General features: G+C 40.6%; 66 protein-coding genes, 1 tRNA gene and 1 pseudogene (2 of these 68 only partly in view). 34 read left to right on the forward strand and 34 right to left on the reverse strand.

Features of this window, described 5'->3' with window-relative positions:
* Nucleotides 1-1234 carry the 3' portion of a CDC48 family AAA ATPase gene (locus CRG89_RS06600; protein ID WP_103287491.1) on the forward strand. 935 nt of this gene lie to the left of the window's left edge, so the window shows 1234 of its 2169 coding nt (coding positions 936-2169); its start codon lies beyond the left edge, outside the window; the stop codon is at nucleotides 1232-1234.
* Nucleotides 1235-1258: 24 nt separating this feature from the next.
* Nucleotides 1259-1564 (forward strand): hypothetical protein, encoded by a 306-nt coding sequence (locus tag CRG89_RS06605; protein ID WP_342747491.1) that lies wholly within the window; start codon nucleotides 1259-1261, stop codon nucleotides 1562-1564.
* 36 nt (nucleotides 1565-1600) lie between these two features.
* Here CRG89_RS06605 and cyoE read toward each other — a convergent pair whose 3' ends face one another.
* Entirely contained in the window at nucleotides 1601-2482 is an 882-nt protein-coding gene (gene cyoE, locus CRG89_RS06610) for a heme o synthase (protein ID WP_197706696.1), read from the reverse strand.
* Nucleotides 2483-2633: 151 nt separating this feature from the next.
* Here cyoE and CRG89_RS06615 point away from each other — a divergent pair, with 151 nt between their 5' ends.
* A complete protein-coding gene (locus tag CRG89_RS06615) occupies nucleotides 2634-3608 on the forward strand; it encodes a B12-binding domain-containing protein (protein ID WP_103287493.1) in 975 nt (324 codons plus the stop codon).
* A gap of 75 nt (nucleotides 3609-3683) precedes the next feature.
* A complete protein-coding gene (locus tag CRG89_RS06620) occupies nucleotides 3684-4178 on the forward strand; it encodes a hypothetical protein (protein ID WP_103287494.1) in 495 nt (164 codons plus the stop codon).
* 62 nt (nucleotides 4179-4240) lie between these two features.
* Here CRG89_RS06620 and CRG89_RS06625 read toward each other — a convergent pair whose 3' ends face one another.
* Entirely contained in the window at nucleotides 4241-6016 is a 1776-nt protein-coding gene (locus tag CRG89_RS06625; protein WP_103287495.1) for a cation:proton antiporter, read from the reverse strand.
* Between the two features lie 73 nt (nucleotides 6017-6089).
* Between CRG89_RS06625 and CRG89_RS06630 the strand changes: the two genes are divergently transcribed.
* On the forward strand, nucleotides 6090-6881 hold the full coding sequence (locus tag CRG89_RS06630) for a DUF6775 family putative metallopeptidase (protein ID WP_148695129.1): 792 nt from the start codon (nucleotides 6090-6092) through the stop codon (nucleotides 6879-6881).
* Nucleotides 6882-6908: 27 nt separating this feature from the next.
* Here CRG89_RS06630 and CRG89_RS06635 read toward each other — a convergent pair whose 3' ends face one another.
* The 3 genes from CRG89_RS06635 to CRG89_RS06645 form a co-directional block, all read right to left on the reverse strand.
* Entirely contained in the window at nucleotides 6909-7748 is an 840-nt protein-coding gene (locus CRG89_RS06635) for a PAC2 family protein (protein ID WP_103287497.1), read from the reverse strand.
* Nucleotides 7749-7847: 99 nt separating this feature from the next.
* Complete coding sequence (locus CRG89_RS06640; RefSeq protein WP_231911551.1) at nucleotides 7848-8675, reverse strand: TIM barrel protein; 828 nt, start codon at nucleotides 8673-8675, stop codon at nucleotides 7848-7850.
* Between the two features lie 120 nt (nucleotides 8676-8795).
* Nucleotides 8796-9170, reverse strand: a complete 375-nt coding sequence (locus CRG89_RS06645) for a hypothetical protein (protein ID WP_148695128.1) — start codon at nucleotides 9168-9170, stop codon at nucleotides 8796-8798.
* Nucleotides 9171-9282: 112 nt separating this feature from the next.
* Between CRG89_RS06645 and CRG89_RS06650 the strand changes: the two genes are divergently transcribed.
* Nucleotides 9283-9483 carry a hypothetical protein gene (locus tag CRG89_RS06650; protein ID WP_103287500.1) on the forward strand — a complete coding sequence of 67 codons (201 nt, stop codon included), beginning with the start codon at nucleotides 9283-9285 and terminating at the stop codon, nucleotides 9481-9483.
* 192 nt (nucleotides 9484-9675) lie between these two features.
* Here the strand turns inward: CRG89_RS06650 and CRG89_RS06655 are convergent, their stop codons facing one another.
* The 3 genes from CRG89_RS06655 to CRG89_RS06665 form a co-directional block, all read right to left on the reverse strand.
* A complete protein-coding gene (locus tag CRG89_RS06655) occupies nucleotides 9676-10329 on the reverse strand; it encodes an ammonia monooxygenase family protein (protein ID WP_103287501.1) in 654 nt (217 codons plus the stop codon).
* Between the two features lie 96 nt (nucleotides 10330-10425).
* Nucleotides 10426-10686 carry a hypothetical protein gene (locus CRG89_RS06660; protein ID WP_103287502.1) on the reverse strand — a complete coding sequence of 87 codons (261 nt, stop codon included), beginning with the start codon at nucleotides 10684-10686 and terminating at the stop codon, nucleotides 10426-10428.
* A 148-nt stretch (nucleotides 10687-10834) separates the two neighbouring features.
* On the reverse strand, nucleotides 10835-11398 hold the full coding sequence (locus tag CRG89_RS06665; RefSeq protein WP_103287503.1) for a methane monooxygenase/ammonia monooxygenase subunit C: 564 nt from the start codon (nucleotides 11396-11398) through the stop codon (nucleotides 10835-10837).
* Between the two features lie 313 nt (nucleotides 11399-11711).
* Here CRG89_RS06665 and CRG89_RS06670 point away from each other — a divergent pair, with 313 nt between their 5' ends.
* Nucleotides 11712-12341: a methane monooxygenase/ammonia monooxygenase subunit B gene (locus CRG89_RS06670; RefSeq protein WP_103287504.1), complete on the forward strand. Its 630-nt coding sequence runs from the start codon at nucleotides 11712-11714 to the stop codon at nucleotides 12339-12341.
* 572 nt (nucleotides 12342-12913) lie between these two features.
* On the opposite strand, the gene CRG89_RS06675 is transcribed toward CRG89_RS06670, so the two are convergent.
* The gene (locus CRG89_RS06675) at nucleotides 12914-13183 is read right to left on the reverse strand and encodes a hypothetical protein (protein ID WP_197706695.1); all 270 of its coding nucleotides are present in this window, start codon (nucleotides 13181-13183) and stop codon (nucleotides 12914-12916) included.
* A 247-nt stretch (nucleotides 13184-13430) separates the two neighbouring features.
* Nucleotides 13431-13805 carry a hypothetical protein gene (locus CRG89_RS06680; RefSeq protein ID WP_148695127.1) on the reverse strand — a complete coding sequence of 125 codons (375 nt, stop codon included), beginning with the start codon at nucleotides 13803-13805 and terminating at the stop codon, nucleotides 13431-13433.
* 98 nt (nucleotides 13806-13903) lie between these two features.
* On the opposite strand from CRG89_RS06680, the gene CRG89_RS06685 reads away from it, so the two are divergent.
* The 8 genes from CRG89_RS06685 to CRG89_RS06720 all read left to right on the forward strand — a co-directional run bounded on the left by CRG89_RS06685 (nucleotide 13904) and on the right by CRG89_RS06720 (nucleotide 19629).
* Entirely contained in the window at nucleotides 13904-14350 is a 447-nt protein-coding gene (locus CRG89_RS06685) for a 30S ribosomal protein S15 (RefSeq protein ID WP_103287507.1), read from the forward strand.
* 36 nt (nucleotides 14351-14386) lie between these two features.
* Entirely contained in the window at nucleotides 14387-15898 is a 1512-nt protein-coding gene (gene recJ, locus CRG89_RS06690) for a RecJ family nuclease (RefSeq protein ID WP_103287508.1), read from the forward strand.
* Nucleotides 15885-16169, forward strand: coding sequence for a KEOPS complex subunit Pcc1 (locus CRG89_RS06695; RefSeq protein WP_158648767.1), 285 nt, complete (start codon nucleotides 15885-15887; stop codon nucleotides 16167-16169). Before recJ ends, CRG89_RS06695 begins: the two co-directional genes overlap by 14 nt.
* Nucleotides 16170-16229: 60 nt before the next feature.
* The gene (gene serS, locus CRG89_RS06700) at nucleotides 16230-17513 is read left to right on the forward strand and encodes a serine--tRNA ligase (RefSeq protein WP_103287510.1); all 1284 of its coding nucleotides are present in this window, start codon (nucleotides 16230-16232) and stop codon (nucleotides 17511-17513) included.
* A 142-nt stretch (nucleotides 17514-17655) separates the two neighbouring features.
* Nucleotides 17656-17982: a 50S ribosomal protein L21 gene (locus CRG89_RS06705; protein WP_103287511.1), complete on the forward strand. Its 327-nt coding sequence runs from the start codon at nucleotides 17656-17658 to the stop codon at nucleotides 17980-17982.
* A gap of 5 nt (nucleotides 17983-17987) precedes the next feature.
* Entirely contained in the window at nucleotides 17988-18323 is a 336-nt protein-coding gene (locus tag CRG89_RS06710) for an RNA polymerase Rpb4 (protein WP_103287512.1), read from the forward strand.
* A 15-nt stretch (nucleotides 18324-18338) separates the two neighbouring features.
* Complete coding sequence (locus CRG89_RS06715) at nucleotides 18339-18887, forward strand: DUF655 domain-containing protein (RefSeq protein ID WP_103287966.1); 549 nt, start codon at nucleotides 18339-18341, stop codon at nucleotides 18885-18887.
* Between the two features lie 127 nt (nucleotides 18888-19014).
* A complete protein-coding gene (locus tag CRG89_RS06720) occupies nucleotides 19015-19629 on the forward strand; it encodes a HemK2/MTQ2 family protein methyltransferase (protein ID WP_148695125.1) in 615 nt (204 codons plus the stop codon).
* Here the strand turns inward: CRG89_RS06720 and CRG89_RS06725 are convergent.
* The 3 genes from CRG89_RS06725 to CRG89_RS06735 all read right to left on the reverse strand — a co-directional run bounded on the left by CRG89_RS06725 (nucleotide 19589) and on the right by CRG89_RS06735 (nucleotide 22372).
* Complete coding sequence (locus CRG89_RS06725) at nucleotides 19589-20653, reverse strand: TGS domain-containing protein (protein WP_103287514.1); 1065 nt, start codon at nucleotides 20651-20653, stop codon at nucleotides 19589-19591. The two genes, CRG89_RS06720 and CRG89_RS06725, sit on opposite strands and share 41 nt — an antisense overlap.
* Before the next feature lie 111 nt (nucleotides 20654-20764).
* Complete coding sequence (locus CRG89_RS06730; protein ID WP_103287515.1) at nucleotides 20765-21781, reverse strand: isocitrate/isopropylmalate dehydrogenase family protein; 1017 nt, start codon at nucleotides 21779-21781, stop codon at nucleotides 20765-20767.
* Nucleotides 21782-21883: 102 nt separating this feature from the next.
* Complete coding sequence (locus tag CRG89_RS06735) at nucleotides 21884-22372, reverse strand: hypothetical protein (RefSeq protein ID WP_103287516.1); 489 nt, start codon at nucleotides 22370-22372, stop codon at nucleotides 21884-21886.
* Nucleotides 22373-22461: 89 nt separating this feature from the next.
* On the opposite strand from CRG89_RS06735, the gene CRG89_RS06740 reads away from it, so the two are divergent.
* Nucleotides 22462-22573, forward strand: a tRNA-Ser gene (locus CRG89_RS06740).
* 21 nt (nucleotides 22574-22594) lie between these two features.
* The gene (locus CRG89_RS06745) at nucleotides 22595-22786 is read left to right on the forward strand and encodes a hypothetical protein (protein ID WP_148695124.1); all 192 of its coding nucleotides are present in this window, start codon (nucleotides 22595-22597) and stop codon (nucleotides 22784-22786) included.
* 87 nt (nucleotides 22787-22873) lie between these two features.
* Here the strand turns inward: CRG89_RS06745 and CRG89_RS06750 are convergent, their stop codons facing one another.
* Genes CRG89_RS06750 through CRG89_RS08825 form a run of 4 tightly spaced genes read right to left on the reverse strand, consistent with a single transcriptional unit; the run spans nucleotide 22874 to nucleotide 26953 of the window.
* The gene (locus CRG89_RS06750) at nucleotides 22874-24670 is read right to left on the reverse strand and encodes a DNA topoisomerase (RefSeq protein WP_103287518.1); all 1797 of its coding nucleotides are present in this window, start codon (nucleotides 24668-24670) and stop codon (nucleotides 22874-22876) included.
* 34 nt (nucleotides 24671-24704) lie between these two features.
* Nucleotides 24705-25730 (reverse strand): NAD(P)/FAD-dependent oxidoreductase, encoded by a 1026-nt coding sequence (locus CRG89_RS06755; RefSeq protein WP_103287519.1) that lies wholly within the window; start codon nucleotides 25728-25730, stop codon nucleotides 24705-24707.
* Nucleotides 25731-25746: 16 nt separating this feature from the next.
* Complete coding sequence (locus tag CRG89_RS06760; protein ID WP_103287520.1) at nucleotides 25747-26724, reverse strand: polyprenyl synthetase family protein; 978 nt, start codon at nucleotides 26722-26724, stop codon at nucleotides 25747-25749.
* 52 nt (nucleotides 26725-26776) lie between these two features.
* On the reverse strand, nucleotides 26777-26953 hold the full coding sequence (locus CRG89_RS08825; RefSeq protein WP_158648768.1) for a hypothetical protein: 177 nt from the start codon (nucleotides 26951-26953) through the stop codon (nucleotides 26777-26779).
* Nucleotides 26954-27030: 77 nt separating this feature from the next.
* On the opposite strand from CRG89_RS08825, the gene CRG89_RS06765 reads away from it, so the two are divergent.
* Complete coding sequence (locus CRG89_RS06765) at nucleotides 27031-27414, forward strand: thioesterase family protein (RefSeq protein WP_103287521.1); 384 nt, start codon at nucleotides 27031-27033, stop codon at nucleotides 27412-27414.
* 98 nt (nucleotides 27415-27512) lie between these two features.
* On the opposite strand, the gene CRG89_RS06770 is transcribed toward CRG89_RS06765, so the two are convergent.
* A complete protein-coding gene (locus CRG89_RS06770) occupies nucleotides 27513-28094 on the reverse strand; it encodes a chorismate pyruvate-lyase family protein (protein WP_103287522.1) in 582 nt (193 codons plus the stop codon).
* Nucleotides 28091-28795: a hypothetical protein gene (locus tag CRG89_RS06775; protein ID WP_103287523.1), complete on the reverse strand. Its 705-nt coding sequence runs from the start codon at nucleotides 28793-28795 to the stop codon at nucleotides 28091-28093. The genes CRG89_RS06770 and CRG89_RS06775 overlap by 4 nt, the downstream gene beginning before the upstream one ends.
* Nucleotides 28796-28900: 105 nt before the next feature.
* Here CRG89_RS06775 and CRG89_RS06780 point away from each other — a divergent pair, with 105 nt between their 5' ends.
* The gene (locus CRG89_RS06780) at nucleotides 28901-29872 is read left to right on the forward strand and encodes an NAD-dependent epimerase/dehydratase family protein (protein ID WP_103287524.1); all 972 of its coding nucleotides are present in this window, start codon (nucleotides 28901-28903) and stop codon (nucleotides 29870-29872) included.
* A 61-nt stretch (nucleotides 29873-29933) separates the two neighbouring features.
* Here CRG89_RS06780 and CRG89_RS06785 read toward each other — a convergent pair whose 3' ends face one another.
* The 3 genes from CRG89_RS06785 to CRG89_RS06795 are packed head-to-tail and all read right to left on the reverse strand — an operon-like array spanning nucleotide 29934 to nucleotide 32877.
* The gene (locus CRG89_RS06785; RefSeq protein ID WP_103287525.1) at nucleotides 29934-30617 is read right to left on the reverse strand and encodes a class I SAM-dependent methyltransferase; all 684 of its coding nucleotides are present in this window, start codon (nucleotides 30615-30617) and stop codon (nucleotides 29934-29936) included.
* 50 nt (nucleotides 30618-30667) lie between these two features.
* Entirely contained in the window at nucleotides 30668-32005 is a 1338-nt protein-coding gene (locus CRG89_RS06790) for a type IV secretory system conjugative DNA transfer family protein (protein ID WP_103287526.1), read from the reverse strand.
* Nucleotides 32006-32013: 8 nt separating this feature from the next.
* Nucleotides 32014-32877, reverse strand: a complete 864-nt coding sequence (locus CRG89_RS06795; protein ID WP_103287527.1) for a hypothetical protein — start codon at nucleotides 32875-32877, stop codon at nucleotides 32014-32016.
* Nucleotides 32878-32916: 39 nt separating this feature from the next.
* On the opposite strand from CRG89_RS06795, the gene CRG89_RS06800 reads away from it, so the two are divergent.
* From CRG89_RS06800 to CRG89_RS06820, 5 genes are all read left to right on the forward strand, one after another.
* Nucleotides 32917-33168 carry a hypothetical protein gene (locus CRG89_RS06800; RefSeq protein WP_103287528.1) on the forward strand — a complete coding sequence of 84 codons (252 nt, stop codon included), beginning with the start codon at nucleotides 32917-32919 and terminating at the stop codon, nucleotides 33166-33168.
* Complete coding sequence (locus CRG89_RS06805) at nucleotides 33168-33614, forward strand: hypothetical protein (protein WP_103287529.1); 447 nt, start codon at nucleotides 33168-33170, stop codon at nucleotides 33612-33614. The genes CRG89_RS06800 and CRG89_RS06805 overlap by 1 nt, the downstream gene beginning before the upstream one ends.
* Before the next feature lie 15 nt (nucleotides 33615-33629).
* Nucleotides 33630-34316 carry a hypothetical protein gene (locus CRG89_RS06810; RefSeq protein WP_103287530.1) on the forward strand — a complete coding sequence of 229 codons (687 nt, stop codon included), beginning with the start codon at nucleotides 33630-33632 and terminating at the stop codon, nucleotides 34314-34316.
* 19 nt (nucleotides 34317-34335) lie between these two features.
* Nucleotides 34336-36084: a hypothetical protein gene (locus tag CRG89_RS06815; protein ID WP_103287531.1), complete on the forward strand. Its 1749-nt coding sequence runs from the start codon at nucleotides 34336-34338 to the stop codon at nucleotides 36082-36084.
* 153 nt (nucleotides 36085-36237) lie between these two features.
* Entirely contained in the window at nucleotides 36238-38217 is a 1980-nt protein-coding gene (locus CRG89_RS06820; protein WP_103287532.1) for a hypothetical protein, read from the forward strand.
* Between the two features lie 5 nt (nucleotides 38218-38222).
* Here CRG89_RS06820 and CRG89_RS06825 read toward each other — a convergent pair whose 3' ends face one another.
* Genes CRG89_RS06825 through CRG89_RS06840 form a run of 4 tightly spaced genes read right to left on the reverse strand, consistent with a single transcriptional unit; the run spans nucleotide 38223 to nucleotide 42237 of the window.
* Nucleotides 38223-40028 carry a VirB4 family type IV secretion system protein gene (locus CRG89_RS06825; protein ID WP_158648769.1) on the reverse strand — a complete coding sequence of 602 codons (1806 nt, stop codon included), beginning with the start codon at nucleotides 40026-40028 and terminating at the stop codon, nucleotides 38223-38225.
* Entirely contained in the window at nucleotides 40012-40569 is a 558-nt protein-coding gene (locus CRG89_RS06830) for a hypothetical protein (RefSeq protein WP_103287534.1), read from the reverse strand. The genes CRG89_RS06825 and CRG89_RS06830 overlap by 17 nt, the downstream gene beginning before the upstream one ends.
* The gene (locus tag CRG89_RS06835) at nucleotides 40566-41597 is read right to left on the reverse strand and encodes a ParB/RepB/Spo0J family partition protein (protein ID WP_103287535.1); all 1032 of its coding nucleotides are present in this window, start codon (nucleotides 41595-41597) and stop codon (nucleotides 40566-40568) included. Before CRG89_RS06835 ends, CRG89_RS06830 begins: the two co-directional genes overlap by 4 nt.
* Complete coding sequence (locus CRG89_RS06840; RefSeq protein ID WP_148695122.1) at nucleotides 41584-42237, reverse strand: transcription initiation factor IIB family protein; 654 nt, start codon at nucleotides 42235-42237, stop codon at nucleotides 41584-41586. The genes CRG89_RS06835 and CRG89_RS06840 overlap by 14 nt, the downstream gene beginning before the upstream one ends.
* An 85-nt stretch (nucleotides 42238-42322) precedes the next feature.
* Here CRG89_RS06840 and CRG89_RS06845 point away from each other — a divergent pair, with 85 nt between their 5' ends.
* Both CRG89_RS06845 and CRG89_RS06850 read left to right on the forward strand, forming a co-directional pair.
* A complete protein-coding gene (locus CRG89_RS06845) occupies nucleotides 42323-42715 on the forward strand; it encodes a hypothetical protein (RefSeq protein ID WP_103287537.1) in 393 nt (130 codons plus the stop codon).
* Nucleotides 42716-42861: 146 nt separating this feature from the next.
* Nucleotides 42862-44673 carry a hypothetical protein gene (locus CRG89_RS06850; RefSeq protein WP_158648770.1) on the forward strand — a complete coding sequence of 604 codons (1812 nt, stop codon included), beginning with the start codon at nucleotides 42862-42864 and terminating at the stop codon, nucleotides 44671-44673.
* Nucleotides 44674-44775: 102 nt separating this feature from the next.
* On the opposite strand, the gene CRG89_RS06855 is transcribed toward CRG89_RS06850, so the two are convergent.
* Genes CRG89_RS06855 through CRG89_RS06865 form a run of 3 tightly spaced genes read right to left on the reverse strand, consistent with a single transcriptional unit; the run spans nucleotide 44776 to nucleotide 47352 of the window.
* Complete coding sequence (locus tag CRG89_RS06855; protein WP_197706694.1) at nucleotides 44776-46101, reverse strand: radical SAM protein; 1326 nt, start codon at nucleotides 46099-46101, stop codon at nucleotides 44776-44778.
* Nucleotides 46076-46456, reverse strand: a complete 381-nt coding sequence (locus CRG89_RS06860; protein WP_103287540.1) for a hypothetical protein — start codon at nucleotides 46454-46456, stop codon at nucleotides 46076-46078. Before CRG89_RS06860 ends, CRG89_RS06855 begins: the two co-directional genes overlap by 26 nt.
* Before the next feature lie 47 nt (nucleotides 46457-46503).
* Entirely contained in the window at nucleotides 46504-47352 is an 849-nt protein-coding gene (locus CRG89_RS06865; RefSeq protein WP_103287541.1) for an inositol monophosphatase family protein, read from the reverse strand.
* Nucleotides 47353-47456: 104 nt separating this feature from the next.
* Here CRG89_RS06865 and CRG89_RS06870 point away from each other — a divergent pair, with 104 nt between their 5' ends.
* A complete protein-coding gene (locus CRG89_RS06870; RefSeq protein WP_103287542.1) occupies nucleotides 47457-48425 on the forward strand; it encodes an NAD(P)/FAD-dependent oxidoreductase in 969 nt (322 codons plus the stop codon).
* Between the two features lie 79 nt (nucleotides 48426-48504).
* Here CRG89_RS06870 and CRG89_RS06875 read toward each other — a convergent pair whose 3' ends face one another.
* On the reverse strand, nucleotides 48505-49110 hold the full coding sequence (locus CRG89_RS06875; protein WP_103287543.1) for a hypothetical protein: 606 nt from the start codon (nucleotides 49108-49110) through the stop codon (nucleotides 48505-48507).
* Between the two features lie 125 nt (nucleotides 49111-49235).
* Here CRG89_RS06875 and CRG89_RS06880 point away from each other — a divergent pair, with 125 nt between their 5' ends.
* From CRG89_RS06880 to CRG89_RS06890, 3 genes are all read left to right on the forward strand, one after another.
* Complete coding sequence (locus CRG89_RS06880) at nucleotides 49236-49568, forward strand: hypothetical protein (RefSeq protein ID WP_103287544.1); 333 nt, start codon at nucleotides 49236-49238, stop codon at nucleotides 49566-49568.
* A 157-nt stretch (nucleotides 49569-49725) separates the two neighbouring features.
* A complete protein-coding gene (locus CRG89_RS06885) occupies nucleotides 49726-49977 on the forward strand; it encodes a hypothetical protein (protein ID WP_103287545.1) in 252 nt (83 codons plus the stop codon).
* 4 nt (nucleotides 49978-49981) lie between these two features.
* Complete coding sequence (locus tag CRG89_RS06890; protein WP_103287546.1) at nucleotides 49982-50779, forward strand: hypothetical protein; 798 nt, start codon at nucleotides 49982-49984, stop codon at nucleotides 50777-50779.
* Between the two features lie 64 nt (nucleotides 50780-50843).
* Here the strand turns inward: CRG89_RS06890 and CRG89_RS06895 are convergent, their stop codons facing one another.
* A complete protein-coding gene (locus CRG89_RS06895; RefSeq protein ID WP_103287547.1) occupies nucleotides 50844-51278 on the reverse strand; it encodes a hypothetical protein in 435 nt (144 codons plus the stop codon).
* A 56-nt stretch (nucleotides 51279-51334) separates the two neighbouring features.
* Between CRG89_RS06895 and CRG89_RS08935 the strand changes: the two genes are divergently transcribed.
* Nucleotides 51335-51505 carry a hypothetical protein gene (locus CRG89_RS08935; RefSeq protein ID WP_168174140.1) on the forward strand — a complete coding sequence of 57 codons (171 nt, stop codon included), beginning with the start codon at nucleotides 51335-51337 and terminating at the stop codon, nucleotides 51503-51505.
* 1 nt (nucleotide 51506) lies between these two features.
* On the opposite strand, the gene CRG89_RS06900 is transcribed toward CRG89_RS08935, so the two are convergent.
* Nucleotides 51507-51905 carry a GIY-YIG nuclease family protein gene (locus tag CRG89_RS06900; RefSeq protein WP_158648771.1) on the reverse strand — a complete coding sequence of 133 codons (399 nt, stop codon included), beginning with the start codon at nucleotides 51903-51905 and terminating at the stop codon, nucleotides 51507-51509.
* 89 nt (nucleotides 51906-51994) lie between these two features.
* Here CRG89_RS06900 and CRG89_RS06905 point away from each other — a divergent pair, with 89 nt between their 5' ends.
* From CRG89_RS06905 to CRG89_RS08830, 3 genes and pseudogenes are all read left to right on the forward strand, one after another.
* On the forward strand, nucleotides 51995-54043 hold the full coding sequence (locus tag CRG89_RS06905; RefSeq protein WP_103287549.1) for a thioredoxin domain-containing protein: 2049 nt from the start codon (nucleotides 51995-51997) through the stop codon (nucleotides 54041-54043).
* A pseudogene (locus CRG89_RS09190) lies at nucleotides 54024-54077 on the forward strand (hypothetical protein); the annotation flags it as partial. The gene CRG89_RS06905 and the pseudogene CRG89_RS09190, both read left to right, overlap by 20 nt.
* Before the next feature lie 9 nt (nucleotides 54078-54086).
* Nucleotides 54087-54212, forward strand: coding sequence for a hypothetical protein (locus tag CRG89_RS08830; protein WP_172437509.1), 126 nt, complete (start codon nucleotides 54087-54089; stop codon nucleotides 54210-54212).
* Nucleotides 54213-54260: 48 nt separating this feature from the next.
* On the opposite strand, the gene CRG89_RS06910 is transcribed toward CRG89_RS08830, so the two are convergent.
* Together CRG89_RS06910 and CRG89_RS06915 are read right to left on the reverse strand one after the other, a co-directional pair.
* Nucleotides 54261-55172 carry a branched-chain amino acid transaminase gene (locus CRG89_RS06910; protein WP_103287550.1) on the reverse strand — a complete coding sequence of 304 codons (912 nt, stop codon included), beginning with the start codon at nucleotides 55170-55172 and terminating at the stop codon, nucleotides 54261-54263.
* 46 nt (nucleotides 55173-55218) lie between these two features.
* Nucleotides 55219-56645, reverse strand: partial view of an amino acid kinase family protein gene (locus tag CRG89_RS06915; RefSeq protein ID WP_103287551.1) — the 3' portion only. 4 nt of this gene lie beyond the right edge of the window; only the last 1427 of its 1431 coding nucleotides appear in the window; the start codon falls outside the window, past its right edge — the gene reads right to left on this strand; it ends in the stop codon at nucleotides 55219-55221.

Raw genomic sequence — 56645 nt, forward strand, 5'->3', positions numbered from 1 at the left:
GGGTAATGTTATAGTCATAGGAGCAACGAACAGGCCAGAGAGCGTTGATCCAGCGCTTAGGAGGCCAGGGAGGTTCGATAGGGAGATAGAGATAACTGTGCCTAATGCTGAAGGTAGGCTTGAGATACTCCAGATACATACTAGAGGGATGCCTCTAGCAGAGAGTGTTAACCTGAAGAAGCTTGCTGCAGAGTTACATGGCTACACTGGTGCAGATATAAAGGCACTATGCAGGGAGGCAGCAATGAAGGCATTGAGGAGATACCTCCCAGAGATAGACCTTGAGGGTGAGAGCATACCCCCAGATCTGCTAGAGAAGATGGTTGTTACAAACAAAGACTTCCATGATGCAATGAAGGAGATAGTGCCTACAGCACTAAGGGAGTTCTACGTTGAGGGGCAAAGGATAACATGGGATGATGTTGGTGGCTTGAAGAGTGCAAAGAAGATTCTCTACGATAACATAGTCAAGGCATTGAATGAGCCTGAGAGGTTCGAGGATATGGGTATAACCCCGCCAAGGGGTGCATTGCTCTATGGCCCTCCAGGGTGTGGGAAGACGCTCCTAGCATTGGCGTTGGCAAATGAGAGCAATGCAAACTCCATAAAGGTCAAGGGTCCTGAGATACTCAGCAAGTGGGTTGGCGAGAGTGAGAAGGCTATAAGGGATATATACAAGAAGGCTAGAGCATCATCACCATGCATAGTTATCTTTGATGAACTTGATGCTATAGCAAGACCTAGAACAGGGACTGAAGGTTCTGAGGTTAATGATAGAGTGCTAAGCCAGTTACTTACAGAGATGGATAACCTTGTGAATGGTGTTATAACCATAGGCATAACTAATAGGCCAGATCTAATCGATCCTTCACTTCTAAGACCTGGGAGGCTTGATATCATAGTCTATGTGCAGCCTCCAAGCAAGGATGAGAGGCTTGAGATACTCCAGATACTTAGCAGGAAGATGCCTATACAGCGTGACAAGATAAACTTGGAGGAGATAGCAAGGATAACCAACGGCTACACTGGTGCAGATCTTAACGCTCTATGTAGGGAGGCAGCAATAAATGCGATGAGGAATGGAAGGAGGAGTATAAGCAGCGAGGACTTTGAGTATGCATTGAAGCAGGTGAAGCCCTCAGTAACACCCCAGATAGAGGGTTGGTACAACAGCATAAGCAAGAATGTGACATACGCAATTCCAAAACCAATAGATAAGGTATTCTATGGATAATAGTAATGATGATGATAGGCTATGATGACTCCCTTGAGAAATATAGTGTATGAGAAGATAAGGAGTGCAAGGAGCATAACAGATGTTGAACTCATGAATATGCTTGTAAAGGAAGGGTTTGAATTCACAAAGGCCGAACTAAACAAGATACTGCTTGATCTTGAGATACTTGGACTTGTAAGGGTTGGATGGATAAGCAAGGATAAGAGGAGGATAGAGGTTAGGGATACCGAAGGGAAGGGAAGGGGTAAGGGGGAAGTAGGTGATGAGGAGATGGCTGCTATAGAGGATGGTGAGGATGAGGGTGATGATGATAATACTACAGCATAACATAAAAGAAGGATCAATCAATTGAGAAGGTGGATGTTACGATAAGGTTATGAGAGGTAATGGGTAGTTATATATTGAATCAAGCATCAATGCTATGAAGATTATTGCAAGGTATGGGCTGGAGAGTTTGTAAGTATGCCATGCAACATCCTTGCTTGTATTCCTAACCAGTCTGATGTTGTAGTGTAGAAGCATAATGCCAGCAAGTATGGATGCTATAAGGTACACAACTCCTAGACCTAGGAATGCTATTACTATGGAGTATGGTACAAGCACTATGGTATTCACAAGTATGTACATTGCAGCCCTCTTATCTCCAACAAGTACAGGGAGCATTGGTACCCTAGCATTTGCGTACTCCTCTCTACCAACTATCGATAGGCACCAGAAGTGAGTTGGAGTCCATAGGAATACTATGAGCCCAACTAGGAAGCCTAGTGGGTCAATACCACCTGTTGCTGCTGCCCAGCCAGCATATGATGCACAACTACCAGCAAAGCCCCCTATCACTATGTTTGATGTATGCCTCCTCTTAAGCCATACCGTGTATATGAGCACGTAGAAGAATATGCCTAGAGCTATGAAGAATGCTGTCATTGCATTAAGTGTTAACAATGCTATGATAACTGATGCTATGCTCATACCTAAACCATAGATAAGAGCATTCCTAGCCTTCATCACGCCTGAGGGTATTGGTCTCTTACTTGTTCTATTCATGAGCACATCTATATCCTTGTCATAGTAATGGTTCAGTGCACTTGAACCCATCGATGCCATACTCCCAGTAAGGAGTAGGAATGCTACATCCCATGCGCCAACAGCCCCTTTACCTGCTGCTATAAGGGATGTTATCGCTACAAGATTCAGTACAGCAACTATCCTCAACTTCGATATTAGAAGGTATCCCTTTAGACCCAAGTTGTATAGCATTAGATACTCCAGCATTTAATCGTTAAGTGTATTACATACATGATGATGGTGATAACAATACAGATGCCACAATCCTACCCTCATCAATCAGTTATAAAGATTTTTTATCCCTGTTAGGCTAATACAATATAGTAGAGATATGCCAAAGAGATACTCCATTGAAGAGGTTAAGCAGAGGATAATAGATGTGTTAAGGCAGTCTGACTCTGGGCTCTCTGGTATAGAGATAGCAGAGAGGACTGGTATAAACAGGGTTACAATAACCAAGTATCTTAACATACTTGAGACCATGGGTATAATAAGGAGGAGGAGCATGGGTCCTGTTAATTTATGGTACATACAGTATGGTATGGATCTAAGCAGTAAGGATATACTCGAACTGCAACAGGTATACATGGATGCACTATTCACCTATGATGAGGATAGGGCTAGAACTATACTTCTCAATGCAATACACTCCAACATAGATCCAATACTGCTAATGAGCGATGTTGTTATACCAACTGTTAACACTGCAGGGGAGTTGTATGCAAGGGGAAGGATGAGTACAATGGATCTCATGCTTATAAACAATCTTGCAATGGAATCTCTAGACCTAATAAAGTTCAATGCTAGCAGGGTAGAGGTGAAGAAGGATGCATATGCAGTATTCATAAGCATGGGTGAGAAGGGCAGTAGGAGGGAGGCTATTGATATGAAGGCAGCATCTATTGCCTTCTACATAAAGGGTTGGAGACCATTCTTGTTAGGCAATGTTGCTTCAGAGGCAGGACTCTTCCTCGATATAGATATGGTTAGGTTCATCAACAGGATATGGAGGGATAAAGGGAAGGGCATAATCCTCCTCTACATATCTGCAGCAGAGGAGTTTTCAACATTAAACGAGTTGATAAGATCTGTAAAGGAGAAGCTTGAGAAGAGCATACTTGTTATTGTTGGAGGTAGAGTAGTGGATAGGCTTGAAGGTAAGGATAAGGAGAAGGGGAGCGATACAGATACAGGGGTAGGAGTAGGAGTAAAGGATACAGCATATCCATACATAGACTACTATGCAATGGATATAATGAAGGCTGTAGAATGGGGTGAGAGGATGTATAGGAGTCTAAAGTTTTAATAAATAAATAATAGTATCTAACACTAAATTTAACAGTAAATAATATTTATAATAATCTGTAGATAGATTAATTTCATGCCTTATCTGCGAGATAAGAATGGGAGATTGGGGAGATTCCTCAAGAGGTATAGACAGGTTATCCTCTTCAACAAGAACCTGCTCATCTCTGGCACGGGAGGTTTCTTTGCAAGTGCATACATCTCACAAGTACATCTTGAGTATTATGATGATAAACTTGCAAACTCTATACTTGCATTAGCAATAGAGTATGCTGTATACATCCCTCTCTTTGCTCTACTCTTCTACATCGATAATAGGAGTAGGTATATAGATCCTGTAACTTGTAAGAGGAACTCAAAGGCTTTAAAGGAGGATGTGAAGAGGCTCTTTGCAACATTCTCTGTTGCAGAGATAACATTCTCTATAACTAGATTCGTAAGCCAGTATCAATTACTACTACAGGCAGATATACAAGCCTATCAGGCATCTATGCTTGGCTCTATGATTGCTTGGATAGTATTCTTCATAGTAATTAACCTGATGGCAAGAATTGTAAGATTGTTAAGATGAGGAGATGGTTGGAATGCGTTAGGATGTATATGTTGATAGTGCATCTTACTAGATACTGCTTACTATGTATCGTTACCATCATCCTTAACCAATATATCTATAAGACTCTTCTCTATCCTTCTATTCACCACTATGAAAGTATCAAGCAGGAGATATACAAATATCACAACTGCTGCTATTGATGCTGGAAGCACTATATCCATATTACCAAATGCAAGGGAAGGTATTACGAATGATGTGACTATGAGCACTACTATGCTAAGCACTATATTCCTTATAACTCTATGCAGATGGTCCATCTTGCGTGTTATAACTGGATACCTTACTATCCTCCTCTGCACCTCTTCAAATATAGCATCTGTTATCTCTCCTGCCCTACCAAGTATGTTTAGTAATGGATAGGCTACTGCCCCAATCATAAATACTATCTTGAATATATTGTAAGGTAGTATCTTGAGTGAAGAGAATGTATTGTATAGCAATGATATCAGACCATCACTTAATAATACTATTGTTATCATCGCTACTATTATTGCCATGTTTATGAGCAGTCTTGAGAATATCCTCCCTACTTTCAATGCACTATCCTTCTGCTGTACATTCTGAAGTATACCTCTAGTAACCCTTGCAGGAGCCTCCAACATGTTGAGCAATCTTATGGGTATTATGCTCCTTGGATCAACTATAGTTGGTAGTGCTCTTGAAAACAATGGTATAACAAATATGCTTGCTAGTGAGACTAGCATGGTTATAGGCATCATAGACTCCCTAGTAGCATTGAGATCTATACCCTGCTTTGCCATAACGAATGATAACTCACCTCTAGGCATCATCATTATCCCAACTGTAGATGCACTATCCCTACCGTAACCAACTATGCTTGTAGCGATGAAGTTACCTATGAACTTGCTTAGTATTGCTATAACTACTATAGGTAGAGAGATGATCAGATTATCAAGTATTGCATTGAGGCTTATCAACATCCCTATAGATATGAAGAATACAGTCCCAAATAGATCCCTCAAGGGTACAACCTTCTCAGTTATCACACTTGCTCTAGGAGATGAGGCAATCATCATGCCCATGAGGAATGCACCTATGGCCATGCTCAATCCTAGATAGTTTGCAAGTAACGCTAGACCAAATCCCATCACTATTGCAAGGAGTAATGGTGCCTCATCAAGATCAAGCCTTGATACATACTCTATCAGTCTAGGCACCACCTTCAGCCCTATCACCAGTGTTATTATGAAGAACGTTACACTCTGGGCTATTATTAGCCCTATGCTGAATAGATCTGTAGTGCCACTCTTCACTATGCCTGGGAGTATAACTAGTAGTATTATGGAGAAGATATCCTCAACTATACTAACTACTATTATGAACTCCCCCTCTCTAGTGTGAAGAATACCAGCATCCTTGAGCAACTTGAGCACTATTGCTGTACTTGTTATGCTTATTATCCCTCCAAGGTATATTGCTTCTATGCTGTTGAAGCCTAGAGCAACAGCAACAATGAATCCAAGGAAGAATACTACACCTATCTCAACAACAGCACCTATAAGTGCTACACCGCCCACCCTCCTAAACCTGTTTATATTCAACTCTAATCCAACAACAAATACTAACAGTATAACACCAATATCTGCAAGTATGCTCACTATCTGCACATCAGTAACAACCTTGAAGCCATATGGTCCTATAGCCATACCAACAAGTATGAAACCTATGACAGATGGTAGCCTAGCCTTCCTTGCCAATAGGCTACCAAGTATGGCAGAGCCTAATAGGATGGTAAGCAAGAGCATGAACTCCACTGATGATATGATGTTAGCCATACTCTTAATAAGTAGAAGAGGATATAAAAGTTAGGTAATTTGGATGAATAGGTTCAAGCATCTATATATTTACATGTTAACGAGTAAAGTTGATTCCAATTCAATACTTGCTTACCTCACTAGCATGATAAATTGCAATATAGAGAGTAGAGGTGCAGATGCATTGTATAGAGGGTTAGATGAGCATAGTATTGCAGAGATGTATGCCTCATGCAGGGTTAAAGATATCTTCAAGGATATTAATTCTAATTACACCACACATGTAAGCGAAGATGTGGAGTATGAACTATCTATACTTAATGGTGCCCCATCACAACCAAATGTGGTGTATGATGGATTTAGATTACAGTACCTATACTCTAGTATGATCGATGCTGATGAGAGTTCGCTTGATAATGTGCATGTAGTAATAACAGATAGATTGTTAGCAACTTACAGTGAAGAGGATATGAGGTACCATCTCAACACTGTAGTGTTAGGATATCCTAGCATAGTTAGCATAGATGGGATCGTTGAGGCACCAGCAAAACCCAGAGCATTCTATACACTATACTACTATCATATCTCACGAGGTATAGAGATAAGCATGGATGAGGTTAAGAGCATATTCAAGGATGTTATGCTTGAGCACGATGATCCAAGGCTTACAGATGTTGCAAAGGGTTACATAATGCAAGCACTATTCTACAGCATGCTCAACGATGCCCCATTCTGTGATGATAAGAGATGCATACTTTACAATGCTCACTGGCAGGATGAGGTTATAGAAGCTCAGATAAGATATGGAAGGTTATGTACAAAGCATAGAGAAGTGTTGGATGAATTCAATAAGCATCACGATCGTAACTATGATGCTACTCATTAACTACTAATACCACTGTTGCTACTTATGTCAATATAGGTACTCATCCACTTCATCATCATTATCACCATCGCTATCAATTGCTCCTCCTTCTCCCTCTTCCTCCTCTCCTCCACCTCTTCCCCTTTCCCTCTCCCTCCCTTCACTTCTCCCTCTCTTTTCATCCTTGCCTTTACTCTCCTTCCTCCTAGCAATACTCTCCTCAACACCTTCAGCAAACCTATCCAACTCATCCAAATTATCGAACTTGAGGTATGTTAGCCTCTCCAGTGCCTGTATTATGCTCTTTGCTGTTCTATACTGGGGTATCCTAGGATCATCTATCTCACCATAGAGTCCTATACCATGTATGTTGTTCATCTTTGCAAAGCCCAGTATGAGGCCGTTGAATCCAGTTATTAGTGATGAGCCATGTGTAGGATAAAGCCCAACCTTTACTATGCTATCTGTAAGCATAGGGTTGGTTGTTGTTACAAGTACTCTAGGGTTCTTGCCTACTTCTTTATCTGTAAGGAATGCACCAACAGTATATATGAACTGTACTGAGTACATCTTTGCAACATCTATAACATCTTGGCATAGAAGGTAGAGGTCACTGCTAGACTCTGGCTGACCAAGGGAACCCCCAAATACTATAATCCTCTCAGCATATCTATACTCCCATCTAATCTGCTCAAACTCTATGTATCCTCCCTTATCAACAACGTATGGAGGATAGTGTGCATAAACAACCCTGAATGGACTTGTTTTGAGTGCTTTGTTTATGAAATCTATAACTATGCTACCTACATTGCCCATATCTTGCATTGCTGCTATCATTATTGGACTCTTACCTTTGAGGTCTGGCTCTATCAGTTTCTCAAAGTGCATGGCATAGTTAGTTTCGTGTATGAGAATAATAACTCTTCCTATCATGCGTATGCTTCTTTCTATATGCCTTGCCTTTAGTTAATACATAGGATTGATTAATTAATCAAGGCTTAACTCCATGCTCATGAACTCCAGTATATTCCTCATCCTTAAGCAATCAAGCTCAAGCAGGGGGGATTCACATATTATGGTTATATCGAGCCTCCTCCTAACTATCTCTAACGCTAAAGGTTCGAACTGTGGTTCCCCTATTGGTCTATGAACATCAACATATCTATAGCCTTTCCTTGCAAGCCCTGTAAAGTGCGCATTTATATACTCTAACCCAGCATTGAGCAGTCTATCTATAACATCTGCATAGTCTATCCTACCATCGTTCCTAGCAAATATATGTGCAAAGTCAACATAAGGCCTTACCCAGCCATTAAGATCCTTGTAGAGTCTAAGCACCTCATCAAGAGTACCAAACTGGTTCCTCCTTGCCATTGTCTCTGCACCAAGTCTAACATGCTTTATACCCATACTCCTCATCTCATCCACTATAGACTCATAACCTGCTCTAACCATAGCATATGCCTCTTCCTTGCTCCTCTTCCCATAAAAGGCTGAATGTATTGCTATTGTATCAGCATGCATAACCTCACCTCTCTCTACACACTCTAGTATCCTATGCTTGGATCTCCTTATCACCTCCTCATCCTCTGAACATAGGTTTATGTAGTAAGGTGCATGTATGGATAACCTTATACCCAGTTCATCTGCTAACCTTCCAAGATCTCTACTCTCCTCCATGCTAAGATATATGCCATGGGCAAAGTCAACCTCAAGAGCATTGAGCCCAAGCTCGTGAAGCCTCCTCAGGCCAGCCTCTATACCATGACCTCTAGCAGTGGCTGGCAAGCCTTGAGTCCCTATATATATCCTCATCAAGATAGGTATTGATCTCTAGCATATATTATGATTAACCACATATACAGCATGTAGATTATCCTATTGAATACGCTAATCTACTCAACAACTCAATCCATTTCATAATAAATCATCGTCTTACCTCATTCCTCCTATCATTCCAGGAGCCTTGGGCATACTCCTGTACTCCTTCATTATATGTATGCTTGGTTCAGCAGTGATAACAACATACTCCTTGTTTGCATCATCTCTTGGCGAGAGGGATATCTTCTCTCCAGGCTTTATCCTTGGTATGAAGTCCTTGTATGTGCCATAATCAACTACAACGTTTGTAACATCATTCCTGCCAGTGTTTGTAATAATAACCCTGTATATGTCCATGACATCTATCTTATCCTTGAACGCATCAACATCAAGTGCATAGTCCTGGTTAGAGTATGGCATAAGCATCAAGAATGCTGTTAGCATAGCGGTACCCATGACACCTGCACCTACTATTAGGTAGAGCAGCATAACATTATAATCAATAGAGTTAGATTTAACATTTATCATTCTGGAATAAGCATATCCTCATATTCTATCTGACCTAACCATTATAGTTATATTTAAGTTAGTTTTAGTATAGATGATGATGAAGAACTACAGCATGCTTGCAGTACTAGCCATAGTAGCTGTAGCAGCAATAGCAGCAGTCACTCCAAGTGCATATGCCCAGACATGGGGTAGGCCTGACTCTATGATAATTGCAGGGTTACCACTGATAGTTGGCCTAGGCACTGGAATAGTGTACTTTATAGTGATATCAGCAAGAAGATCTAGGAGGTAAAGAACTGGCTTATTTATTTATTATATTTCTTATTTTGTTATCCTGAGTAGACGGTGAGTTATGTGTAACCATCCTTTGGTAGTAGGCTGATATTAACTACGCTACACTATTCTCTACTACTGTTCTATAATTGAAGAGTAGTAGAATGATGATGTTAAAATAACAAAAAGATAGTGGGTATTATTGTTATCTTTAATCCCACTTGCTCCACGCAGCAGCCCATCTATAAGTCCATGTATTCAGCTTTGCTCCTAGGGCTGCCATTGGTACGCTTATAACAGCGCTAATACCTGCTGCTAGTGCCACTGGGCTGTTATAGAACTTACCTACCTGAGGCTCTATTGGTGTTAGGTATGCTGGGAGTGTTGGTCTTGGGTACTTGAATGCCATCTCTAAGGGGTCATGTACAGTAAGCAGGTTAATCATGTTGAAGAGTGGCATTGACATTCCTAATAGAGAGCCTCCTATGAGTATTGCTGCATGCTTGTTCCTCCTGGTTGCCCAGTATGCTAGATCTAGTAGCATTGCGCTTGGTATCCACACTGGGACTATCATGAAGTCGTATGGATAGCCTAGTCCTCCAATCCAAGCCCACTTTGCAACCCAGGTGTAGATGGTCATTATTGTAGCATAATAAGTTGCTGTACCAGGCACTCCTGTGAATAGCAGGTAGTAGATGGCACCAACAACAAGCATAGTTGACTGGCTAAGATTGAAGATCACAAATGATGTCCACATCCAATCAGAGTAGAAGATGTAGTCTCCAGCATTGATGGTCAACAGCGTTGAGTTCACTGCAACTACGACTATGAACAGGTAGTGTATTGTTCGTCTAATCCAGACCATTAGAATAATGTACTATACCCATATATATAAAACTTACTCTAGGTTAGTGCTAATAAATTATTAGAATAAAAATAAAATTAAGAAATATTTATAATTCTAGGGGATGGCTGGCTTCTCCATGGCAACTTTCCAGATGAAGATGAAGCCAAAGACTATTATGACTGTCAGCACGCTCAGTGCATACATCCCAGAACTGAATGGATATGCCCATGCATAGTATGTGAACCCTACCCAGACACCAAATGCTGTTGCTGCCCACGCCATTATTGCTCCAATTATGTACAAGCCCTTCATATGCTCAGTTCTCTTGCCTATCATTCTCTCTATCTCATCCTTGGGCGCCTCTTTCTTTGCCATTAAGAATAATAAAGTAGATGCATTATTAAAGTTTACTTTTAATCTGTTAATAGATGATAAATAAAAAAGAAAAGGAGTTGCCCATTAGGGCGGTTGCAATTTGTTTACCGTGTTGGCGTTGGCGATCTTCTCTAGTTATGCTGTTAATTTATGGTATGCTTCTGCTGTACAACTTGCCTTCTAGTGCAAGCTTGTACATCTCTGCAACGTATGGGTTGCTTGGTGGTGTCTCCATTCCAAGCTCTACCATCCTAACGTACAGCCTAACCACATATGCTAGGGCACCCATGAATGCTACAACGACACCCATGTTGAATGACCAGTGGTTTGGAACTGCGAATACCTCCTCGACGAACCAGAAGTGCCACATCTCATTTATGCCTATGGTGAACATTGTACCTAGGTAGCCTATGATAGTCATCTTTATACCAGTGTTAACGCTGTTGTTTGGACCTCTCATCAGTGGCACCCTTCTATCGTATATCATTATTGCGCCCCAGCCTAGTGGTAAGGCTACGAAGTGGGAGTAGAGCCACCAGTGTGCTGGTGTGAATGCACTATCCCTTATACTGGTCTGATGCAATGATCCATCAACGAAGTTATCGACCTCAACACTTGCTGCAACTGAACCCATCACTATGACCATTATCAGTATCTTCTTCAGCCTCTGCATCTCAACCTCTTTTGGTAGTAGTGCTGGCATCTGAGCCATACCGCTTCATCCTTCGTTACAAGGAAGGAGTATATCTATCTTATGATAGAGAATATCAAATCAAATCTGCATAAATTTTAAAATATAAGATGCATCACATTAGATGTATAGCATAGAATACTTCTAACATTGAATTATTTGAATAATCACATGATTAATAGATTTGATCAACAATAGAATTTAATATAAAATAGATACCCTGCGAGGAAAGGATTTATTGTTTATAAGTATGAAGACATACCAATCTACATATAAATCAAAAATGAATTGGCAATGTAAAAATATATATCTATGTTAGTACAAGATTCTAATAATGAAGGTAATGCATGTAGCAGTGCTGACTGCAGTGGCAGTAGTACTGGTTCTTGGCTCGTTTGCACCCATCATGAAGGATGCATTTGCGCATGGTGTTCAAGCACAGTTACAGAGCAGGTTTATAAAGATAGAGGATGAGACGTTCTCAACATTCAGAGTCATCACAAAGCAGGAGTATGCAAATAGGACAGGGTTGACACTAGAGCAGATTGATGCTATGGGCTGTGACCCAAGAAGGCAAGATATACTGATAGTTACTGGAAGGCTTGTAAGCCAAGTTAACAAGGATCTAAGAGCATGGATATCTCTCTTCAACGAGTCAACAAATGCAGGCAATAGGTGGGAGTTCATATTAAGGGAGCCACCAGGCAATGTATTCGATATACCTCCAGGTGGAGAGGTTCCATACAAGCTATGTGTGTCAGCACTCGAGCCTGGAACATACCATACGCATACACAGTTAAATGTAGCTAGTGTTGGTCCAGGTCTTGGTCCAGGTGCAACAGTAGTAGTAGAGGGAGAGCCAACAATGAAGCCAATGTCCGTAGGCAATGTGATATACCAGACCATACTGATTGCAATAGGTTTAGCAATATCATTCGCAACAAGACCATGGCAGGTTATATAACAGCATAATACACCAATATCCTTTCTTTTGTTTTGATTTACGTTTATAATCCAGAATATTATCATGCTACATATAAGACGCATCGTCTATCTAATTACTCCTGCCATTAATACACAACATTAACTAATGTGTAGGTGTCAATCTTTCCTTACATGCCTATACACAATGATGTAAACAGGTTATAAGCAAGGTATTCAAGCATAGCAGATTAGCGAAGGCTATTGATGATATACTATTCTACCATAGAAGGCATATAGAGAGTAACCATATAGAAGGCATATAGAGAGTAACCATACATAGCACTTCTTACATTGGCTAAGACTAATGTGTATTGAATGAAGAAGAAGAAGAATAGGCTAATGTCTACAACAGGTATGTAATGCTAGCATAAATCATTTAAGCATAAGGATTTATCACATGAAACTGATGTGGTTAGTTACAGCATTACTAACGTTAATCCATGCATACTAATTATATCTTGTCAGATAATGCTATCATAAAGCTAGACTCCCATCTTATATCATGAAACCCCTACTATAATATAAAAAAGGAGAGTTTGTCTACTGTTGTTGTTACCTTCTTCTCTCCTCTGGTAATAAACCTATACCTTCCCTTTCGTAGTACCTCTCCAGCTCTTGGACCCAAGTCTCCCTTGCTGTACCTCCTATACCCTTGTGTCTTATCCAGTATGCTATAACACTCAGCAAGAATATACCGAACATCATTGTGCCGAATATGTAGATCATGACGTCGTAGAAGAGTGGGTCATATGCTGGGCCTATCTGCAGCACTATATTCTTTATACCCATAGCCAGCGTTGCAATATCCATTAGTATAATCATCTAACACCATGAATATATACATTTCCGTTTTGCCTTATAAAAAATTTAGTTGCTCTCATATCTGATAATATCATTACTGGATATGATCACTGTATCCTCTTCATTATATCCATCTAATATAACAAATATAATCATTTTAGTATGATAGTAAATTCGCATAAGCATTAGTGATGATATCAATTATAATATAGATCGTTGCATAGAACAACAGCAACAACAATAATAAAAAGGAGTTGTATATGTACAGCTATGCGCTCTTCTGTATCTTTGGCTTCCTTAATGCCATTACGAAGAATGCTGCAGATATACCTCCAAATATAGCACCAAGAGCAGCAACATATATGCCTAGTTCACCGAATGTCTTTGCTACCATTGATGTACCAGAACCATATGCTCCCTCTTGCTGTGCTGTTGTGAGCCTCTTCTTTGCTAGTATGGAGTGCTGTGTGCATGCAAATTCTGGTATGCCCAACTGCTTGCATTCCTCCAACTGCTCTGGTGTAGCAGTTATATCTCCACCAGCTCCAGGAGAACCATACAACTGTGCCATTGCTACTGAACTTCCTCCTATCCATGTTGCAATTACTCCAGCCACAACTGCCAGAAGTGCAAACTTATTCATGTAACTCTTATTGTACAAACGATGTATATAATCTTTCTCCCCTTCTTTTTAAATTATACAGGGCAAAGACTTTAATTTATCACCTACAGAGTCTATACATGGCTAGGATACATGCACATAGGAAGGGCAAGTCACACTCAATAAGACCCATGCAGGTTAATGCTCCATGGATAAGCAACATGAGCAAGGAAGAGATAACCAACCTTATAGTAAGCATGGCTAAGGATGGGCTTAAACCAAGCGAGATAGGTCTTAGATTGAGGGATGAGTATGGTATCCCTCTTGTAAAGAAGATTATAGGTAAATCAATAACAGAGGTGCTAGAGGATCATGGTATCAAGACTCTGCCAGAGGATCTTAGCAATATGCTTGAGAAGGCCATAAGGCTTCAGAAGCATCTTAACGTGCATAGAAGTGATAGCAACAATATACGCTCTCTAGAACTCATAGAGGCTAAGATACACAGACTTGCAAAGTACTACAAGAGAGAGGGAAAGATACCCCAAGACTGGAAGTACAAGACTGTAATAGCAAGCCTTGAATGAACTAGCAAGCGATGAAGGCTTAGTTTATTTAACGATATGAGTAATACCAATGATCTGAGCATGGATTCATTCCTACAGAAACTATCTAGCAGGATACTGGATGCTATAGCATCAAGGAAGAGGATCATGGTTATAACACACTCTGATGCTGATGGTCTTGTCTCTGGTAGCATAATAGCCAAGGCTATAATAAGGAAGGGTGGGCGATGCCTCGTTAGGGTTGTGAGCGATCTCAACCCTAATGTGTTGAAGAAGGTTGCTGGGGAGGAGCATGACCTATACATAATAACAGATATGGGTGCTGGCCTTGCAGGTGTTATAGATGAGTATATAGGCAAAGGCAAGGGTAAGGATTGGATGGTTATAGACCATCACCAACTCCCAGAGGAGGAGATGAACGATGATAGAATCTTTAATGCATGGAAGTTCGGCATAGATGGAGGGGTAGAGGCATGTGCTGGTACAATGGCATACAAGGTTGCCTATGCTCTAGATGAATCCAACAAGGACCTATCAGCACTTGCAGTAGTTGCCATGGTTGCTGATAGACAGGATCAGGGTGAGAGGAAGTCTCTCATTGGGCTTAATGCAGATGTTGCAGATACTGCAAGGGAGCTTGGATTGCTAAGCATAGATCTTGATCTCATGCTTGTTGGTAGGGAGACTAGGGCAGTTCATGAAGCACTTGCATACACTTCATATCCATACATAGATGGGCTAACATGGAACGTTGATTCATGCTACTCTCTACTCAACTCCATAGGGCTAAGGCTGAAGGAGGATGGTAGATGGCGTACACTAGCAGAGATGAGTAGTGAGGAGAAGAGCAAGATAGTTGAGGCTATAGCAATGTTTGCTTCCTCATCTACCTCTTCTTCACCTCCCTCTTCCTCTCCATCATCATCTTCCTCTACCAACTCAAGGAATGCAAGTATGATTGTGGATGAGTTGATAGGCTATGTGTACACCTTGCAAAGAGAGGATAAGAGGAGCATGCTTAGGGATGCAAGGGAGTTCAGCCTCATGCTCAATGCATGTGCAAGGATAAGGAGGTCTGGGGTTGGAATAGCAATATGCATGGGTGATAGGAACTCAATGCTTATGGAGGGTGAGATTATAGTCAATGAGTATAGAAAGACCCTAAGAGGTTACATAAGCACGATAATGAGTGAGAGATGGAGGGTTGTTGATGATGGTATGCTAGCCATGGTTAATGGTGATAACCTCATAGCACAGGATATGCTTGGGGCAGTCTCATCACTGCTTAGTGGGTCTCAAGCATTCCAAGGCAGGGTTATAGTTGTAAGGACTAGGACAGATGATGGTATGTACAAGTTCTCCTGCAGGAAGGGTCTGAACTGTAGCATAGATGTTAACCTTGGTCTATTGATGCGTGAATGCTCGAGCAGATGCAATGGGGTTGGTGGAGGGCATGTTGCTGCTGCTGGTGCAAGGATAAGTGCAGATATGCTTGATGAGTTCTTAAGGTGTGTTAAGGAAGGTGTGCACAAGCATAAAGGCAGTGTGGGAGGGGATGCAGGGGGTTAAGGTTAGAGTAACTATAAGGGTAGAGGTGGATGAGCATGGCAAGGCTGCCACTTCTATGCTTGAGTCACTTCTACCAGATAACATTGGTATACCAGAGGGTCTATCCATAGACTTCCATACTGATGGAACTTCACTATTGCTTATCTTTGAGGTTTCATTGGAGGAAGGGGATAAGAGGATCTCATCGTTCATATACACTATAGATGAGGTGTTGGAGCATATCAGCACAATGGCTAGAGTAATGGATATTGGTGTTGATGAGATACAATGAGGCGAGTATATGATAACGATAATAATGATATAATGATCCTCCATATGGTAAGGTGATTGTATGATTGATCCAAAGATACTGAGGGAGCAGCCTAACATAATAGCAGGTATGCTTGAGAGGAGGAGGATCGCATTCCCCTTGAATGAACTGCTAGAGATGGATAAGAGGAGGCGTATGCTTATGAAGGATGTTCAAGAACTAAACCATAGAAGGAATGTTGTTGCGCAGCAGATAGCAGCAAAGAAGAGGCTCAAGCAGGATACAGCAAAGGAGGTTGAGGAGATGAAGGCTTTGAGTGAGAGGATAGATATGCTTGATAGAGAACTTTACACTTTAGAGAAGGATTACAATAGGTTGCTCATGATGCTACCCAACCTTGTGCATGAGTCTGTGCCAGATGGCGATGGTGAGGAGGATAACGTTGTGGTAAGGGAGTGGGGTGAACCAAGGAGGTTAGAGAATGTAAGAGGGCATGTAGATATAGGATTAGCCCTTAACCTGTTAGACCTAGAGAGGGCAGCGAAGATCTCAGGCTCAAGGTTCTACTTCCTGCTTAATGATCTAGTGCTACTTAACCATGCGCTTATACAATACGCTCTAGAGTTCATGAAGTGCAAGGGCTTTACTCTTGTGCAGACACCATACATGATAAAGCGTGATGCAATGGAGGGAGCGATAATGCTTAGTGACTTTGAGGATGTGATATACAAGGTTGAGGGAGAGGATCTATACCTTATAGGCACTGCTGAACATGCAATAGCAGCAATGCATATGGATGAGATACTCGATGGTAAAAGGTTGCCACTACGCTACGCTGGAATCTCACCCTGCTTCAGGAAGGAGGCTGGTGCCCATGGCAAGGATACAAAGGGTATATTCAGGGTACACCAGTTTGAGAAGGTTGAGCAGTTCATCTTCTGCAAGCCAGAGCAGTCATGGGATGAGCATGAACTATTGCTCAAGAATGCTGAGGAGTTCTTCCAGATGCTTGAGATACCATATAGAGTAGTGCTATTATGCTCAGCAGAACTAGGCAAGGTATCAGCAAAGACATATGATATAGAGGCTTGGATGCCAGCACAAGGCATGTATAGGGAGGTTGTATCATGCTCAAACTGCCTAGACTTCCAAGCAAGGAGGCTTAAGATAAGGTACAGAGATAAGCCAAACGAGGAGACAAGATACGTACATACACTAAACTCTACCCTAGTTGCTACTGAGCGTACCCTAGTTGCCATGATTGAGAATAACCAGAGCGAGGATGGGAAGAGCATAATTGTACCAAAGGTTCTAAGACCTTACATGAACGGTATTGATAGCATTCCATCACCATATGCTCATTAATTGAACAATTAACTGATCTTTGCTCTTGTAGAATACATGCAATAATAATTAGCCAATGGTGTAATGGCAACATATTTAAACTAATTGTATGGATAGTAGTAGGTAGGTGGATAGGTAGGTATAGGTAGTATGGGTGATTGGTATGGCTAGGTCTAGGGGGTTTAGGAGGAAGACCAGACAACTATTAACAAAGGATACAATTAGGGGTCTCTCTTATCTCTTGCATGAGTATAAGATAGGGGATAAGGTGGTTATAGATATAGATGCGAGAGAGCATAAAGGTATGCCACATAGACGCTTCCAAGGCAAGGTTGGTGTTGTAGAGGCTATAGGTAGGAGGGCCCTAAAGATAAGGGTTAGGATTGGTGAGAAGGATAAGATGGTCATAGCAAGGGTTGCACATGTTAAACCTTTAGGCATAGTCTCTAGCATTGGTAGTGGTAATAGTAGTAGTGGTAGTGGTGGGTGATTAAATTGGCAGATATAGTAAGTAAGAAGGTTATAACTCTACCAGAGGTTAAGGATATACTTGCAAGGATAGATCCAGATAAGATGGATCAGATACAGAGGTGGACATACAACTATGTTACAAAGTTTGCAAAGGTGAGTACAGATAAGGCTAGAGTTATGAAGGATAGGCTCATGAATGAATGTGGGCTAACTGAGGAGGAAGCAGTAGAGATAATAAACATAATGCCTTCAAGTATAGAGGAGTTGAGGACATTCACCTTTGGCTGGAAGAAGCTGATACTAACAGAGATGCTGGAGAAGATGCTTAAGATTCTTAATGAAGGGAGAGGCATAGAGTAGCAGTTGGAGCATACAATGCAGCAGAAGAAGTACGAGGAGTACGCATATGTGTTAAGCGTTGAGCCTAGGGGCAAGTCTATCAGGGTTAAGGGTAGAGAAGGCATAATAGTGCAGGCTATAGGGGAAGAGAGGTTAACACTGCTTGAACTCCTAGGCACGCCAGGGATAAGCATAGATGTTGGTGAGAGGGTCTACATAGGCAGAGAGGGTAGAACTAAGATACTAAGCGTTCTAGGCAAGTTGGAGTACAATGAGTTGAGCCCATATGCTAAGGATGAGTTACCAAATGTTATAGAGAGTATTGTGAAGAATAATGAGCGTAGGTTCATAGAGTTCATCAACACAGCAGGACCTATAAACCCAAGGATACACAAACTTGAACTTATACCAGGTATAGGTAAGGTTATCATGATGAATATACTGAAGGAGAGAGAGATGAAGCCATTTGAGAGCTTTGATGATCTGCAGAAGAGGACTGGTCTTAGGGAACCACATAAACTCATAGCGAAGAGGATACTACAAGAGATAAGTGGGGATGAGAGGATAAACCTATTCATAAAGTAGTTCCTCTAATACCATTAAAAGATGAAGGTAGTAACATTACTATACTACTCCAGGTATATTATATAGAAGATTGACTGATCTAACCATCTTAATAAAGGTGGATCATCAGAATAATAAAGAAGGTGGGATGAAGGAGGAGAAGGATGATGATAATGATAATGATAGTTATAGTTCTGATATCTACAATCCAGCAGAGGATACATTCATGCTTGCAAGTGCTGTTGATGGATTACATGGCGATGATGCATTAGAGATTGGTACTGGTAGCGGTTACATAGCATCCATATTAAGCAAGGGATTCAAAAGGGTTGTGGCAACAGATATCAACCTTGAAGCACTCATCTACGCCAAGAGCAGTAATTATAGCAGTGGAGATGTGGAGTTTGTATGCTGCAACAGTGCTGATGCCATATCAGGTATATCATTTGATCTAATAGCAGTAAACCCACCTTATCTACCATCTGAGCGTATAGAGGATGCAACTGTTGATGGAGGAAGGTATGGGATAGAGGTTGCAATGAGCATGCTAAAGAGTGCTTCAAGGTTGCTCAGAGATGATGGTAGGATAATCATGGTAATATCATCTCTAGCAAGGTATGATCTCTTACTCTCCTCACTTCATGGTATTGGGTTAGAGGGCAGGATAACTGCTAGGAAGAGATATGGGTTTGAAGACCTGCTCCTGATTGAGATGAGATCTATTAAGCATGCAACTCAACAACATCAAGATCATCAAGGATGAAGTCCTTGCCAACCTTGATTATGCTTCCATGCCTCCATACCCTTGCATACTTGAATGCTCTCGCAAAGTCCTTATGGATCCTCTCTGCAAGCTCTATAACCTTTGAGCCTCTATGCATAAGCAATGGCTCATCTACAGGATCAGAGCCTACCTTCTTTGTGAATACCCTTATAAGTCCAATATGCTTGAGCAGATCTAGCATCAATGAGTCCTTATCACCGTTGAACCTGATGAGATCTATTCCATTAACATCACAAACGTTATCTGCAAATGCTACAAATACAGCATCCTTGCTGATCCTTCCAAATATAGCATCTTCAACATCCTCTAACGTTGTATTCGAGTAGAGCCTAACGATCACATTCTTTATACCATAGCTCTTGATGAGGTTGAATACACTACCCTCATCAACATAATCAGATCTACCAACTATCCTTATTCCTCCATGGGGAGTGTACTCTATCTCAGCCCTAGATCTTGCTAGGATATTGATACTCCTTGCCTCAAACCATTTGCATACATCATCCATATACTTGCTGGAGTCAACAACAACCATTATTGCATCAGCATTCCTTGCTATACTTATAAACTTGTCAAGTCTATCCTCCCCTATCATGTAATCCAATGGGGTTAAGACCATCTGAGCCCTTATGTTGAGTGCAGAGAATACACCTATCCTAGGCCTCATGAGAGCATCGTAGATACTAACACTCAACCCAGTAAGCCTCTCAAACAGGTTTAGTGATGAGTTAATTGTACCAACAAGTGCAACTTGGAGGGAGCCTTCCTTCTTAACAGTCCACTCCTGCCTTGTACTGCCTCTCTTCCTACTCCTCCTCTGCTCAACCTCTTCTTCAAGTGCTGCTATCTGCCTCTTTATGCTCATCTCAAGCTTCTCAGTTGCCTTGTGCTTTGGCATAAGGGAGTAGAACTCCTTCAGTAGCCTGAGTTTGAGTTCGGGGTCTTTAGCAGCTATAGCCTCTGCCCATTTTGCCTTTGCCTCTTGCGTTAGGTTAGTTACCATACTCCCTCATAATATATGTGCCATTGATACTTATTAAAATAACAGATGTAGCAAACTACCTGTGCTGAAATGTGTTAAATTGTATCAATATTATTATTGTTCTACTTCTACTCATCTACCAAGCATCTTAACTGCTCTTGCTGCTATCTCTTCAGCCATCTTGCTAGTTGTTGCATTACCCCCAAGATCATACGTCACATACCTACCCTCATTTATAACATCCCTTGTTGCATCGAATATAGCCTTTGCTATATCCTTCTCTCCAAGGTACTCAAGCATCCATGCACCAGAGAGTATTGTTGCTGTAGGATTCATTTTGTTCAAACCTTTGTACTTTGGTGCAGAGCCATGTGCTGGCTCGAACATGGCATAACTATCTCCAAGGTTTGCTGAATACACATTGCCTATTGAGCCTAGATGTGCACTTGCAGTCTCTGATACAACATCCATGAAGAGGTTAGTGCTTACTAGTACGCATCCATTGAACCTCTCTGGGTTCTTAACCAACTGCTGGCACATGTTATCGATATAGTACTCCTCAACCTGTAATCCTTTGCTTGAGCATATGGACGTTACAGCATCTATGAATATGCCATCAGTCTCCTTGAGTATGTTCCTCTTAGTTATAGCAATTACCTTACTGTAACCCTTCTCTACTGCTATCTCTCCTGCCTTCTTTGCTATCCTCTCGCATCCCTTGCGTGTTATCTTCCTTATCGCTATTGCAGCATCATCACCAATCTTGAACTCTATCCCAGCGTAGAGCCCTTCAGTTGCCTCCCTAACACATATGAAGTCAAGCTGCCTTGCTGAGCGCTCATATGTCTTTATTGGCCTTATGTTTGCATAGAGGTCGAATGTCTGCCTTAACGTTACTGCAACACTCCTAGGTGCCTTTGGTGATGGTATAGTTGTTGTTGGTCCCTTGAAGCATGCATTACTCTCTCTAAGTATCTTCCATGTACTCTCTGGTATGTATGAATCACCGTTATGCCTCTCCCACCACTCTGCTCCTGCTTCACATGGTATCAACTCTACAGATGTGTTGCATCTCTTCAACACAAAGAGCATGGCATCTACAAGCTCTGGTCCAACACCATCGCCACGTATAACTGCAGCCTTTGGCATCCTGCATGCATCTCATAGAAGAGTATTTAATCCTATCTTGCTTCTTCACTTTCTCATAAGGTATGATAAGGCAAGACTTGTTAAAACCTTCTTAATCCTTAATCATCTACTCCTTAATTCAAGTCTTATGTTTAAACCATCCTCTATCGCAACCTTAGCAGGATCACTGCCTATGTTGATGAACTCTTGCTGCCCTTTGCCCTTAACCCATATGCTTATCTCATAACCCTCTGTATCAAGATTCCATAGCCTTAACAGATCAAGCAGTGTGAACCTTATGGGCCTTGAGTAGATAACATAAACATTGCCATCTCCTCTAGTATGCAATGGTCTTATGCAGTTCTCATCCCTCCCTATGCCTTCTGGAACCTCTACTGGTTTACCATCTATGGTAACGCTAAGCACCGCATGTAACTTGAACGGCAGATCCTCACTGGTTATGCATTGCTGTAGTGGTGGCTTGCCTGATATGAATTGACTTATTATGAATGCTATCCCTGTACCTACGCCTATGAGTATGACTGGCATTATTATCTGCCACTTGGTTAGCTTCTTCTTATCCTCTCCTGGGGCCTTCCTAGGCTTTACCATGATAGAGTAGAGGAGTAGCATACATTAATACTTAATTAAGTTTATTTATCCAATGGGCGAAGGATACATGAATGGGATGGGTAGATGATGCCGGGGTGCCCTAGCCTGGTAGGGGGCAGGCCTGCTAAATAGTAGGTTTAGATCTATGCAGCAAGTCTGTGGCCCGTATGGGCCGCACGGGTTCAAATCCCGTCCCCGGCGCTATTATATATTGGTATGAGCATGTATGATTACAAGAGCATAACAGAGTGCTGGCTGAAGCGTGTAAAGGAAAGGGAAGCAGGATATGACTACTACTACTGCTACTACTACTGCTGCTACCATTACTATGGACTTGCTTGTAGGTTTGTGAATGCAGTAAGGAAGTTTAATGTTCGTATAAACGCTAACAGGACAGACCATAAATGCGTTTGATAATCTCTATATTGCTATTATCTTGTTCAGATATAAGATTTGAACAGAAAACTAAATCGCTAGGTGCTATTAGTATACTTTCAATGATTATGCTGACTGTAATCTCTTTGCTATATAGTCTATATTCTTTATACACATGCCTAGGAGGTGTTGATATATCTCTATTGCTCTATTCAACGCCTCATCCTCCTTGACCTTGCCATCCTCTATATCCTTCATGAGCACCTCTACCATCTTCCTTGCATCTGGGCTTACTAGCCTAAGATCCAATCCCTTCAACGCATCTATCACAGCAATTCCTAACGGGGTTGGTCTGAACCTATTATGTACTTTGGTTGCATAGCCTCTCTTGAGTAGGAGGGATGGGAACTCTGCCCTAGTTGCATCTGTACCTATTCCATGCCTCTCCATAACCTCTAGTAGTTCAGCCTCGCTTAACCTACTTGGGGGCTTGGTCTTTGCCTTAACAAGATCAATGCTTACAATATCTACACTACTATCTACCATAAGTGATGGCAACCTACTCTCCTTTGGCATGAAGTAGCCATATATCTTGAAGAAGCCCTCATCCTTTATGTATTGTCCATCTGCATACAGTTCTACACAACCCTTCACCGTAGTAAGTCTTGCATGCTGTTTAACAACAGAAGCATCTCCAGCAAATGCATTAGCAAGGAACCTCCTTGCTATATACTCCCATACATCCCTCTCTATGCTAGAGCCATGGTATGGGCTTACTGGATATATAGGAGGATGTGCACCATCATCAAGCATCCCATTCCTTGCCCTTGGTATATGAGCATCAACATCTACACTAAGCCCATTCAGTGCTGCACTCAGAGGCTTGGCAAAATCAAAGCCTTTTGGATACCTGTTGGTATCTGTTCTAGGGTATGAGATGTAGCCCTTCGAGTATAGATCCTCCATGACATCAAGGATGTATGCAGCGCTCTTCCCAGTGATCCTTACAAGGTCCCTTAACGCATCATCTGTTCTCAATGGTAATGGTCTATGGATGACCATTGCACTCTCCTTGTACTCAAGTACACTTGCCTTGCTAGAATTTCTACACGATTCATAAACTTGCATAGCATACTCCTCCCCCTCATACATATCCTTGCTCTTAGCCTTGAACCTAACACCATCATGCTCTATTAACGCCTCTATGTACCAATAGTTTACTGGCTTGAAGTTCTCTATCTCCCTCTCCCTCTCAACTATGAAGTTAAGGGTTGGTGTTTGGCATGAGCCCCAACTTATCAAACCCTTACCATTATCCTTACCCTTACCATTATGCCTATTGGTTCCATGCTTTATACTCTTGCTAATACTGGTGTTTAAATACTCCTTATCATTAGTATCCATACCCATCCTACTACTTAATGTAAGTAATCTTGTATATGCTGCTCCAGTGAGTAGATCAAACTTATGCCTGAACATAGCCTTGCTAACCCACCTCCAGTTAAGGCTACTCTCTAGCCTATTCCATGCACCTAGAATCTCCCTTCTATCTGTTGAGTTGAACCTCATCCTATAGTACTTTCCATCCTTCCTTACATTTCTGTACAACATCAGTACCTCATAGCCTATCAACTCACCCTCATGATCATTATCTGTAGCAATAACAAGCAGATCATCATCCTTGCAATTGCTGAAGATACTGCTTAGTTTAGAGTAACTCTCTCTATCCCTTACTGTATATCTGAACTTCCTAACATCCATAATATCCTCTACAGTCTCTAGACGCCAGAGTCTTAGAGTTGTAGGAAGATCTATATCCATTATATGCCCCCTTACCCATTCAACCCTTGCCTTTATACTTGGAGGTAGTGCATCCTTTATAGCCATTGCAACACTTGACTTCTCTGCAACCACTATGAACATATCTCTATAGATTACTCACAAACAGGATATTAATTCATATAGAGTTGATAAGGTTAACAAACTTGTCCATGCTAACCTCGAACCCATACCTCTGCTCCTCCCTCTTCATATGCTTGTATATGTTGTAGAGCAGCCTTGAGTGCTTGAGCATACTGAACTTCCCCTCCATCTTGAGGCGTAGAACCTTGTACACATCATCGTAGTAGCCAAACTTCTCATGTAGCATTGCTCTATACGCCTCTGGACTGTACTCTCCTTCAACCATTAATGTGTAGAGTATCTCTGCTGACTGGAGTGATGGTGTTATCCCTTCACCAAGGATCGGGAATACAGTACCTATGGACTCCCCAACACCTACAACATTGCCATATGCTACAGGATCCATCCTTGTTGGAGGTGCAAGTCTTACAGGTCTACCTATCCTCATTAGTATCCTTGCCTCAGGCTCCTCTTGGAAGAACTCATTTACACCATAGTACACCTTCTTAAAGTCCCCAGAGCCTACAAACGCTCTCCCATTGCCTAGTGGGAAGTGCCAGAAGTAACCCATTGCGTTCCTATAACCTATAACATAAAAGTCCCTCTCATTCTTCAAGTTATCAACCATGTACTCCCATACAGGGATTGTTAGATCCTCTTTAGGCTTTGGTAACATAGATCTATGGAATCCTGTGCAGTCTAGAACGTAATCGTACTTGTGCACTGGGAATGTATCCCTTACACATCTTACACCATAGTTCACGTTTATGCCCTTGAGCATATCCTGCTCCCATCTCCTCTTATCGTATGTGATGAGCCCAATCAGCCTTAGATGATCATGCTTACCATTCTGCAGGTATATGTCCAGCCTATTGCCTACATGAAGTATGTAGTCCTTGAAGTTAAGCCCAACCATACTGCAGAAGTGCTCAAGCATATACTTGCTTGTGCCCCATGCACATACAGGGAAGTGCTTCTCCTTGCTGTACATCTCAAAGACCTCTACTGTATGACCTTTGCTGTTAAGTAGCGATGCCAAGAAACTACCTGCAACCCCTGCACCTATTATTGCAAACCTCATCACACACACCTCTCCATCATGTCTCTACAGTCTTCTGCTCAAGCATGAGCCTCACCATGTGCCTTGGTGCCTGCCTTAATATCTGCACATACTCATTATCCTCAAGATCCTCTATCTCTTTAAGGGCAAGGTTAAGCCTAACATCTATATCATTGCTCATATGCTCTATCAATGGTACCCAGCGTTCAAGCACTATACTTGCTATATCTATATGCCTACCCATAATCATATCCAGTATCTCCTTTATAGAGTCGCTGTAGTAGTAGAGGCATGCTGGAACCAACGTTATTATCTTATGCACATTTGCCTTGCCAGTCTCAACTATCCTGAGCACTTCCCTCAGGTCATCTGCAATCTGGAATGCTTCTCCACATCTAGAGCCGTAGTTGTATACCCTCTCACCCATCTCTAGCCTGTTTGCTGCTATTGCCCCCAACTTTGAAGCAGCACCAAAGAGCGCTCCAGTCTTCAACTTTATTATAACATCGTACAGACCAGAGGGGAACCTTCCAGAGGTTATCTCATCCACAAGTAGCATTGGGTTCAATGGTTCTTGAAATGCTCCTCTAGCAACTGCTGCTATAGCCTCAGCAACAGCCTTTGCATCATCCCTGCTCATATCACTCATCATGTTTATCATGTAGGATAGGATAAGATCTCCAAAGAGTACTGCCCTTCTTGAACCCTCAAGCGTCCATATGGCTGGTCTACTCCTCCTCACAGTATCAAGATCAACGTAATCATCATGGATGAGGGTAGCAGCATGTATGTACTCTATAGCAACTGCCCTAGGCAGTGCATCCTCAAGCCTTCCTCCAAGTGCTTGGCATACAAGGCATGTGAGTGTGCCTCTAGCCCTCTTTCCTCCTTCTATACTCTCCTTCAATACGCTAGCATACTCTGAAGGCATACGCTCTATGAATAGTGGGAGGAGCCTTGCTATCCCCTCATCTATCTTTGGTTTTGTAATATGCCAGTACTCTATTATATCCATATAAACACCTCTTGCTATAACGTTAAATTATTTTAGAGATGATTACACATGTTTACTTCGCCTCTCTTACAGCATCAACACTTATATCCTTGAATACCACACTATCACCCTTAGTCCTAACCACACTTAGCAATGCCCTAACTATAGGATCGTCCTCATCAACCCCCTCCCCTACTATATCAACCCTCCTTATCATCTTGCCCTCCTTGTAGAGTATGAATGTGTTCATCTAAATCCACGCCATCATAATATCTACTCCAATGAAATAAAAAGGTTTTATTATATAGATGGCACTAGCCTAGCAGTATGTTACATGCAGGTATAGAGATGGAGAGGGTTGTGAAGGTTGATAGTAGCATGGTTATAGACTTCCTTGGAGATGATGGTAGAGTGTTATCAACACCAAGCATGGTAGATGCAATTGAGAGGCTATGTAGAGAGATGGTAAAGCCTTATCTCAAGGAGGATGAGGATACTGTTGGTGTAAGGATAGATGCAAAGCATATGGCCCCAACACCTCTAGGCATGAGCATAAGAGTACATGCATTACTTGTAAGCGTAGATGGTAGAAGGCTTGTATTTCATGCCGATGTTCACGATGAGCATGAGAAGGTTGGAGAAGCTGTGCATGAGAGGTTCGTAATTAACAAGAGTAGGTTCGTAGCGAGAGTAAGGGCTAAGGTAAGGTAAAGTAAAGTAAGGTAATACGTATGAAGTATGTTGAATATATAGTCATTGCATCGTATATGGTGTTGATTATCTATTCTACATGCTATGAATGAGTTAATTCATATGAACGAGGCTAATCTCCTTATAACGCTCGATCTGAACTCCTCCCTTATTCTGAATGCCTCAGTACCAACATAGAATATACTGTAGAGCCTGTATACCCTCAAGACTCTTTCTTTATCTTCATCTTCATCTTCGCCTTTGTCATATTTAGACTCATCATTGCTATAATAGCAACCTATCTCTACTATCCTTCTGAACGTCTCAAGCCTGTGCTTCATTATTACACTACCTATCCCAAGCCTCTTAGCCCTTATATCGCATACTACGCCATCTGGCAATACATCCACATTGATTATACTCTTTGCATCAAGTAGTATCTCATCTGAGTAGGCTTTGCGTATGTTAACCTCCCTCTCTATAACCTTGCCAACCTCCTCCTGCCTCACCACATCCACACTTACAGGTGCATCAACTAGTATGCTCAACAACTGTTCAACTGTGCCTACCTCTGCAAGGAGTAACTTCTCTATCCTTGATAGTTTGATACATGCAGCATCCTCCAACTTCTTTAGTGCTGAGAGCATGCTAGTACCAAAGTCTCCAGAGCCAACCTCTACAGATACCTGCTTTATCATCATGATAGTAACATCCTCACCATAAGCATCGATATCGCTACTCCTATACTACCTATACTCATTAACTTTAGCATCCTCTCATACATGATGATCTTTTTCTCTTTCTCATCCATATGAGAGCGCTTCAACTCCTTGTATGGTCTAGACACCCTTATCTCTGCATAAGCTACTAATGCAGTAATGGATGATGCTATAAGCGCAGATATGGATATGCTATTAGTCTGCATAACATACCCAGCAAGCAATGGTAATCCTCCCCATGATATAGAGAACCATAGATTGCTATGGAACCTACCATTGAAGAGTTCAACATTGTATGCAAAGAGGAAGAAGCCTTCAAGCACTGCTATTATTGCAAGGAATGGCACATAAAGCACTATATAGTATATGCCTATGGTATATGCAACTGCCAATGCTATAATTGCTATAGCAAGAAGTGTTCTATTGCTGAATACATTCCCCCATGGCTTACGCTTAGAACCTATGCTATCTAATGCATGTGCAGATACACCCAATGCTAGTAGGTAGATGAGTACTATAGCGATAAGCCTATCCCATATGATGTTATCAGCCAAGAGAGAACCTATTACAACAAATGATACACACATCCCAGTGTATGGGAGGAAGAGCATCCCAATGGCTACCCTGAATCTTAGAGGACCAAACTTTGGCACGAACCACTCATCAAGCCTGCTATCATACATTATAATGTATAAGTGAGACGATGAATAAAAAGTTATTTATAGCTGCTAGAGGTTATACATAATTAAAGATAGGATTAATATTACTGAAAATATTTAGAGATATGTATGAGAATACTGGTTACTGGGGCAACTGGTTTTATAGGCAGAAGGCTAGTTAGGAGGCTCATCAATGGAGGGCATGAGGTTACCTGCTTAGTCAGGAGTGATGGTGCAGTTACCAATCCCAAGACCATTGGAGCAAAAGAGTGTATAGTTGCTGATATAACAAATAGGGAGAGTGTGATGAAGGCCATCGGCATTGCTAAGGATATAGATGTGCTCATCCACCTTGCTGCACTCAACCCATTGATAAAGGATAGAAGACTACAGTATGATGTTAATATCAATGGGATGAGGAACCTAATAGATGCAATAGTAAGTGCTAGGCTAACCTTGAAGAGGGTTATATACGCTCAGGGCATGGGTGTATTTGGGAATGTACATGGTGCAATCGTTGATGAGGATAGCCAGTATAGACCAGAGACATGGTTCACAAGGTTGAGGAGTGATGCTGAGATGATGCTCTGGGATGCAAGCAAGGATGCTGGCTTCAGTATAAGCATTGCTATACTTGGGGATGTGTATGGAAATGGTGGATGGTTCACAAACATAATGGTTAAAGGGTTGATTAAGAGCATCTTTGGGTTAGGATTCATGATACCTGGTGCTGGCGATTACTATAGATGCTTGATACATGTGGATGATGCTGTAGATGCACTAGCGCTAATGGCTGAGGTTGATTATGCAGGGAATGAGAGGTTCATAGTATGCGATGATGAACCCTGTATGTTCAGAGAGTTTGTATACTACACCGCTGATATGCTAGGGGTCAAGAGGCCTCCAAGGATACCATTATGGCTTGCAAAACTATTTCTTGGCAGTGATATGGTAGATACGTTGACAGCATCTGTAAGGGCAAGCAACACCAAGGTTAAGCGTATGTTAAATTTAATGTTAAGATATCCAGATTACAGAGTTGGTGTAAGATCTGTTGTAGATGAGATAAGGAGTGTTAGCGGTAACAGATTGGCTATGTAAACATATACATGAGTATATACGATTAAGGATGATGCCATTATGATAATTGCTTACTCACATGTTAGCCTTTCCTTGCATACACAACTGCTGCTGTATTGAATGTAAGGTTTATACAACCTACATCCTTGAACCCATGTTTATTCAATGCATCTATAAGTTCAGTAACCCAACACCTTCTCTCTACTATAACCTTGTCAAGCTCGTTAAATACAGATCTCCATTCGTACATGAATCTTCCAAGAAGCCTTAGAAGCATAAAATATGCATGCCATAGGTAGCGCATGGTGCCCCTTGGATACGTAAAGTCATGCATAACCACTATACCACCACTCCTCAACAGCCTCTTGCACTCCATTACAACCTTCTCTATATCACAGTACTTTGCAAGGTATGATGCAGTGATTATATCAACTGTACCATCTCTCAATGGTATGAACTCTGCAGCTGCATTAAGCAATACTATATCATAGTAGTTGAGGTTCCTAGCCTTGCTATCTGCTATTACTAGGCTATTATACATCAGATCAAGACCATATACCCTAGAGACCTTGCCTCTCAATGCAAGTGTTAATATACCTGTACCACATGCAAGATCCAATGCAGTATAATCCCCTTCTGGAACAAACCTTAGCATAACTCTCTTCCATACAGCATCCTGCCCAAATGTGGTTAACCTAACAACTCTATCATACATGCTAGATGTATGCTTAAAGAATCTTATAGCAATCTCATGTCCAGTATGCATATCTACTTATGTTATGCCGATGATAAATAAAAGGTATTAGAAAGGTGCAATTACCCTGCCTTTGTCTTCATATTGCTAGTATCCAACCTTGCTAGTGTTGCACCGTTCCTTCTACTCATATCCTCATCATTTAAATTGATGCTCATCTTCTTATCTGATACCCTCTTAACTGATCCTACATCATTACCATGGATCTCTACACTGAACCTTGCAACATCTAGCCAGTTGTTATACTCCTTTACTGTTATCTTCTTGCTCATAGCTATGCCAGTGACTGGAGGTGAGGAATGTGAGTAGAATGCAAATTCGTGTAGTGATAGAGAGAGCATCTCATCCCTGCTCAAGGGAAGGAGTGACTTGAATAGTGTGACAGTTGCTATATCGCATTTGAAGCATATTATTGTTCTACATAGCGCTGGTATCTCCTTTGCTATATCATCTGGGAGTGAGTTGATGCTTTGTGTTGCTATAGTAACCTTTACATTGAACTTTCTCAACGTATTTAATACCTCTCTTATTGCAAATGATGGGAAGAGATGCGCCTCATCTATGAAGAGGTTGAATGGAGTTGGTGGAGATGATGTAGAATGCCTTGAATGCCTCTTCGCTTCAACATATACAAGGTGTATCAGTAATGAGCCCAAGAATGCAACTATATCATCAGATGCTATATCTGCAAGATCAACAACTATGAACTTGCCTTCTCTCATCATCTGCCCTATATCTATACCTAATCTTGAGTTTAGTATAAACATGGCTAGAGGTGTCGATAGTATCTTATCTAGTTTGTTGTATACAACACCAACGGCCTCCTTCTTGTAGTTCTTCTCAAATATCTCATACCAGAAGTGTAATGCATCTAGATCTGTAACATTCCTAAGTATAGAGTCTCGAAACTCCTGATTTATTATGAATGATCTTAGATCTTTGAGTGTTATCTCTTTACCAACATCTAGGAGCACGTTCAGTGCGTTCCTAAGTATAGTCTCAAGCCTATCGCCCCAAGAGTCAGAGTATAGGTTCTTAAGTACATTAAGGAATGACATAACAACAACATGCTTATCCTCCTCATCTCTACACTCTAAAGGGTTTACGCTGATTACCCTCTTGAACCAAATTGCAGTTGCAGGGTTTATGTATACTGTGTTACTCCAAAGTTCTCTAGGTATCATCATCAATACCTCTCTAGCAAGTGTACCATGGGCATCTATTAGCATGAATCCATGTCTACGCTTTATGCATTGCAAGATCAACAACTTCATAGTCTCAGACTTCCCTGCTCCGCTCTCTCCGAATATTGCAGTGTGTATCCTATCTCTGCTTAATATTCCATATGCTCTCCCATCATCACTAAATCCTATTATATCTATCTCATCATTGTTGATCATTCTAACATCTATAGGGTATCAGCATCTACCACAAGCCCAGTTGTAAACGTCCTCCTATCTGTTGTAGCAAGTCTCAAGATAGATGCATCCTTTGGTAATGCAACTATGCTTGCAAGTTCTACATCACTCAATATACACTTCTTTAGCACTCTTGCATGTTCAACTACGCTAGATAGATCTGAGAAATGATCCCCAGCCCTCTTATTGTTGCTATATGCTACAAGCCCATAGGGCAATGCACCCTCTAGCATATCTAGAGTTCTAACATCCTCTGCTCCCAGTGCTAGCACTGTATGGAAGTGTTTTAGCCTCATCTTCCATCTAGCCTTCTCAACAAGGCTCTCAGTAAGTGGGGATAACCTCCTTACCCTCTCATTTGATGTAAACAGGCTCTTCAATGCTTTTACAAGTGAGTGTTCATGACCTTCCTTCCTCATTATCCATCGGCTTATGGAGTATGCCTCATCCTTATACTTTGCATAACATGCAAGTATACATTCTACTCCACCTTTACCATCACTGTTACCAATATTGTCAAGCTCCTCCAGCATGGTGTAGATTATGCTTGGTCTAACCTTCTCCACTATGGGTAATGCACTATGTACCCTCATCTTATAATAGCGAGTAAGACTGTATCGTAGAGATGGGTTCCATTCTAGCCTCTCAAGTCTAGCATTTTGGATCCCTGAAAAATGCATTGCGTTGATATCATCTGTCCTAACGAGTATCCTAGTCATACCATTCTTACGTATAATGAATATTGCAAACTCATCAACCCTGTAGAGTAGGTTAAGCATCTCTTCCTCCCCATCCTTGAAGTTTGGATACAGCCTCAACTCATACCACTTCATCTCCATCATCTTGCTCCCCATCAATGAATATGGTATTTTTAAATATGCTATTGATATGTGATGCTGGGAGAACTAACAGAAGAGGAGAGGGTAAGATGGTTAAGGATAGTGATAAGTGCTGTTATAGCAGGGCTGATAATCTTTGCTGCACCAGAGATAACTGCGTGGATAACAGGAATAAGCATAGATAATCCACAAGGCAATATACCAAGATCCCTTGTAGAGAGGATTGGTATGATCTTCATGCTGACAAGGTACTTTGGAGGAGCAATAGTAACCATAGGAGTTATAGCTGGGGTGATCAAGCTCTGATGCCTATAAGGAAGATCGATGCTATAGCAATAGCACTTCTGCTTGTATACTTTGCTGTACTACCAAAGATAGAGCAGCCATTCATCACAACCTTCTTTATTTTCTGGATCACTGCATATACTCTTGATGCAGCAAGTACAGTACTAAGCAGGAATATAACGTATGAGACCAACAGGATCTTTGCATTGTTTGCTAGAATGCTAGGTCCACTTCCAGCACTAGCAGTACATTTTGCCATAGAGGTTCTGTTCATAACGTTCTTACCATTCGTATTCCTTAGGATGCTAAGCATTGAAGCTAGTGCATTCATAGCCATGGTTACAGGGATGCTACATGCTTATGCTGCACTCTCTAACATCATGTTCAGACCATCATCGTCGTCATCATCAACAACAAATAAATCCATTTATTTTGGATCTTATCGTTTACATACATTATATATCTAGCAAGTATTGTAGGTGATGGTTGAGGTACTCTGGTTTGAGGATATAGAGCCATTGAAGCAGCCTGTATTTGACTTCCCATTGCTAGGAAGGATAAGCATGAAGCAGATGGGTATAGTAGGATCAGCATCTATCATAGCATTAGCAAGTAGAGATATTCTTATAGCAATGGCATCATTAACTATAGCACTATTCGTTGCTATGACTAGATATAGAGCAGTGAGTATGGATGAACTTATCTACTCGCTCATCCTTTATGGTATGAAGCATAAGGTTAAACCATCTATAGAAATAATCTTCAGATATGTTAATGAACTGTTACTCAATAATGGTTATAGTAGGATAATACTTGCAAGAATGGTTAATAAGATTTGTAAGGAGATAAGATGTAGATTGGATAAGAAGTATGCTTATAGTAGTAATGGTAAAGGGATGAGAGGTCATGAAGATAGCATAATAATATTGAATTCTAATACTGTAAGATTGAGACTAAGGCTCATTACCAAAGATGGTAGAGCAATAGCAAATAGGTTAGCAAGGATATATCTGGATGATGATCTCCTTACCAACATAACATCTGACAACAATGGTGAGTTAGATGTTATATTATCTCTAACCTCTACAAAGAATAGTAACCTTAGAGTGTATGTTGATGGCTATAGTAAACCCTTACTTGAGAAAGTAGTAACTGTAATTTCTGCATAGCAAGTGGTTGTGACCATATATGGTGTTTGGGCTTAGTGCTGGGCTATTAACAGTTATAGCAGTATTTGCTGTTATAGCGTTGATAGCATTAAGTATTGGTATAGTTAACACAATAGGTAATACATTCACTGATATAGCATTAACTCTACCAAAATTCAATTATGATGATGATAATAATAGTGGAAGCAATCTAACAATGTATACGTTCTTCAGGGACTCCTCACTCTACATCATTGCAATAGTACTCATCCTTGCAGGGATATCCTTGGTGTTTGAGAACCTTGCAATACTTCCAAGGCATACAGCATACTCTATGATATCTAGAAGTGCTATACTCATAATAATGCTCTTTGCTTTCCCACTATTCTGGGACCCAATTGCATATAGTATAGAAGAGTTCAGTCTATACATATTGAGTCAAGAGGATCCATCAAGGGCTGATGAGAAGATTAAATGGTTATGGGAGAATATATCAGCAATAGCTGCTCCAAGCATGCCAGATCCTATGGACCTTCTAGATCCTGCCAAGCTATCTGAGCATTTATTTGTTGATGTGTTCATGGGTGCATTCAAATCATTCATAGCGTTGATGCTCATGATGAGCCTCTACCTCATAGGTACAATAAGGCTTGTACTTACAGCAGTGCTCATAATAGGTTTACCTCTAATCTTGATGATATCGCTCATACCATTCCTGAAGAGGATAAGTGATATGCTGATCAACACACTCATAGGGTTGAGCATTGCACCAATACTCTCAAGCCTTACAGTTGCTGCTGGCTCAGCATATGTTATGGGTGCTGATCTGGAGCCATTGCAGTTATGGATAGCAAGTGTTGCCATAGCATCACTTGCAGTATACTTTCCTGCACTCTTGGCTCCAGCTATTGGTTCATTAATCACAACTATAAGTGCATGGGTCACTGGGGCAGGAGTATCTGGCATACTTTTTGCAGGAGGTTCAATAGCAGGTGCTGCAAGGGGGGCAGTGGCAGGTATAGGCACAATAGCCTCTGGTCTAGAGTCTACACTTGGCAGGACTCCAACAGCGCTTGAACTTGCAAGGGCAGCGATGAGTACTCCAGCAGTAAAGACGATAGGGAAGAGTGCAGCAGCAGGATTTGGTGCAGGTATGCTTGGAGGATTATTAGCATCCATAAGACCAGCAACAGAGGCTCTAAGCATACCAAGTATAAGTAGATTCACAGATAATGCTGTAAAGAGTACATTCATAACAGCAAGTAATGAAGGTAGAGAGTATGGTATGGAGATGGTAAGGAACTTTGCTGGATCTCTTATAGAGGGTGCAATAGCATACTATGCTTCAATAAAGCCTAATGCATCTGTTGATGGTAGAGAAGTTAATAGATGGTTCTATACTGTGAAACGCTTGTATGAGGATGGGGATTACAATGCTCTAACAAGGTTTGCAAATGAGTACTTTATGCTTCCAGATAACATACTTCATGGTAGAGAAGAGGTGTTTGGCAGGGTGTTTGGAGAGTATATAATGCATATAGGCAAGGATAAGAGACCATTAACAAACCTCTACTACTGGCTTGAGCAGATAAGGGAGAGGGGAGGGATAAGCAGAGTTGCAGATCCTAGGCTATTGAAGGAGATTATAAGCAATAGGGATGCTAATAGGGAGAAGGTTGAGAGCATGTACAACATAAGATTGCCAAATCCAAACTTTGAGGTTATAGATCTAACTGTATGGGTTGATGATGTGAGTGATGATGCACATAAAGATGATAAGAATGGATAAAACAAATAAACGATAAACCTGTAACCTGTATTACTATACTCTTTTATTTGCCCAATTATATTATTGATGAGCAATAATAATAGAATAACAAGAAGATTGATATTCTGTGTATCTATAACATTAACAGCAATTGTGATTTTATATCTTCATAATATGCAAGTATATGCATCTAGCCCCTGTGAACTCTATGCAGAGATAAGGGTATCGCCATTATACCATAACGGTAGCATTAGGCAGAACCCTGATGGTACTTATTATGCTGGTGATGCATTTGCATACAGTGTATACCATGGTTATAACAATACAGATGAAGGGTCCTGCATAGACTACTCATACTGGCTTGAGGCTGATTCTAGTGCTATAATTCATGGTTCAAGCACATCTGGCATAGTTGAGATAAAGACAGATGCAAGTATAGGCATACATGCTATCAGATTCCAGCAGAGGATAACCCATCAGATATGCATAATGGCGATGGAGGATAGTATATGCTTTAAGTTCAGATACTCAAAGAGCACAGTTCATACATATACAGTAGTGGATCCAATGCTTGAAGTATATCTAAGCAAAGGTCAACTCATAGATGGAGATGGATTTGTAGCAATGAATAGAGATGGAACATACTATATTGGAGATCCAGTTGCAATAATTCATAAATCTAACTACATATTCAAGAATGAGAGGAGAGGAACATTACATATCGTTATGGAAAAGAGATATGATGATATTACTCTTGCATATGAATATAATTGTTTAATAAATCAATGCAGATATAACTTAGCATATGAGGAGTATACTTCAACATTAGATCTTACATATAATGATGGTGTAACCATCTATCGTACTAATAACTCTTCACCTACTCCACATACTATAATATATGATGTGAAATTGATCAATATAGATAAGGTCATAGCAAAGAGAGATGTGAGTATAGATATCATGCTTGTAAGGTATAGACCAGTATATCATTACTATGCATATATCGTGCTCAATGATGATAAACCATGGTCATACAATAAGAGTGTTGCTATTGCATTGCATTATCATGGTAGTATGGATGATGATGGAAAAAGCATACATCCTTTAAGGAGAAGCAAGCTCAACCACTATGAGTACACTTTAAATGATGGTATAGAGGAAGGATATCTAAATGTTACCTATACCAATGCTCATGGGTTTAACACAAAAAGTAAGGCATTGATATTTGAGTATGAAGGTTATGGCAAGATAGTCTTCTCTCCTATAATCGATGGTGAGTATAGACCAAAATCTATTCTAACGTTAAACATGAAGATATACTCTGCAGATTTTGCTAACTATGATATGCTAGAGGTTATTAATGTTGATTACACTTATCCCTTAGTAAGGTTCTCAACACGGCTAGATATCTTTGTATATGGTTCTGATGGCAAGATAAGAGATTTGCCTATAAATGTTGATATGAAACCATTAGGTAACTATCTTCATGATTATATGAGGAGCAAGGTTATTCATGATAGTGCTCATGAAACATTTGCAGAGATGGTTATCGGAGATATGTATGCAAGAGATAATCATGCTAGTAGCATTGGTCATCTTAGCATGGTGATTAACTACACATCACATTACATTCCTGAATCAGTACTTTCAAGATACAATATATTAGATATGCCCTTATACATAGCACTTGATACATTAACACCATACAGGATGGAGATAACTGTTGGAGATGTTACAAAGGTTTATGATGAACATACATTCTCTTTCTACACCAACTATATAATAATTGTAAATCTTGAGCAGGATAATAAGATAGAGGATATCCTGCTTCAAGATAATATACTTGAATTCAGGTTAGATGAGAAGTTTGGAGATATCTCAAGGATATATGTTAATGGAACTCTATATGATCCAAAGAAGTATTGTACTGATTCATGCATAATACCGTTCTATTCCAATTATGCTAAAGTAGAGATATACAATGAATGGGGAGGAAGGGCATATGCAGAGGTTAGTGAACAGCAAGGTAATGAAGTTAGATATGTACATGATATGAGCAATCATATACAGATGGCTTTGTTTGTAGGTGTATTCATGATAACATTATTCGCTGCATACAGGATAATAGTTGCTAGAAGAGATAATAAGTAGTAGCATCATAATGACTGATTGTTTGGGTCTGTGGAGAATAATCTTAACTCCTTTTCTCCTGGAACTATCTGAAGCCTTATCCTATGCTCCCCAGTAAGAAGTAATGCCTCCCCTCTACCAAATGTTGTGATCATCTCCCTCTCCTTTTCTGATAGTTGTAATGCTTCTGCTATCTTAATACTTGCAAGTTCATTATTCCTTAGTAGGATCTTTGTATCAGCATTATCTAGCAATGCTCTACCATACTCATTTGCTATGATATCTTCTGGTCTTTGAGTTATAAATATGAATAGTACATTCAATTTCCTTCCAACTCTAGCTATAAGGTTAACAAACCTTGCAGCAGATGGTATGTTGAAGAGCATCCATCCCTCATCTATTATAATTATCTTCAGTATATTACTTGCATATGAGTTTATCTCATTCCATACTTTTGCCAATGATAACAGTAGTAGCAGTGATGTGCTGCTTGATGTAGAGTTTGTTCCTTTAAGTGATAATATGTTCCGTTTATCCATGATTATTCTGCCTCTAAATATATTTGCATAGTTATTAACCACATCAACTAAATAGCGTTTTGCTTCCCTGCTTAACATCTCATATAATGAGAATATATCATTAACTTTACTTGCATTAGTTGCAATCTCTTTCCTTACCAACAGTGGCGCCATTACAATATCAGATATAACGTCAGATGCCGTGATTGGATCAAAGAGTTTTAATGGGTCAAGGCCTAGACCATTGCTATTTGCAACATCTATAAGGTTAAATCCTAGGTAATCTGCAACCTTTGCATATTCACCTTGGGGATCTATTATGAATGCGTATGAATCAGGCATCTTCTCTAGGAGTCTGTTAAGCATGATCTTTGCTGTCATTGACTTGCCAGAGCCTGATGATGCAAGTACTATAACATTATAATTATTTCTTAGCGAGTAATCATAGATAACTGGTGCATCAGTATTAATGTTAACACCAAGCATTATTCCATTTGGTACCTCAAGCATATCACTACTAACAAAGGGATAGAATATACTCATACTACCAAGTTCAACTACTATTGTATGTTTAACATTGCCATTAAGTAGATCCAACTGCCTTCCAACCATAGGATCTACAGATGCGTATTGCCTCACTCCTCGCATGAATCTCTTACTCTTTTCATTCAACTCTTTTAGGCTAGATGCTTTAATGATTAGTATTATGCATACATTAAAGAGCTTTGTTTCATGCTTATCAAGTGCTTGAAGGGTCATCTCTGCTACTTCTGCCTTGTATGTCAATGATGCATACTTCATTGCTGCAGCCTTTATAAGGCCTGTATATCTCTTCATCTTACTTAAGGCAATATCATGCTTGAGAGGTGTGATATCTATAATAGTTTCATCAGATAACCTTGCAATGCTATCTATCCATGCTATGTTTGCATTTGTAGGAAGCCTGTAGAGTAGGAATGACCTTGCGTATAAGGGCTTATCAACATTAACTATTAAGTGATTAAATCTTTCAAGCAATTCTTTATGCCTTAGACTAGCAAGTAATGTTGCATCTATTACCATAGAGTATTCATAACCAAGAGAAGTTAGTATATGCTCAAGTGGTTCATTGCTAGAGAGGAATGTTCTCATAACTGGCAATGTTATATCCAACTCCCTTGTGTTTATGTGCACATAATCCTTGATCATATGTATTGTAACTTTGCTCTCTAACCAATTCAAGAGCGATAAGAATCTGTTTGTAACTATACTCTTCTGCTTCTCCTCTGGTAATGAGAGAAGATCTGTAGGCCTTATCTCATATACATACCTCATAGCGATTAACACTCCTAAGATGTTCATATAATGCATAAATCTCATGATGCCATTCTCTTAACATATAGTATGTAGAGGGTTCAAGCACAATCCCTTCCCTTCCATAGTATCTGCATAATCCTCTCTTGCATAGGATCTTAACCTGCTTCCAAGCATACTCATCATCATAATTGAAAGAAGATAATAGTTTAATTATCTCATGCTTTATAACAGGAACTATCCATTCAAGTCCCTTATAGATAGACCTGTTATAGTTGTTATACAGTAATGCAAGTATAACAAGTTGTACTGGTCTTATATTGAGCATGTAGCATATAAAGAGCCATCTTCCATACTGTGTTAGTGAGTATCTGCAAGGATAATTTATGCTAGAGCAGATTATATTATCTCTCTTTAACCTATTCATTATAACTGTAAGCTTATGTACATCATTAAATAACTTGATAAGATCCTCCTTACTCTTACTATCAGTACCTATACATGTTATTACCTTCTCAACCAACCTAGAATTCCTTCTAGGTCTCCATTTTAATACGTTCATATCAATTCACCATCGCGGGCAAGTACTGCTACCTTACAATTAAATACCCTAGTTAGAAAGTTAATCTCTGAACCATCAACTATATACCATCTAGCCCTATACTTATCCAATTCCAAGGTCTCAACAACATCATCTGGAACAATGTGAAGAGTCTTATGCTCAATATCTTTCAAGACTATCATATGCTCATTCTCTTCTACTCTGCTGATAACATAGTCACTTGTATCTATTGAATAGGAAGTACCACATGAGCATGTGAAGTATAGATGTTTATCCTTACTCTTACCTCTACTCTTCTTACCCTCAATACTCATCAGCCTCTTACCACTAACCTCTATGGTATTACTGCTGGTAATACATGAAGCACTATGCTTTCTATAACTTGACCTAAGCATCTTTATGAATGCTAGCATTCTATCGTAATCTTGGAAGGAGAATATATCCTCATCATCATCAATATTTATGAATGCAAAATCTACAGCCTTCTCTTGTAACTCTTCATCTTCAAGTTCGGATATTAGCACTATGATGTAGTATGGTATGGGTGGAACTCTATTGAACTTTGCAACTATGCTATTCATATACACTTGCAGCTTTGCATATGCCCTACCTTTTATCCTCTCCAGCCTCTGTAAGAGCCTTGCCATCATCTTATCCATTCCATACTTGCTGCATATGTAATCCTCATCCCATATTTTACCTCTTATTGCTTCATAGAGTTTGAGTATATTAAGAGTTGATCTGATGTTAAACTTAATATGCCATATCTGTGCATCCTCTTTACTATTCAACTTTATCACATACGCTCTTATACTCTTTACATCTGCTATTCTACATGCCTGTACCCTAGCATAACCATCAAGGATGTAGTATTCACCGTCAACCTCTCCCACCACTATAGGTTGTATAGATGATGAGCCTTGCCTCTTCACCTCATCTGCAATACTCCTTATCATGGGATGTGTTGAGAGAGTAACTATATGATCTACACTCTTCAATGCATCAACATCCACCTCAACAAGCAACATTCATCACCTTCTTCAGATTAACATTGTTGATGATTGAGAGGATCTTCCTTGCCCTCCTTCTTGCCCTCTCATCAATATCAAGAAAGTGCATATACATCTCAACCATGTTAGCATCTTTGCATCTATACACCTCATTAGCAAAGTTCAAGAGTATCCTCTGAATGGTTGGTAGATATCTTCTTGCATATACAAGTTCTACAGCATCCCTGATCTCCTCCTGACTCTTCCTTAATGAGTATCTATTACATACAGTATACACTACAAGCATAGCAAGCTCTGCCGAGCCCATCTTAACACACTTGAGCAACTTGCTATAGTAAGACCAACACTCAAACGCTATATTCCATGGAAGAGAAAGCCTTTCGCAAAGGTTTGAGAAGAGAGAGAGTAGTTGTTCATCCTTACTGCTACTGTAGAATCGTGCAGACCTGCTCAAGTATGCTTCAGTACCTACATGAACTGCATTATACAGGTTAGGCTCTATCCTCCTGTATCGTATGATGCTATCATCATTATTATTGCTATACCCAAGCACTGCCCCACATCTGGAGCATATTATCTCTCCATCCACTGCATGAAGTAGATTGCCCTTGCAGAGAGGACAACTCTTACTGTGCTCCAATTGTACCAATCTGTTCATACAAATTGTAATATTCAAATACTATTTAAATGTTCCTAATTGTACTATAATAAAGTATATTTATGGGATCGTTCTATAATGTACCATGCGAAAGGGGTATACTCAGATAGTACTGAAGGAGGAGGAGGCTAAGAGGATAGAGCAGTTTATAAAGAGTGATAAGAGGTTCGAGGGTAGAACGTTCAGTAATGCAGCAAAGACAATACTTCTAGAGTATATAGAGTACCATGATTACCTTAGGAGGTATGGACCGTTCCTGAAGTTCATAGGTGCTGAGGGTAACCTCATCTTCATATATGACCACTTCATAGACAGGATAGTTGAGGTTGAGGTTCATGATAGGATGCTCTACTGCAGATATCATGGTAACTCAGAGTGTGCGCATATAGGCTTCTGCTTTGCAGTTCCAGAACTCTATAGGGTCTTCAATGAGAAGGGTTTCAAACAACCAAAGAGGATAGTTGAAGATGAGAAGTAGCATAAGGCTGATGTTATAAGTAGTAGATAGGTAGGCTAACTCATTGGTTTGATTGATGGGTTGGTTGATTGGTTGATGTTGGATCGGATTAGATTAGATTGATATGCTTAAGCAAGTGATCTAAACCATTTTTGTTGATGATAGATATGATGAGCAGTGATAGCAATGGTATGCTGGATGAAGGGGAGGAATGGAGGAAGAAGGAGAGGACAATACTACTTAGAAGACTGCTTGATGTTGAGAGGCCAGAGAACTATACTCAAAGGGTTAAGGTGATCAAGTATTTAGAGCAGGAGGGCCTACCCAGCAATGATGTAGATGTTGAGACTCTAGCATCTATCCTAAGGGATGATCAGTTAGAATCTCTCTTGATGCTAACATGCACAAATAGTACTGCTGTATTTAAGGGGAGGTATTACACGTTCAGCAATGGTATGCTTCAGCATAGAGGTTCATGGGATATTGTAAGGAAGGATCTTACAGAGTTCCTTAATGCCCATGGAAGGAAAGGGTACGCATTACTCAAGGCTATGCTTGAAGTAGATACTGATACAATAGCAGGGATAATGGCTAAGACAAGCGAGGTGTATGGTGAGAGACTCAATCCCATTAATATGCTCATAGAGTTAAGGGATGGGCTAAGGATTGCATACAGTACAAGCATGGATGAAGGAGGGAGAGGGAATGGTGAAGGTAAAAGAGGTAGGCATAAGACTGTATGGGGAATACTTGAAGAGGTTAGGCCGTTGGTGAGGCATATGCTTGATGAACTCTGCCATATACCAAGGTTGAGTACAAGGGATGCTTACATGGAGTTTGAGTATGAGGTTAAGAGGATGGATGAGGAGTTAAGAACATACCTAATGCAGTTGATAGAGGAGAGGTATGAAGATACACTTAGATTTGGTAGAGATGTTACATCTGAGCATATAGCAAGATACCTTAGAGAACTCTTTGGCTCGCTCTATCTTGACCCCTTGCTTGCTATAGCACAGCAGTACTCTTTAACCGATTCTAGCATAGTTAGTGAGAAGAACCATAGCAAGGTTATGAGTACTGGCTTCAACCTTGCCCTCTTTGGTGATCCAGGGAGTGGTAAGACGTTTGCAATAAAGGATCTTATACTTGGTTCTGAGAATGGTGTACCAGCACATGGTCTTCCTGGTATGAATAGATATTGTGGAGGCATGACTCCAGCAAAGTTCATTGCTATAGGAGAAGCATATGAGGGTAGATCTGTGAACTTCATAATCACTGAGTTCAATGACTGGTTCAAGTACAAAGGTATGGTTGAGCCATTGAAGATAGCAATGGAGAGAGGTATCATAAGGTATGAGACCAAATCATACAGCATAAGACCATACAGGTTCACATCATTCTTCTCAGTAAACTATAACACATCAGTATATAACAAGAACATATACGAACCTACTATAAGAGATCCAAACTTCAAAGCAGTTGAGGATAGGATGCTCTGTAGACTACATATCTTAACCAAGGATAGATACGGTGAGCTTGCAAAGAGGCAGAGTAGCCTTATGAAAGGTATATTGCAGGAGAGGATGTCTTATACAGCAGGTATGATTAGGGATCATCTTACACTAGTATATGCTATACAGAGGGGCTATCACAATAAAGACTTCAAACCCAAACAGATCATGATTAATGATGGTGTAGTGGATAAGATAAGGGATGTAATGGATGTTATAATAGAACATATTGAAGATGGTAGTAGGTATGGTGAGCATAGAGTACCATTCTCTGTAAGGTTAGAGAAGAAGACACTCCAACTAGCATCTACATTAGCATTGATAAGGTTCTTCTCCTACAATGATGTTATAACTATAGATGAACATTCCCTATCTATAGCGCTAAGGTATTTAGTGGAAGAGGCATGGATAAGATCAGGTTATACATTTGATGTAAAGAGTGTAACAGATATACTCTCTATAGAGTAGCAAAAACCAATGATGAAGGAATAGAAGAGAGGAACGTGACCTCTATTATCGCTTAATCTAACCATCTATCCTATCCATCCCCTTCTATCTCTTTATCATTCATTATCTTAGAAAGTGCTTCTCAAACGTTATCATCTCAAAGTTCAAGCCTAATTCTTTTGCATATCTATATGCTTCATCTATCTCTTGCTTGCTTGGGAATCTAGCCATATCCTTGTATGCTGGATCATAGTTGGGTGAGTATGGATCACAATAGTTCTCAGGCCTGTACTGATCCATTATATTTATCAACACTTCAGGCATGTTATCTGCAACCCATTCAAGCACTGGTTTTGTGCAGCACTTAACATGCCCAGGCATTATCAGATGCCTTATAACCATATCCTCATCCCAGCAATGAACCTGCTTTATATTACTGGTTACCGTCTCCCAGTACCATGGTGTCCTTGCAAGCCTCAATGAGCACTTGTTGGAACCAAACTTCAGATCTGGAAGCCATACATCCATAATGCATCTCAACACATTTAGTGCTTCTCTACTCATGAAGAAGTTCGAGTTCCACAACTGCGGTACATTGAACTCATCCCCATAGTATGCATTACTACTGCTCATAGAATACCTATATGGCATATCAGCATTAATGCTCTTTATCACAAACAACTCATCCTCGTACCTTACCTTGTTTATTATGAACCTACTCATCTCATGTATCGCTTCAACTATGTTATGCAGATGTATAGTTGGCTCACCACCAACCCAGTTTATGTTATGACATCCTTCAAGCCTCAACTTGTATGCCATCAATGCTATCATATATGGTGTAACTACACTACCGTTGAACCTATCTGTGCTTATATCACCATTCTGACAGAAGGCACATCGCATGTTGCAACTTGTGAAGAAGATAGTGCCTGAACCTTTAATACCTCTAAATACTATCTCCTCCCCCATGTGATGGAAGAACGTACTAACCCTACTCTCAGCCTCTAACTTGCATGCACCTAACTTACCTCCAGTAGTTCTATCAACCTTGCACTGCCATCTGCAGAAGTTACATGCATGTAATGATCCTTTCACTATGGCAAGGAGTAGATCTAGCAGGTTTACCTTTGCTATAGGCAGATCTCTAATCGTTATACTCCTGCTCCTAACATCAGACCATAGCCTTATGAACCTCTCAAGTGCAGTATCATACTCCTTCCAAAGACTATCGATATCCATGTTATATATGCTAGGATCTACTGGCACCCTCTTGCATATCAGATACTTTGCTGGCATGCTGTTAGTTGCTACAGAATAGTACCAACCAAGCCTATCCCTAACATTACCCTCCTTCCATATCCATAGTGAACCAAAGTCCCTTCCCATGACCTTACACAGTATAACTATGCTTTGCTCATATTTATTGGTAGAACTCTTCCCTAACACTCCTCCTGCTAAGGTAGTATATGCCTAAAGAGAATAGTGCTATTGCTACTACTGCAATAGTGTATGGATAGCCTAGGAGCATCTGTATATACATCGTCCATATAGAGTCTAGTAGACCAAAGCACATGAATAGTATTGAGAGGAAGAGTGCCCAACCCTTCCTCTTATACAGACCATAGATGAGTGCTAGAGCAAATGATGCTAAAGTAAACTTCATAGCTGCCCCTGTACTTGCTGCACTAAAGAGTGCACTTGCATAGTACTCGCTCAATGTAAGTATACCAACTAGGATATTGTATGATGAGCCTAATGCTAAGAGCACCATTATTATTGTTACTCCTCTCCTATGCCTCATCCTTTTCACCTAATTATAAACATAGAATACTTATTAATGATGCTGGATCATGAAGAAGCGATACTGCTAAATATGTAATTGAGCATACTCTTATCTGCAGATGCTATGAATGATAGTCTAGCATCCAAACTCAATGGTGCATCAAGCATATTGAGATGCTCATCCACAACTATCCCTCCAGCCTCAACTATTATTAGGCAAGCAGCAGCTATATCAGTAACCCTTATCTTCCCCCTAACATCTATGTACGCATCAAGCAAACCTCTAGCAAGTAAGCACATCTCCAATGCGTTTGAGCCGAACTGTCTTATATGATTGGTCATAGCAAGTATACTGCTCATCCTCTTGAGTTTATCTATGCTTATACCAGAGAGGTTTATGCCTATCACGTATCCAGCCCTATCATTGCTTGTATTTACAGTCTTTATCCTTGAGCCATTCATGTATGCACCATTGCCCCTTACAGCATAGTATATATCACCACTTGTAAGGTCCATAACCGCTGCATGTGTAACACTGCTCAACCTATCTGATGTTGCATATGCTACAGAGCAGGAGTAGAATGGTATACCTCTAACTGCATTAGTTGTACCATCTATTGCATCAAGTACTATGATACAACTACCATCATCATTGCTAGCATTGGCATCAGCCCCTCCCCTTCCCTTCCTACCACTATCTACAAGCCCAGCCTCTTCGCTCAGCACTTTACAACTCACATCGTACTCTCTAACTACTTCCAGTGCAGCATCCTCACCAACCTTGTCTATCTTCTTCGTAATATCACCTCCAGCACCCCTTGCTAGGGATATGCCTGCCTCTTCCCTGCTCATCTTGCTAACCTTGCTCCTAACATTCATGCATATATCATGGAGCATGCTCATGATGCTATCCATGAAGAAGGGTATCTATGCTGGTAATAAAAACCAACTCAAATAAGGTGTTATTATTTATAATATAATAGAACAGTATTTAAATAATAAGGTAGTAAGATGCTTATGTGCATCATGATATAATAGTGGTTGGAGGGGGTGTAGCAGGACTATCTGCAGCATTATTCATTGCAAGACAGGGTTCAGATGTTCTAGTACTCTCTCAAGATCTTGGAGGACAACTCAACCTCATACCCAAGCTTGAGAACTATCCTGGAATAATCCTTACTAGTGGGGAGTTGCTTGCTAGAACACTAGAGCAGCAAGTACTCACATTTGGTGGTAAGATAAGGTATGAGAGGGTTGAGAGTGTTGATGCTATAGATGATGGATTTAAGGTTATAAGCAATGAGAGGGAGTATACATGTAAGGCATTGATACTTGCTTTAGGCAAGGTGCCAAGGGAGCTTGGGGTTGAAGGTGAGAGGAGGTTTCTAGGTAGAGGCTTGACATACGCTACCAAGTCTGAGGCACCATTCTATCAAGGTAGGATGGTTGCTACAACTGGAGTTGGTAACTACCTTGTAGAGTCAGCGCTTCTGCTTAGCAGGTTTGCAAGGAAGGTATACGTTATATACAGAACTAGCAAGATGGCTGGAGATAAAGAGATGATCGAAGCACTAGAGAGGAAGGATAACATAGAGTATGTACCAAACAGTGAGGTCATTGCTCTAGATGGGGATGAGAGGCTTAGGAGTATAACCATAAGAGACCAATCTGGAGGCACAAAGAGGTTAGAGGTTGATGGTCTATTTGTTGAGATGGGCTACAAGGTGTATATCGAGTTTGTTAAACATCTTGTAAGGATCAATCAGAGAGGAGAGATAGAGGTTAATGAGTATTGTGAGACATCATACAAGGGTATATTTGCTGCTGGTGATGCTACTAACGTGCCTTACAAGCAGGTTATAGTTGCTGCTGGAGAGGGTGCCAAAGCAGCAATATCAGCATACAACTATCTGCAGAGGCTTGCTGGTAAGCCAGGGATAAAGGCTGATTGGAGGAAGAGTATAGGGGCACAGGTGTACAACTTTTAATTTGATCTACCATTGTCTTATCTAGTCATTCATTTATTCTACCTCCAGATCATATAAAATAAAATTGTATGGATTGATGCTAAGGCATAGAGTATATAGCAACTCCTATATTGTAATATATATCGTTGTACTTGACAGTTATTACCATACCCTGAGTTACTATCTCCCTATTGAGACCATAGTCCCATACCACAGCAGATCTCCCATCCTTCGATTTGCCATGCTGTAGTGCTAGTTCCTTCATTATACTCTTAAGTGCATCAGCATCGCTCTTACCTATCTCGAACTCATACATATTGGCAGTATCACATATATCTGCAGACCCCCTGAGCGGACCTCCACCACATTCATCAGGATCAAGATGGCGTTCTTCCAACACCTTGAATGCCTTCCTGAACTCATCTGCTCTTGGGAACTTTGCTATTATGCTATCATCTATTGGTATTGCTATCCCATCATAGTTAAAAAGCTCCATACCACATATACCATGGTAGTAACATGTTTCTGTTCCAACCTCTCTTTCAATAGCCTTGATTTTCTCTGGTAACCTCTTTACATATTCAACCGATGGTCCTGCTTGGATAGTTACCTCAGCCCTACCAAACATAGGGATTGAACCCATTATATATGTACTTATAAGCAGCATAACTGCAACCCCTAGGAATGTGAATGCGCCAGCATACATGAGTATATACTTCTTGGTAATACCTATACCCTCTTTATATTCTCTTTCCCAAGATATAAATCTAAACTTTTTTGTCATTTTTTGACAAATAATCTTATCAAATATGACTAGAATTGCTATGGTTAATGCAGAAGAGAGTTATAACGTTAACTATTATAACAGCTCTGCTCATTAGCAGTAGTATAGTATATGCACATACATTATCATGGGAGTTCTACAACGATGTTCTTGTAAGTAATGCAGATACTAGCTATCGTAAGATAGAGGCACATATAATGAAACATCCAACAGATGGGAACATACTCATGGCAGCGTTCCTAGACTATGCTGCTTACTCAGGAGCAGAGAGGCGATGCAGGATTGCAACTAGTACAGATGGAGGAGCTACATGGACTGATAGGGGTATCTGCCTTTACCAACAGGTACATACATATCGACTGATCCAGTGGTTGCAGTAAGCAAAGTAGGAGATACGATAAGATGGTATATAGCATGCCTAGCGTTATCTGATAGCATAAAATATTATAATAAGAACGATGTATCGAAGATCTACTACTCCACCTCAACAGATAATGGTGCAACATGGAGTAGCCCTACAGTTGTAGCCGAGGCTAAATGGTAGATGATAACCCAACCTATGACTATCCATATGCAGATGAAGATTGTCCAATTGTGGATAAACCATGGATAGCAGTGAATGGAAGTAATGTGTATCTCTGCCGGGCTAGGATGAGCGATTTCAGTAGATGGAGTTATAAGGATAGCAATGGCAACTACCCATACTCCTCCCCAATCGCCATATTCTTCAAGAGGGTTGGGAGCACTAATGATCCTATCAGACTCTGGTACCTCATGGCAGGCAAATAATAGTGTGAATGATAGATCAGTACAGGGTTGCAATATAGCTGTTAACACTAGCAATGGCATAATATACGTTGCATGGACAAAATTGACTGGAGATAACACTGTATCGATAAGGATGAAGAGATCATTCGATAATGGTAATACATTTGATAATACACAGATAATAGCAAGACCTAATAGGATACGTACCAGTGCTGGTACATGCACTGATGCATTTGACTGTGTTATAGGCATAACCATAAATGACCAACAAAGCGGTTTTAGAGTAAATAACTTCCCATATCTAGCAATTGATAGTTCAAATAACCTACATCTTACATGGACAGGTTATAACTCAACAGCGTCCCCACCAAATACAAATATAATGTATAGAAAGATAACCAACTGCACTACACAGGGACAGAACTGCAGTATAAGTTCTGCTGTAAATGTTGTTAATGAAGGTACTGCAAACAAGGATCAGTTCTTGCCTTCAATAACATTCTCAAGCAGAACTAATACGCTCATCATAACAGCATTAGATAGGAGGGATAGCACAAATAACACTTTATGGAGACCAACATCATACCACTGTCATCTAAATGTTAATACATGCACATCATCAAGCCATTGGAGTACAAGCAGCAAAGGACCACAGTCAACCAATGCTGATACAGAAGGTACCCAGACTAAAACACATACTTATATAGGCTCTTACTATAGCGTTACTACTGGTAGTAGAGAAGCATATAACGTATGGTTAGATAATAGAACTGTGAACCTTGACTCAAAACTGAGGATATGGTTGGATAGAACTACAACATGATTCTACCCAACCTTTATTTTTAGTAAGATAATGGAAGTGCTGGCTCAAGTAAAACCATAATTCGTCAGATTACTTGCATGTAGTGCATCTCGTCTAACACATCGCTCAAAGCACTTGTAAGACTCTTCTTTGTTAACTCAACCCTTCTATCAAACCTTATATCCATATTCACAGCAATGCTATTATGCTCTATCCTTACCGTTGGTGAGCCTAACCCTCTCTTATCCTGATACGCCTTCACCTTCGTTAGTTTCTCATCCAATGAGCCCATCCACTCCATGAATCTATCATAGTTCATCTCATCACTTGGCATAGCAGTTATGTATAGAGTTAACTTACCCCCTCTTACGCTAGCCTCATCTGTGATTAGATCTATTATCCTATCCTCCTCGTTTGTACCATAGTCTGGTGTAAAGTATCCTATAACATTTCTGCTCCCATCATATATGTAGTATTGGATATCCTCTCTTACAACCATCCAGCCTAGTGTAGTGCTCATATGCTCTTATAGATAGAATTTATTTATTACCTTTTCTATACATATTTAGGTTAGCTATGTCAAGCGAGGTGAGGTTCTGTGATAGATGCATGAGGCGCACAAGGCATGATATAGTTGTAGAGCCAGAGATGGCTACCTATAAGAGGAGGAGGTTATACAGATGCTCTATCTGTGGCAAGGAGAGTTGGAAGAGAGGCTTAAGACCAAGCTCAGAGATCTCTTACTAGTTTACTGCTCTTCATACAACACAACTGCATCAAGGTTGCACCTCTTGAATACAGCAAGAACATCATCCAATCCATTAACAAGGTAGAGGTGTGAGTAGCATGAGCAGTCAGATGATCCAAACCCCTTGAATGGAGCATGATGCTGCTCTGCTAGATAGCAACTAAGCATACACTCTACTCTTCTATCAGTTGCTGCATATACTGCACTTATAACCTTTGCACATCCATGTGTGGTAAGATAATCTATATGCCATCTCAACCTCTTGCTAATTGATGCATGCCTCTTGATCCTTGTTTTGAGTGAGTTCATAGCAGAGCCTACATATGCATAGATACCAGGAGTAAGCATCACCATACCTAAAGAGCCTATCCTAATCCTATGTCTACATGCAGAGTCCACACGTATAAGTATGATATAAACACCATTCATAGCATATTCACAACAACCATTCAGGAAGTTACAAATATGATCATTACATATGGTTAAGCATGGGGAAGAGGCTTAACAGGCTTGCAAATGAGACTAGCCCGTATCTTCTCCAACATGCAGATAACCCTGTAGACTGGTATCCATGGTGTGAAGAGGCATTGAGGAGGGCTAGAGAGGAGGATAAGCCCATATTCCTAAGCATAGGGTATAGTGCGTGCCACTGGTGCCATGTTATGGAGCATGAGTGCTTTGAGGATGAAGAGGTAGCGAAGATAATGAATGAGCACTACATAAACATAAAGGTTGACAGGGAGGAGAGGCCTGATATAGATGATACCTACCAAAGAGTATGCCAACTTGTAACAGGTACAGGAGGATGGCCATTGAGTGTATTCCTAACACCAGATCTCAAGCCATTCTACGTTGGCACATACTTCCCGAAGGAGGACCGTTATGGACTCCCAGGCTTCCCAAGGCTACTCAAGTACCTTGCTGAACTATACAGGAGTGATAGGGCTAAGATAAACAGACAGGTTGAGATGATAATGAATGGTCTAAGCATGCTTGAGTTTAAGCCAAAGGTAATAGAGAGTATGGATCTAACCCTGCTTGATGAACCTGCAATCCATCTGCTGGATGATGCTGATATGATCAATGGTGGCTTTGGTAGTGCACCAAAGTTCCCAAATGCTATGAACCTCATGTTCCTCCTTAGATACTACAGGATGAAGGGTATAAGCAGGTTCCTTAACTTCGTGCTATTTACATTAAACAAGATGGCAGATGGAGGGATACATGACCATATAGGGGGAGGGTTCCATAGGTATGCTGTAGATGCTAGATGGATGGTTCCTCACTTTGAGAAGATGCTCTACGATAATGCTTTGCTTGCAGTGCTGTATGCTGAAGCATATCAGATAAGCAGGGATGGAAGGTACATGGAGGTTATGAAGGATACTCTGGATTACATACTTAGGGATATGCTAAGCAGTGAGCATGGGTTCTGCTCATCCCAAGATGCAGACTCTGAGGGTGAGGAAGGCAAGTACTATACGTGGAGTATGGATGAGGTTAGGAGGCTTATAGGAGATAGAGAGCATGCTGAGATCTTCTCTGCATACTATGGGATCAGTGAGCAGGGTAACTTTGAGGGCAAGAATATACTGCATATAAGCATGAGTATAGATGCATTAGCATCAAGATTCAACAAGAGTAGGGATGAGGTTAAGGCTATACTAGAGAGGTGTAGAAGGCTTCTATTCGATGCTAGAGCATCAAGGGTAAAGCCAGCAAGGGATGATAAGATAATACTTGCATGGAATGCACTTGCAATCTCTGCAATGGTAAAGGGATACAAGGTATCTGGTGATGAGAGGTACCTTGATACTGCATTAAATGCAGTAGGGATGATAGAGGATAAGATGGCTAAAGGCTCTAGGCTGAAGAGGATATACAAGGATGGTGTAGCAAAGATAGATGCTTACCTTGATGATTACTCATCATACATAAATGCACTACTAGACATCTTTGAAGTAAACCCAAAGAGCATATACCTAGAGAGGGCAATAGCATACATGGAGTATATGCTCCAGCACTTCTGGGATTCTAGCAATGATCTCTACTACACATCTGATGAGCATGAACGGTTGATAGTAAGGAGCAAGAATCCTTATGATCTTTCAACACCATCAGGCAACTCAATGGCTGCACTAGCACTCATCAGACTCTACCATTACACCCATAAGCAGGAGTACATCTCAAAGGCAGAGAGTATACTTAAAGCATATGCACTTTATGCAGCAGAGAACCCCTTCGCATATGGAAATATGCTCAACGTACTCTACCTTTACCTGAAGAAGCCCATAGAGGTTACTGTGATAAGTGATGCTAGAGATGGAAGGGAGTTATGGAAGGAGTTCATGCCAGAGTGTATAATAGTTACCATCAGCAAGGATAATCTTGATAGGCTAGAAGGCATACCATTCTTCTCTGGCAAAGTATCAATAGAGGGCAAGGGTTTGACAGCATACGTATGCAAGGAGTTCAGATGCTCCTTGCCATTGCATAGCGTTGAGGAGGTGAAGAAGCATATTCTGGAAGAGGCATAGATGTGAGCAGTGTGGCAAGGCATTTGCAAAGGTTGAAGAACTCATGCAGCATGTGCAGGTTGTTCATAATAGCAGTACACCATACTGGTGTGTTGAGTGTAACATGGCCTTCAGCAATGGGAATGAGTTGAGGGAGCATGCAAGGCGGTACCATACGTACAAGAAGTAAACATTATCAGCATCCTTCACATTAACCAATTTAATCTCATCTCAAACATTAAGAATACATCTCAACATACGTTAACCACTTGATGAACCTCTCATCCCTACCTCTCACAACATCCTCATACATGCTCTTAAGCCTCTTAGTAATCACCCCTACATTACCATCCCCAACCTTCCTGTTATCTATCATAACTACTGGCTTTATCCCTGCTGCTGTACCAGTTAGGAATACCTCATCTGCAAGATAGAGTTCATCCCTGCTTATACTCCTAACCTCATACATTATGCCTTCGTGCTTTGCTATCTGGAGTACTGTATCCCTTGTTATCCCTGCTAATGCACCATCAGTGGTTGGAGGAGTGCATATAACACCATCTCTAACTATGAATACATTCTCTGCACTTGCCTCTGCAACCATACCATTTATGTTAAGCATTATAGCCTCATCAAAACCATTCTTCAATGCTTCTATCCTTGCTAGAGCAGAGTTTGCATAGTTTGCTGTTGCCTTTGCACCAACCGGCATGGTTCTAGCATCTATTCTACGCCATGAAGAGACCATGCACCTTATCCCTTGCTCACTACTCAAGTACTCATCCCACTGCCATATTGCTATAGCAACATCAACCCTATTAGGTAATGGATTAACTCCCATCTTACCATATGAGTAGTATGCTATTGGTCTTATGTAGCAACTCCTCAACCCATTCACCTTAACAGTCTCTATAACAGCATCGATCATCTCATCAAAACCATACCTTAAATCCATGAGGTATATCTTTGCGCTAGAGAAGAACCTCTTTATATGATCATGCAATCTGAATATGAATGCACCATTACCAGTACCAGAATCATAACATCTTATACCCTCAAATATGCCAGTTGCATAATGTAAGGCATGTGTTAGAAGATGTATCTTAGCATCCTCAGCATCAACAAGCATACCATTCATCCATATCTTCATTCCCTTCTTTAGCACAACTATGCTATGATGCTAGGCAAAATAAACTTTAGTCTGTAGCAAGTGTAGAGTACATGGATCTCTTTGCATGTATTGCTCTTACAGCATCATCAACATTACTTCCAGAGTCTTCAACAACTATGACTATCCTTGATGTCTCCTCTTGCGCATCCATGTTGAGTATGTTTATCCCATACTCTCCTACAGTACTGCTAGCCATTGCAGCAACGTTTGGAACCCTCCACATCTCATCCCCTATCAAGGTTATTACACCTCGCCCATAAACTATTGATGCATTGCCATCATATGCCCTTATATGCCTCTCATATCGCTTCACAAACTCAGCATCTAGGAAGAGTAGCCTAGCATACTCTGTATGGTCCTTCAAGTATGGACTCAACTGCACAAACTCGTTATACCTTCTATCCTTGAGCAAGTGTACTTTAAGGTGCCATGCCATCTCGCTCTGCATCCTAAGCATACAGCATCTCTTCCTCCCTGTAACTATCTTTATTGGGTTACCTTTACTGCTATCTGGATGCCTTACTATACTTGTATAATCCTCTGGCCTATTCATGTTTGTAACCCTTATCTCCACATCTATGCCAGCATCCTCTATATCCTTGATAGCTATAGGGTCGAGTATCTTCATGCCGAACATGCCAGCAAGTTCAGCCTCGTTGTATGATAGCATTGGTACATGCTCTAATCCATCCTTAACAACCTTGGGATCAGCGCTAAGCACTGAACTATCCTTCTCAAAGCTCAAGGTTATGGAGTAAGCATCATGCAGTAGTATAGCAAGGTCTGCTGCTGTCCTATCAGAGCCTCCCCGTTCATACGTAGCCTCCAACCCATCCATAGTTTTGCCTATGAATCCTCCTATGCATACAACATCATATGCATTGAGCATATCCCTCAATGCCTTGCTACTGCTCCTACTAGCATCTAGCAGGAAGTTTGCTGCCTCAAAGTTATCATCAGTTATTATAGGCCAGTCACTGAACTCAATGTTACATGATTTAAGCCCTGAACTCTTCATGATGTGGTGCATAGCATCTGCCATAACCAACTCTCCACTATAGGCTAGTGCCCTAGCCCTTGTTACATCAACGAACCTTCTGTATTCTGCTGCCTGCTTTAATGCTATTATAACGTGCTTATGGAACCTATCAAGCCTCTGAAGGAACTCTACCCTATTCTGCTCATCCATATACCTACTTGCTATACGCTCATACACATCCTTGAGAACATCTATATCCACTGGCTCTGATGAGGCATAACTCTTGCCTATCTCTATTGCAATATCTGTGAGCGACCTTGTCTTGCCATTGTATGTTGTGAATGGGGCTGAGAATACTGCAACTACCTTGTCATGTTCAGCAAGCATGCTCTTGATCCTGTTCAGTACATGGGGTATATTACTACCATCTATACCTAGGGTATTGCCTCCAAACTTTGCTATAGTTAATTTAG

Origin of the sequence: Candidatus Nitrosocaldus islandicus, assembly GCF_002906215.1 — an archaeon.
GTDB lineage: Archaea > Thermoproteota > Nitrososphaeria > Nitrososphaerales > Nitrosocaldaceae > Nitrosocaldus > Nitrosocaldus cavascurensis.

Coding starts and splice junctions, on each gene's coding strand:
- CRG89_RS06770 (WP_103287522.1), bottom strand. CDS start 28,094: ATGATGATAAAGCAGGTATCTGTAGAGGTTGGCTCTGGAGACTTTGGT.
- CRG89_RS06635 (WP_103287497.1), bottom strand. CDS start 7,748: ATGCACTTTGAGAAACTGATAGAGCCAGACCTCAAAGGTAAGAGTCCA.
- CRG89_RS06760 (WP_103287520.1), bottom strand. CDS start 26,724: ATGGATATAATAGAGTACTGGCATATTACAAAACCAAAGATAGATGAG.
- CRG89_RS06645 (WP_148695128.1), bottom strand. CDS start 9,170: ATGCTGCTCTACCTAATAGTAGGTGCAGGTGTCATGGGTACCGCTATG.
- CRG89_RS06790 (WP_103287526.1), bottom strand. CDS start 32,005: ATGATCAACAATGATGAGATAGATATAATAGGATTTAGTGATGATGGG.
- CRG89_RS06655 (WP_103287501.1), bottom strand. CDS start 10,329: ATGGTCTGGATTAGACGAACAATACACTACCTGTTCATAGTCGTAGTT.
- CRG89_RS06835 (WP_103287535.1), bottom strand. CDS start 41,597: ATGTTGCTTGTTGAGGTGGATGTTGATGCATTGAAGAGTGTAGATCAT.
- CRG89_RS06780 (WP_103287524.1), top strand. CDS start 28,901: ATGAGAATACTGGTTACTGGGGCAACTGGTTTTATAGGCAGAAGGCTA.
- CRG89_RS08825 (WP_158648768.1), bottom strand. CDS start 26,953: ATGAACACATTCATACTCTACAAGGAGGGCAAGATGATAAGGAGGGTT.
- CRG89_RS06620 (WP_103287494.1), top strand. CDS start 3,684: ATGCCTTATCTGCGAGATAAGAATGGGAGATTGGGGAGATTCCTCAAG.
- CRG89_RS06660 (WP_103287502.1), bottom strand. CDS start 10,686: ATGGCAAAGAAAGAGGCGCCCAAGGATGAGATAGAGAGAATGATAGGC.
- CRG89_RS06685 (WP_103287507.1), top strand. CDS start 13,904: ATGGCTAGGATACATGCACATAGGAAGGGCAAGTCACACTCAATAAGA.
- CRG89_RS06880 (WP_103287544.1), top strand. CDS start 49,236: ATGCAGAAGAGAGTTATAACGTTAACTATTATAACAGCTCTGCTCATT.
- CRG89_RS06825 (WP_158648769.1), bottom strand. CDS start 40,028: ATGAGGTATGTATATGAGATAAGGCCTACAGATCTTCTCTCATTACCA.
- CRG89_RS06680 (WP_148695127.1), bottom strand. CDS start 13,805: ATGAATAAGTTTGCACTTCTGGCAGTTGTGGCTGGAGTAATTGCAACA.
- CRG89_RS06815 (WP_103287531.1), top strand. CDS start 34,336: ATGGTGTTTGGGCTTAGTGCTGGGCTATTAACAGTTATAGCAGTATTT.
- CRG89_RS06830 (WP_103287534.1), bottom strand. CDS start 40,569: ATGAACGTATTAAAATGGAGACCTAGAAGGAATTCTAGGTTGGTTGAG.
- CRG89_RS06675 (WP_197706695.1), bottom strand. CDS start 13,183: ATGATTATACTAATGGATATTGCAACGCTGGCTATGGGTATAAAGAAT.
- CRG89_RS06730 (WP_103287515.1), bottom strand. CDS start 21,781: ATGCCAAAGGCTGCAGTTATACGTGGCGATGGTGTTGGACCAGAGCTT.
- CRG89_RS06810 (WP_103287530.1), top strand. CDS start 33,630: ATGGTTGAGGTACTCTGGTTTGAGGATATAGAGCCATTGAAGCAGCCT.
- CRG89_RS06765 (WP_103287521.1), top strand. CDS start 27,031: ATGTTACATGCAGGTATAGAGATGGAGAGGGTTGTGAAGGTTGATAGT.
- CRG89_RS06845 (WP_103287537.1), top strand. CDS start 42,323: ATGCGAAAGGGGTATACTCAGATAGTACTGAAGGAGGAGGAGGCTAAG.
- CRG89_RS06905 (WP_103287549.1), top strand. CDS start 51,995: ATGGGGAAGAGGCTTAACAGGCTTGCAAATGAGACTAGCCCGTATCTT.
- CRG89_RS06705 (WP_103287511.1), top strand. CDS start 17,656: ATGGCTAGGTCTAGGGGGTTTAGGAGGAAGACCAGACAACTATTAACA.
- CRG89_RS06615 (WP_103287493.1), top strand. CDS start 2,634: ATGCCAAAGAGATACTCCATTGAAGAGGTTAAGCAGAGGATAATAGAT.
- CRG89_RS06795 (WP_103287527.1), bottom strand. CDS start 32,877: ATGGGGAGCAAGATGATGGAGATGAAGTGGTATGAGTTGAGGCTGTAT.
- CRG89_RS06885 (WP_103287545.1), top strand. CDS start 49,726: ATGGTAGATGATAACCCAACCTATGACTATCCATATGCAGATGAAGAT.
- CRG89_RS08830 (WP_172437509.1), top strand. CDS start 54,087: ATGCAGCATGTGCAGGTTGTTCATAATAGCAGTACACCATACTGGTGT.
- CRG89_RS06750 (WP_103287518.1), bottom strand. CDS start 24,670: ATGTTCATAGTGGTTGCAGAGAAGTCAAGTGTTGCAATGGCTATAAAG.
- CRG89_RS06875 (WP_103287543.1), bottom strand. CDS start 49,110: ATGTATGCTGGCGCATTCACATTCCTAGGGGTTGCAGTTATGCTGCTT.
- CRG89_RS06735 (WP_103287516.1), bottom strand. CDS start 22,372: ATGGTAAAGCCTAGGAAGGCCCCAGGAGAGGATAAGAAGAAGCTAACC.
- CRG89_RS06850 (WP_158648770.1), top strand. CDS start 42,862: ATGATGAGCAGTGATAGCAATGGTATGCTGGATGAAGGGGAGGAATGG.
- serS (WP_103287510.1), top strand. CDS start 16,230: ATGATTGATCCAAAGATACTGAGGGAGCAGCCTAACATAATAGCAGGT.
- CRG89_RS06910 (WP_103287550.1), bottom strand. CDS start 55,172: ATGAAGATATGGATGAATGGTATGCTTGTTGATGCTGAGGATGCTAAG.
- CRG89_RS06625 (WP_103287495.1), bottom strand. CDS start 6,016: ATGGCTAACATCATATCATCAGTGGAGTTCATGCTCTTGCTTACCATC.
- CRG89_RS06820 (WP_103287532.1), top strand. CDS start 36,238: ATGCAAGTATATGCATCTAGCCCCTGTGAACTCTATGCAGAGATAAGG.
- CRG89_RS06720 (WP_148695125.1), top strand. CDS start 19,015: ATGAAGGAGGAGAAGGATGATGATAATGATAATGATAGTTATAGTTCT.
- CRG89_RS06725 (WP_103287514.1), bottom strand. CDS start 20,653: ATGGTAACTAACCTAACGCAAGAGGCAAAGGCAAAATGGGCAGAGGCT.
- CRG89_RS06640 (WP_231911551.1), bottom strand. CDS start 8,675: ATGAGGATATATATAGGGACTCAAGGCTTGCCAGCCACTGCTAGAGGT.
- CRG89_RS06745 (WP_148695124.1), top strand. CDS start 22,595: ATGTATGATTACAAGAGCATAACAGAGTGCTGGCTGAAGCGTGTAAAG.
- CRG89_RS06605 (WP_342747491.1), top strand. CDS start 1,259: ATGACTCCCTTGAGAAATATAGTGTATGAGAAGATAAGGAGTGCAAGG.
- CRG89_RS06805 (WP_103287529.1), top strand. CDS start 33,168: ATGCCTATAAGGAAGATCGATGCTATAGCAATAGCACTTCTGCTTGTA.
- CRG89_RS06665 (WP_103287503.1), bottom strand. CDS start 11,398: ATGGCTCAGATGCCAGCACTACTACCAAAAGAGGTTGAGATGCAGAGG.
- CRG89_RS06785 (WP_103287525.1), bottom strand. CDS start 30,617: ATGCATACTGGACATGAGATTGCTATAAGATTCTTTAAGCATACATCT.
- CRG89_RS06860 (WP_103287540.1), bottom strand. CDS start 46,456: ATGAGGCATAGGAGAGGAGTAACAATAATAATGGTGCTCTTAGCATTA.
- CRG89_RS06630 (WP_148695129.1), top strand. CDS start 6,090: ATGTTAACGAGTAAAGTTGATTCCAATTCAATACTTGCTTACCTCACT.
- CRG89_RS06715 (WP_103287966.1), top strand. CDS start 18,339: ATGCAGCAGAAGAAGTACGAGGAGTACGCATATGTGTTAAGCGTTGAG.
- recJ (WP_103287508.1), top strand. CDS start 14,387: ATGAGTAATACCAATGATCTGAGCATGGATTCATTCCTACAGAAACTA.
- CRG89_RS06865 (WP_103287541.1), bottom strand. CDS start 47,352: ATGGATAGCATCATGAGCATGCTCCATGATATATGCATGAATGTTAGG.
- CRG89_RS06840 (WP_148695122.1), bottom strand. CDS start 42,237: ATGAACAGATTGGTACAATTGGAGCACAGTAAGAGTTGTCCTCTCTGC.
- CRG89_RS06775 (WP_103287523.1), bottom strand. CDS start 28,795: ATGTATGATAGCAGGCTTGATGAGTGGTTCGTGCCAAAGTTTGGTCCT.
- CRG89_RS06695 (WP_158648767.1), top strand. CDS start 15,885: ATGCAGGGGGTTAAGGTTAGAGTAACTATAAGGGTAGAGGTGGATGAG.
- CRG89_RS08935 (WP_168174140.1), top strand. CDS start 51,335: ATGTCAAGCGAGGTGAGGTTCTGTGATAGATGCATGAGGCGCACAAGG.
- CRG89_RS06800 (WP_103287528.1), top strand. CDS start 32,917: ATGCTGGGAGAACTAACAGAAGAGGAGAGGGTAAGATGGTTAAGGATA.
- CRG89_RS06895 (WP_103287547.1), bottom strand. CDS start 51,278: ATGAGCACTACACTAGGCTGGATGGTTGTAAGAGAGGATATCCAATAC.
- CRG89_RS06755 (WP_103287519.1), bottom strand. CDS start 25,730: ATGAGGTTTGCAATAATAGGTGCAGGGGTTGCAGGTAGTTTCTTGGCA.
- CRG89_RS06670 (WP_103287504.1), top strand. CDS start 11,712: ATGAAGGTAATGCATGTAGCAGTGCTGACTGCAGTGGCAGTAGTACTG.
- CRG89_RS06650 (WP_103287500.1), top strand. CDS start 9,283: ATGATGATGAAGAACTACAGCATGCTTGCAGTACTAGCCATAGTAGCT.